The 57,671-nt window shown below is 65.6% G+C and carries 44 protein-coding genes (1 of these 44 running past the window's edge); 26 read left to right on the forward strand and 18 right to left on the reverse strand.

Going from position 1 to position 57,671, the window contains the following annotated elements; all coding sequences use genetic code 11:
• Positions 1–224 precede the first annotated feature (224 nt).
• The 6 genes from L2I41_RS18885 to L2I41_RS18910 all read left to right on the forward strand — a co-directional run bounded on the left by L2I41_RS18885 (position 225) and on the right by L2I41_RS18910 (position 2,741).
• Positions 225–728: a disulfide bond formation protein B gene (locus tag L2I41_RS18885; RefSeq protein ID WP_237155138.1), complete on the forward strand. Its 504-nt coding sequence runs from the start codon at positions 225–227 to the stop codon at positions 726–728.
• 114 nt (positions 729–842) lie between these two features.
• Complete coding sequence (locus L2I41_RS18890) at positions 843–1,388, forward strand: copper chaperone PCu(A)C (RefSeq protein WP_237155139.1); 546 nt, start codon at positions 843–845, stop codon at positions 1,386–1,388.
• A complete protein-coding gene (locus L2I41_RS18895) occupies positions 1,385–1,981 on the forward strand; it encodes an SCO family protein (protein WP_255720323.1) in 597 nt (198 codons plus the stop codon). Before L2I41_RS18890 ends, L2I41_RS18895 begins: the two co-directional genes overlap by 4 nt.
• 204 nt (positions 1,982–2,185) lie before the next feature.
• Positions 2,186–2,332: a hypothetical protein gene (locus tag L2I41_RS18900; protein WP_237155140.1), complete on the forward strand. Its 147-nt coding sequence runs from the start codon at positions 2,186–2,188 to the stop codon at positions 2,330–2,332.
• A complete protein-coding gene (locus L2I41_RS18905) occupies positions 2,332–2,505 on the forward strand; it encodes a hypothetical protein (protein ID WP_237155141.1) in 174 nt (57 codons plus the stop codon). The genes L2I41_RS18900 and L2I41_RS18905 overlap by 1 nt, the downstream gene beginning before the upstream one ends.
• Before the next feature lie 2 nt (positions 2,506–2,507).
• On the forward strand, positions 2,508–2,741 hold the full coding sequence (locus L2I41_RS18910; protein ID WP_237155142.1) for a sulfurtransferase TusA family protein: 234 nt from the start codon (positions 2,508–2,510) through the stop codon (positions 2,739–2,741).
• 75 nt (positions 2,742–2,816) lie between these two features.
• Here the strand turns inward: L2I41_RS18910 and L2I41_RS18915 are convergent, their stop codons facing one another.
• The 4 genes from L2I41_RS18915 to L2I41_RS18930 all read right to left on the reverse strand — a co-directional run bounded on the left by L2I41_RS18915 (position 2,817) and on the right by L2I41_RS18930 (position 6,317).
• Positions 2,817–3,695, reverse strand: coding sequence for a 3-hydroxybutyryl-CoA dehydrogenase (locus L2I41_RS18915; RefSeq protein WP_237155143.1), 879 nt, complete (start codon positions 3,693–3,695; stop codon positions 2,817–2,819).
• 61 nt (positions 3,696–3,756) lie between these two features.
• Entirely contained in the window at positions 3,757–4,689 is a 933-nt protein-coding gene (locus L2I41_RS18920) for an electron transfer flavoprotein subunit alpha/FixB family protein (RefSeq protein WP_237155144.1), read from the reverse strand.
• Between the two features lie 21 nt (positions 4,690–4,710).
• The gene (locus L2I41_RS18925; protein WP_237155145.1) at positions 4,711–5,460 is read right to left on the reverse strand and encodes an electron transfer flavoprotein subunit beta/FixA family protein; all 750 of its coding nucleotides are present in this window, start codon (positions 5,458–5,460) and stop codon (positions 4,711–4,713) included.
• 152 nt (positions 5,461–5,612) lie between these two features.
• A complete protein-coding gene (locus L2I41_RS18930) occupies positions 5,613–6,317 on the reverse strand; it encodes a rhomboid family intramembrane serine protease (protein ID WP_237155146.1) in 705 nt (234 codons plus the stop codon).
• 217 nt (positions 6,318–6,534) lie between these two features.
• On the opposite strand from L2I41_RS18930, the gene purH reads away from it, so the two are divergent.
• The 6 genes from purH to mbfA all read left to right on the forward strand — a co-directional run bounded on the left by purH (position 6,535) and on the right by mbfA (position 12,362).
• Positions 6,535–8,124, forward strand: coding sequence for a bifunctional phosphoribosylaminoimidazolecarboxamide formyltransferase/IMP cyclohydrolase (gene purH, locus L2I41_RS18935; RefSeq protein ID WP_237155147.1), 1,590 nt, complete (start codon positions 6,535–6,537; stop codon positions 8,122–8,124).
• A 262-nt stretch (positions 8,125–8,386) separates the two neighbouring features.
• Positions 8,387–8,668, forward strand: coding sequence for a PepSY domain-containing protein (locus tag L2I41_RS18940; RefSeq protein WP_237155148.1), 282 nt, complete (start codon positions 8,387–8,389; stop codon positions 8,666–8,668).
• Between the two features lie 2 nt (positions 8,669–8,670).
• Positions 8,671–9,222: a cytochrome b/b6 domain-containing protein gene (locus tag L2I41_RS18945; protein WP_237155149.1), complete on the forward strand. Its 552-nt coding sequence runs from the start codon at positions 8,671–8,673 to the stop codon at positions 9,220–9,222.
• Positions 9,222–9,896: a response regulator gene (locus tag L2I41_RS18950; protein WP_237155150.1), complete on the forward strand. Its 675-nt coding sequence runs from the start codon at positions 9,222–9,224 to the stop codon at positions 9,894–9,896. Before L2I41_RS18945 ends, L2I41_RS18950 begins: the two co-directional genes overlap by 1 nt.
• Positions 9,896–11,320: a sensor histidine kinase gene (locus L2I41_RS18955; RefSeq protein ID WP_237155151.1), complete on the forward strand. Its 1,425-nt coding sequence runs from the start codon at positions 9,896–9,898 to the stop codon at positions 11,318–11,320. Before L2I41_RS18950 ends, L2I41_RS18955 begins: the two co-directional genes overlap by 1 nt.
• 64 nt (positions 11,321–11,384) lie before the next feature.
• Positions 11,385–12,362 (forward strand): iron exporter MbfA, encoded by a 978-nt coding sequence (gene mbfA / locus L2I41_RS18960; RefSeq protein ID WP_237155152.1) that lies wholly within the window; start codon positions 11,385–11,387, stop codon positions 12,360–12,362.
• Positions 12,363–12,434: 72 nt separating this feature from the next.
• On the opposite strand, the gene L2I41_RS18965 is transcribed toward mbfA, so the two are convergent.
• Positions 12,435–17,177 carry an NAD-glutamate dehydrogenase gene (locus L2I41_RS18965; protein WP_237155153.1) on the reverse strand — a complete coding sequence of 1,581 codons (4,743 nt, stop codon included), beginning with the start codon at positions 17,175–17,177 and terminating at the stop codon, positions 12,435–12,437.
• Between the two features lie 506 nt (positions 17,178–17,683).
• Positions 17,684–19,681, reverse strand: coding sequence for an ethylmalonyl-CoA mutase (locus tag L2I41_RS18970; protein ID WP_237155154.1), 1,998 nt, complete (start codon positions 19,679–19,681; stop codon positions 17,684–17,686).
• A 332-nt stretch (positions 19,682–20,013) separates the two neighbouring features.
• Between L2I41_RS18970 and ccrA the strand changes: the two genes are divergently transcribed.
• Entirely contained in the window at positions 20,014–21,294 is a 1,281-nt protein-coding gene (gene ccrA / locus L2I41_RS18975) for a crotonyl-CoA carboxylase/reductase (protein WP_237155155.1), read from the forward strand.
• A 91-nt stretch (positions 21,295–21,385) separates the two neighbouring features.
• Here ccrA and L2I41_RS18980 read toward each other — a convergent pair whose 3' ends face one another.
• Complete coding sequence (locus L2I41_RS18980; RefSeq protein WP_237155156.1) at positions 21,386–21,706, reverse strand: hypothetical protein; 321 nt, start codon at positions 21,704–21,706, stop codon at positions 21,386–21,388.
• Between the two features lie 95 nt (positions 21,707–21,801).
• A complete protein-coding gene (locus L2I41_RS18985; protein ID WP_237155182.1) occupies positions 21,802–22,668 on the reverse strand; it encodes a YihY/virulence factor BrkB family protein in 867 nt (288 codons plus the stop codon).
• A 227-nt stretch (positions 22,669–22,895) separates the two neighbouring features.
• Here L2I41_RS18985 and L2I41_RS18990 point away from each other — a divergent pair, with 227 nt between their 5' ends.
• Positions 22,896–24,569, forward strand: a complete 1,674-nt coding sequence (locus L2I41_RS18990) for an acyl-CoA dehydrogenase family protein (RefSeq protein ID WP_237155157.1) — start codon at positions 22,896–22,898, stop codon at positions 24,567–24,569.
• Between the two features lie 170 nt (positions 24,570–24,739).
• Positions 24,740–26,662, forward strand: a complete 1,923-nt coding sequence (locus L2I41_RS18995) for a methyl-accepting chemotaxis protein (protein WP_237155158.1) — start codon at positions 24,740–24,742, stop codon at positions 26,660–26,662.
• 138 nt (positions 26,663–26,800) lie between these two features.
• On the opposite strand, the gene L2I41_RS19000 is transcribed toward L2I41_RS18995, so the two are convergent.
• Positions 26,801–26,959, reverse strand: coding sequence for a hypothetical protein (locus L2I41_RS19000; RefSeq protein WP_237155159.1), 159 nt, complete (start codon positions 26,957–26,959; stop codon positions 26,801–26,803).
• A gap of 250 nt (positions 26,960–27,209) precedes the next feature.
• On the opposite strand from L2I41_RS19000, the gene L2I41_RS19005 reads away from it, so the two are divergent.
• On the forward strand, positions 27,210–28,037 hold the full coding sequence (locus tag L2I41_RS19005; RefSeq protein WP_237155160.1) for an inositol monophosphatase family protein: 828 nt from the start codon (positions 27,210–27,212) through the stop codon (positions 28,035–28,037).
• Positions 28,038–28,044: 7 nt separating this feature from the next.
• Here the strand turns inward: L2I41_RS19005 and L2I41_RS19010 are convergent, their stop codons facing one another.
• Entirely contained in the window at positions 28,045–28,839 is a 795-nt protein-coding gene (locus L2I41_RS19010) for a helix-turn-helix transcriptional regulator (protein ID WP_237155161.1), read from the reverse strand.
• A gap of 154 nt (positions 28,840–28,993) precedes the next feature.
• Between L2I41_RS19010 and speB the strand changes: the two genes are divergently transcribed.
• Together speB and L2I41_RS19020 are read left to right on the forward strand one after the other, a co-directional pair.
• Complete coding sequence (gene speB, locus L2I41_RS19015; protein WP_237155162.1) at positions 28,994–29,965, forward strand: agmatinase; 972 nt, start codon at positions 28,994–28,996, stop codon at positions 29,963–29,965.
• A gap of 14 nt (positions 29,966–29,979) precedes the next feature.
• Entirely contained in the window at positions 29,980–31,065 is a 1,086-nt protein-coding gene (locus L2I41_RS19020; RefSeq protein WP_237155163.1) for an extracellular solute-binding protein, read from the forward strand.
• A 74-nt stretch (positions 31,066–31,139) separates the two neighbouring features.
• Here the strand turns inward: L2I41_RS19020 and pyc are convergent, their stop codons facing one another.
• The 4 genes from pyc to L2I41_RS19040 all read right to left on the reverse strand — a co-directional run bounded on the left by pyc (position 31,140) and on the right by L2I41_RS19040 (position 39,798).
• Positions 31,140–34,580, reverse strand: a complete 3,441-nt coding sequence (pyc, locus tag L2I41_RS19025) for a pyruvate carboxylase (RefSeq protein ID WP_237155164.1) — start codon at positions 34,578–34,580, stop codon at positions 31,140–31,142.
• 394 nt (positions 34,581–34,974) lie between these two features.
• Positions 34,975–37,146 carry a glucans biosynthesis glucosyltransferase MdoH gene (mdoH, locus tag L2I41_RS19030; protein WP_237155165.1) on the reverse strand — a complete coding sequence of 724 codons (2,172 nt, stop codon included), beginning with the start codon at positions 37,144–37,146 and terminating at the stop codon, positions 34,975–34,977.
• Positions 37,134–38,657 (reverse strand): OpgD/OpgG family glucan biosynthesis protein, encoded by a 1,524-nt coding sequence (locus L2I41_RS19035; RefSeq protein ID WP_390634489.1) that lies wholly within the window; start codon positions 38,655–38,657, stop codon positions 37,134–37,136. The genes mdoH and L2I41_RS19035 overlap by 13 nt, the downstream gene beginning before the upstream one ends.
• Before the next feature lie 337 nt (positions 38,658–38,994).
• A complete protein-coding gene (locus tag L2I41_RS19040) occupies positions 38,995–39,798 on the reverse strand; it encodes a DeoR/GlpR family DNA-binding transcription regulator (RefSeq protein WP_237155183.1) in 804 nt (267 codons plus the stop codon).
• Positions 39,799–40,330: 532 nt separating this feature from the next.
• Here L2I41_RS19040 and L2I41_RS19045 point away from each other — a divergent pair.
• The 7 genes from L2I41_RS19045 to L2I41_RS19075 all read left to right on the forward strand — a co-directional run bounded on the left by L2I41_RS19045 (position 40,331) and on the right by L2I41_RS19075 (position 48,712).
• Positions 40,331–40,582: an acyl carrier protein gene (locus L2I41_RS19045; RefSeq protein ID WP_237155167.1), complete on the forward strand. Its 252-nt coding sequence runs from the start codon at positions 40,331–40,333 to the stop codon at positions 40,580–40,582.
• A 2-nt stretch (positions 40,583–40,584) separates the two neighbouring features.
• A complete protein-coding gene (locus tag L2I41_RS19050; protein WP_237155168.1) occupies positions 40,585–41,766 on the forward strand; it encodes an acyl-CoA dehydrogenase family protein in 1,182 nt (393 codons plus the stop codon).
• Between the two features lie 5 nt (positions 41,767–41,771).
• Positions 41,772–42,686, forward strand: a complete 915-nt coding sequence (locus L2I41_RS19055; RefSeq protein ID WP_237155169.1) for an amino acid--[acyl-carrier-protein] ligase — start codon at positions 41,772–41,774, stop codon at positions 42,684–42,686.
• Complete coding sequence (locus tag L2I41_RS19060; protein WP_237155170.1) at positions 42,683–43,690, forward strand: DUF1839 family protein; 1,008 nt, start codon at positions 42,683–42,685, stop codon at positions 43,688–43,690. Before L2I41_RS19055 ends, L2I41_RS19060 begins: the two co-directional genes overlap by 4 nt.
• Positions 43,691–43,896: 206 nt before the next feature.
• Positions 43,897–44,391, forward strand: coding sequence for a 2-thiouracil desulfurase family protein (locus L2I41_RS19065; protein WP_237155171.1), 495 nt, complete (start codon positions 43,897–43,899; stop codon positions 44,389–44,391).
• A 110-nt stretch (positions 44,392–44,501) separates the two neighbouring features.
• Complete coding sequence (gene fumC, locus L2I41_RS19070; protein WP_237155172.1) at positions 44,502–45,890, forward strand: class II fumarate hydratase; 1,389 nt, start codon at positions 44,502–44,504, stop codon at positions 45,888–45,890.
• 416 nt (positions 45,891–46,306) lie between these two features.
• On the forward strand, positions 46,307–48,712 hold the full coding sequence (locus L2I41_RS19075; protein ID WP_237155173.1) for a glycosyl hydrolase 2 galactose-binding domain-containing protein: 2,406 nt from the start codon (positions 46,307–46,309) through the stop codon (positions 48,710–48,712).
• 9 nt (positions 48,713–48,721) lie between these two features.
• Here the strand turns inward: L2I41_RS19075 and L2I41_RS19080 are convergent, their stop codons facing one another.
• The 3 genes from L2I41_RS19080 to L2I41_RS19090 are packed head-to-tail and all read right to left on the reverse strand — an operon-like array spanning position 48,722 to position 55,462.
• Entirely contained in the window at positions 48,722–49,597 is an 876-nt protein-coding gene (locus L2I41_RS19080; RefSeq protein WP_237155174.1) for an NAD(P)-dependent oxidoreductase, read from the reverse strand.
• 8 nt (positions 49,598–49,605) lie between these two features.
• A complete protein-coding gene (locus L2I41_RS19085; protein ID WP_237155175.1) occupies positions 49,606–53,532 on the reverse strand; it encodes a translocation/assembly module TamB domain-containing protein in 3,927 nt (1,308 codons plus the stop codon).
• Positions 53,533–53,542: 10 nt separating this feature from the next.
• Positions 53,543–55,462 (reverse strand): autotransporter assembly complex protein TamA, encoded by a 1,920-nt coding sequence (locus tag L2I41_RS19090; RefSeq protein WP_237155176.1) that lies wholly within the window; start codon positions 55,460–55,462, stop codon positions 53,543–53,545.
• Between the two features lie 186 nt (positions 55,463–55,648).
• Between L2I41_RS19090 and L2I41_RS19095 the strand changes: the two genes are divergently transcribed.
• Positions 55,649–57,340, forward strand: a complete 1,692-nt coding sequence (locus tag L2I41_RS19095; protein ID WP_237155177.1) for an alpha/beta hydrolase — start codon at positions 55,649–55,651, stop codon at positions 57,338–57,340.
• Here the strand turns inward: L2I41_RS19095 and L2I41_RS19100 are convergent.
• Positions 57,306–57,671 carry the 3' portion of a peptide deformylase gene (locus L2I41_RS19100; protein ID WP_237155178.1) on the reverse strand. Its footprint extends 135 nt past the window's final position, so 366 of the gene's 501 nt are visible here — the last part of the coding sequence; its start codon lies off the right edge, out of view — the gene reads right to left on this strand; it ends in the stop codon at positions 57,306–57,308. The two genes, L2I41_RS19095 and L2I41_RS19100, sit on opposite strands and share 35 nt — an antisense overlap.

Genomic DNA, 57,671 nt, shown 5'->3' on the forward strand with positions numbered 1-57,671 from the left:
GTTCCCGAGAACGGGAACAAGCGGCCGGGGCACACAATTTTCTCTGAGCTCGAGCCGACCGCAATGACGATGGCCTCCGATGCGAGGACACGATGACGGCGCCTGATCCCGGCAGCCGCCCCGGAGCACCTAGCTGAAGATCCCGAGCGCGCTTCTTCGCAATTGCGCCCCCCGCCGCAAGCTGCTAGCCCAGATGCATCCGTCATCAAAGCCTGGTACGAAACATGTCTGCTCCCGCTCCGGTCCGCGCCTCCGCTCTCGCCTTCGTCACGGGGCTTGCGTCCATTCTGGCGGCCTGGGGCTTCCAGATCTTCGGCGGCTACATTCCCTGCAAGCTCTGCCTGATCGAGCGCATCCCCTATTATACCGGCCTGCCGGTGTTGCTGCTGGGCCTGCTGCTTGCAAGCCGCGCCCCGCTGGTGGCCCGCGGCCTCTATGTGATCGCCGGCCTGCTCTTCTTCGCCGGCGTCGCCGTCGGCAGCTATCACGCCGGTGCCGAATGGAACCTCTGGGCCGGCCCCAGCGACTGCGGCGGCACCCAGGTGACGGTGACCGACGCGTCCAACCTGCTGGCCGCCATGCAGCACACCCGCATCGTCTCCTGCACGGAAGCCACCTTCCGCCTGTTCGGCATCTTCTCCTTCGCTGGGCTCAACGTGCTGGCCTCCGGCTTCGTCGGCCTCCTCGCCTTCCGTGCCGCCACCACAAGCCGCGACGCCCTGATCTGAGATCCTTGCGCAAAAGTGTCGCACCGCATTTGCTGATTCCTGCGATAAAACAAGACGCTAATCGGCTCGCTCCGCAGAGGGGCCGCGCCTTGTGAAAACACGCGGAGATCGGACATGCACGCCCCCTGGCCCCTGGCGCTTGCCGCCACGCTGATGATCGCCAACGCTGTCGTGGCCAGTCCCTTGCCACGTCCGCCGCTGCCCCATCTCGCCCCGATCGAGGTCCAGGCAACCACGCCGGCGCCGGCGGCTCCAACCTTCGTCACCACGGGCACTATCGAGATCGGCTCGCCCTGGTCCCGCGCCACGCCCCCCGGACAGCATATCGGCGCGGTCTATCTGGTGATCCGCAACCTTGCGAACAGCTCGGTCCGCCTCACCGGCGCCAGCAGCCCGGTCGCCGGCGCCATGGCCATCCGCAACATGCAGCTCGTCAACGGCTACATGCAGCTGGAACCCGTGCCCGACGGCGTCGAGATCGGCCCGAAAAGTGAAGTCGAATTCGGCCCCGGCGGCTTGCATCTGATGCTGGTTGGGCTCAAAAAGCTCCTGAGGACCGGGGACGCCTTTCCGGTCACGCTCAACTTCGCCGACGGAACGGCGGTCGATGTGACGGCCGTGGTCTGGGACGTCGGCATGGTCCGGACAACGACAAAATGACAACGGTCAAGGTGGTGCGCTGGGTTACCTGGGGGCTGATCGCCGCTCTCGCAATCGCAACGGCATGGATCATCTACCAGAGCCGCGCCGGCGGCGACACCGCTGTCAGCCAGTCCATCGGCGGTCCCTTCACCCTTGTCGGCATGGACGGCAAGACCGTCACCGAAAAGGATTTCGCAGGCCGGCCGCATGGCATCTTCTTCGGCTACACCCATTGCCCCGACGTCTGCCCAACCACCCTGTCGGAGTTCTCGGTCCTCTCCGAAAAGCTCGGCCCGGACGCCCAGAAGTTCGACCTGGTATTCGTCACCGTCGATCCCTCGCGTGACACGCCCGAGGTGCTGAAAAGCTACCTCTCCTCCTTCCCCGAGAAGGTCTACGGCCTCTCCGGCAGCGAAGAGCAGATCGCCGACATCGTCGCCAAGTTCCGCGTCTACCGCAACAAGGTGCCCGGCGAAAATGGCGAATACACCATGGACCATACCGCCTCGGTCTTCCTCTTCGATGCCGCCGGCGCCTTCAAGGGCACCATCGCCTATACCGAACCCGAGGATGACGCGCTGGCCAAGCTCAAGCGCCTGATCTCGGGCTGATCAGCCCCCCGTGAGGACGCGGGTCAGACCGACAGGCTTAGACCAATTGCTTACCGCAGCCCCCAGCTTTTTGCGCTAGATGTCTTCCGAGGGTTGCCATTTCCACATGACGGCGGCCCGAAGACGAAGCGCACCCCTCAAAAAAGCATCGGTGTGTGATTCCGATCAAAGCGCGCGCCCTCGGAAACAGGCAGGAACAGGGTCATGAACCGGACTTCGGCACGCTTCATCACCTATGGCGGCAGCGCGGTGATCGTCGCTGCTGCGGTGGCTGCCGTCCTGCTCAATCTCGGGCTGGGCGACGAGGTCTATGCGGCAAGGATCGTGTCCGGTCTCATCGGGTGTCTGTGATGGCCTTTCGCTTCGTCAAACCTCACGAACCGCAGCCGCGCACCGCGCGGTCCGACATGCTGGCGTCCCTGGCCCTGCCCGGCCTGGTGATTGCCTTCGGCATTGCGGTTTCCCTTGGCGTGAGCGGCGGCTTCGGCGCCCTGGCCGATCTCTGTCTTTCCATGGTGCGTTGACTATGACCGAAGGTGATCGTCACCTTGACCTGCGCGGCCTTCTCTGCCCGCTTCCCGTGCTGAAATCGCGCAAGGCCCTGCGCGACATGGTGCCCGGCGCCTGCCTGACCGTCGACGCCACCGACGAGATGACCGTGATCGACATCCCGCATTTCTGTCGCGAGGACGGCCATCTCCTCGAGGAACAGCACCAGCTCGACGGCGGCATCCTGCGCTTCGTCATCCGCAAGGGCTGAACTGCAGCCCTGCCTCAAAATGCAAAACGCCCGCCGCAAGGCGAGCGTTTCAGATCTGTCGTCATGCGCCTGCGATCAGCGCGTCGGCACCGGCGTGGCGCCGCGATAGTCGTAGAAGCCGCGCTGCGTCTTGCGACCGAGCCAACCGGCTTCAACATACTTCACCAGCAGCGGACAGGGCCGATACTTGCTGTCGGCCAGCCCGTCATGCAGCACCTGCATGATCGACAGGCAGGTGTCCAGACCGATGAAATCGGCGAGCTGCAGCGGGCCCATCGGGTGATTGGCGCCGAGCTTCATCGCCGTGTCGATGGCGTCCACCGAGCCGACGCCCTCATAGAGCGTGTAGATCGCCTCGTTGATCATCGGCAGCAGGATGCGGTTGACCATGAAGGCCGGGAAGTCTTCCGACACCGCAATGGTCTTGCCCAGCTTGGCAACGAACACCTTGGCCGCGTCGAAGGTCTCGTCCTCGGTGGCAATGCCGCGCACCAGTTCGACCAGCTGCATCACCGGCACCGGATTCATGAAATGAATGCCGATGAAACGCTCGGGACGGTCGGTCGACGCCGCAAGCCGGGTGATGGAGATCGACGAGGTGTTGGTGCCCACCATGGCCGACGGCTTCAGCGACGGGCAGAGCTGGGTCAGGATCTTGCGCTTGACCGTCTCGTTCTCGGTCGCCGCCTCGATCACCAGGTCCGTATCGGAGAACCCGTCCATGTCGACCACCGGGCGAATGCGCTTCAGCGCCTCGTCCCGCTGTTCTTCCGTGATCTTCTTGCTGCCGACCTGACGGCTGAGATTGCCGTTGACCGTGGCAAGGCCGGCCTCGATCCGCTCGCGCGAGACGTCGTGCAGCCCGACCTCAAATCCCGCCAGGGCGCAGACATGGGCAATGCCAGCCCCCATCTGCCCGGCTCCGACGACACCGATCGACCTGATCTCGACCATACTTTCCTCGATCTTCCCGAAATGAAATGCGGTGACACGTTTCGTACCACCGCATTCTATCTCACCCAAGAGCTTTCGTCAGCTCCGGCACGATTTCAAAGAGATCGCCGACGAGACCATAGTCGGCCACCTGGAAGATCGGCGCCTCCTCGTCCTTGTTGATGGCGACGATCACCTTGGAATCCTTCATACCGGCGAGATGCTGGATCGCACCGGAAATGCCGAGCGCCACATAAAGTTCGGGCGCCACCACCTTGCCGGTCTGGCCCACCTGCCAGTCGTTCGGGGCATAGCCCGCGTCGACGGCAGCACGGCTCGCACCCACCGCAGCCCCGAGCTTGTCGGCCAGCGGCAGCACCACTTCCTGGAACTTTTCCGCCGAGCCCATGGCACGGCCGCCCGAGACGATGATCTTGGCGGCGGTCAGCTCCGGACGATCGGAGGCCGACAGATGATCGGCGACGAAGCTCGAGAGACCCGGGTCGGCCGCAGCCGGCACCGCCTCGATGGCCGCCGAACCGCCCGTGCCTGTCGCCTTGAACGAGGCCGTGCGCACGGTGACGAGCTTCTTGGCATCCGTCGACTTCACCGTCTGGATGGCATTGCCGGCGTAGATCGGCCGCTCGAAGGTATCGGCAGCAACGACACCGATGATGTCGGAGATCTGCATCACGTCGAGCAGGGCCGCCGCGCGCGGCAGGGCATTCTTGAACACCGAGGTCGACGGCGCCAGGATGGCGTCATAGCCCGGGGCCAGCGCCACGATCAGCGCCGCCAGCGGCTCGGCAAGGCTGTGGCCGAGCGCGTCGCTCTCGGCGGTCAGCACCTTGGCAACGCCGGAGAGCTTGGCCGCCTCGGCCGCAACGCCGGCAACGCCCTGGCCGGCAACAAGCACATGCACGTCGGCACCGATGGCAATGGCCGCCGTCAGGGCCTTGGCGGTGACGTCCTTGAGAACGCCCTTGTCATGTTCGGCAAGAAGAAGAGTGGTCATGATGGCTGTCCTTCCGTCCGATCAGAGCACGCCGGCTTCGGTCTTGAGCTTGGAAATGAGTTCGGCAGCCGAGGCGACCTTGACGCCGCTGGTACGCCCCTTGGGCTCGGCGGTCTTCAGCACCTGAAGGCGCGGCGCAACATCGACGCCGAAATCCTCGGGCGTCTTGATGTCGAGCGGCTTCTTCTTGGCCTTCATGATGTTGGGCAGCGAGGCATAACGCGGCTCGTTGAGGCGCAGGTCGGCGGTGACGATGGCCGGCGTCTTCAGCGTGATGGTCTGCAGACCGCCGTCCACTTCGCGCGTCACTTCCAGCGAACCGTCGCCGACGGTGATCTTCGAAGCGAAGGTGCCCTGGGCCCAGCCGAGCAGGGCCGCCAGCATCTGGCCGGTCTGGTTGCAGTCGTCGTCGATCGCCTGCTTGCCGAGGATCACGAGGCCCGGAGCCTCCGCCGCCACGACGCCCTTGATGAGCTTGGCCACCGCCAGCGGCTCCACCGTGGCGTCGGTCTGGATCAGGATGCCGCGGTCGGCGCCCATGGCCAGCGCCGTGCGCAGGGTTTCCTGCGCCTGGGACGGCCCGATCGACACGGCGATCACCTCGGACGCCTTGCCCGCTTCCTTGAGCCGCAGCGCCTCTTCGACGGCGATCTCGTCGAACGGGTTCATCGACATCTTCACATTGGCAAGCTCGACGCCCGAACCATCCGCCTTGACGCGGATCTTCACGTTGTAGTCCACAACCCTCTTGACGGGCACAAGGATCTTCATGGGGTCCAATCTCCAAACAGCCGCCTGCTGCACCAGCCCTTTTCGGAAGGACATCCGCATTTCCACAGCAGCATTTCGGGCGCAGACCCTAAAGACAGGGGCCGCCGCCGTCAACGCACACGGAAGTCGAATTCCTCACCCGGAAAGCCGGCTCAGACGGGATCGGTCGGCGGCACCACCCGGTCGAACAGCGCCACGCCGGAACGGCGCAAAACCAGGATGAGCAAGGCACCGGCAGCCATGCCGCCAACATGATCCCACCAGGCGATTCCATCGTCTTTCGAAAATACAAGATAGTAGAATTGCGACATCGCCCAGAGCAGCAGCGGCCATAGCGCGGGGATCTTCAGCGGCAGCCGCCCGAAGGCCAGCACCCACAGCCGGGTATGCGGATGCAGGATCAGATAGGCCGCGATCACCCCGGCCACCGCCCCCGACGCACCGATCAGCGTCACATCGGACGATGGCGCCACCAGCGCATAGACGAGGCCGCCGGCAATCGCCGACAGGAGATAGAAGGCAAGATAGCGCAAGTGCCCCACGGCATCCTCGATATTGTCGCCGAACACCCACAAAAACAGCATGTTGCCGCCCAGATGCAGCCAGTCCGCATGCAGGAAGGCATAGGTGACGAGCGACGCCCAGGCCGGCACCAGCGCATAATCCTGCGACGATGGCCCGTGGAGGAGATCGACCGGCACCAAGCCGGCGCCCAGCACGATCCGGTCGTAATCGGCATAGACAAGCCCGCTCTCGAACAGCACGAACACCAGAACATTGAGCGCGATCAGCAGCCAGTTCACATAAGGGCGCCGGATGTGTTCAAGCGGATTGCGGTCATAGAGGGGAAGGAACATGGAAAGCTCTGAATGCTGACAGGGGCCGGGCGCCTGAGATCATGCGCTCCGTCCTGCAGGTTTGTCATGGGAAGCGGCCCGAGCGCAAGCGACGGGCTCGCCGCGAGCCGGCGCGCTGCCCCGCGCAAAAAGAGCCGGTCCGCCGCCCGAACTCGCCCATTCCCCTCTCCCCCCTTTCGTGCTATGGCCGCGCCATCCTTTCCCCCGGAGAACTCCCATGGCTGGCCATCCCGATCGCGTCGCTCCCAAGCGGGCGCTTTTGTCCGTTTCCGACAAGACAGGTCTCATCGAATTCGCCCGCGCCCTCACCGACCGCGGTGTGACGGTGCTGACCACCGGCGGCTCGAAGAAGCTCCTGTCGGACGCCGGCATCCCCGTGACGGAAGTGGCCGACGTCACCGGCTTCCCCGAGATCATGGACGGCCGCGTCAAGACCCTGCACCCCAAGGTGCACGGCGGCCTGCTCGCCGTCCGCCATGAGGCAAGCCATGTCAAGGCCATGGCCGACCACGGCATCGAGCCGATCGACATCCTCGTCGTCAACCTCTACCCCTTCGAGGCCACCGTCGCCCGTGGCGCCGACTATGACGAGACCATCGAGAATATCGACATCGGCGGCCCCGCCATGATCCGCGCCGCCGCCAAGAACCACGCCTATCTCACCGTGGTCGTCGAGCCGGCGGACTATGAGAAGGTACTCTCCGAGATCGATCAGGGCGGCGTCACCTTCGCAACCCGCAAGACGCTGGCCGCCAAGGCCTATGCCCGCACCGGCGCCTATGACGCCGCCATTTCCAACTGGTTTGCCGGCGTGCTCGGCGGCGAGACCGGCGACTTCGTGGCCTTCGGCGGCAAGCTCGCCCAGGAAATGCGCTATGGCGAGAACCCGCATCAGTGGGCGCGCTTCTACCGCACCATGGAGAGCCGTCCGGGCGTCTCCACCGCCACGCAGCTGCAGGGCAAGGTCTTGTCCTACAACAACATCAACGACACGGACGCCGCCTTCGAACTCGTGGCCGAGTTCGGCTCGGCCACGCCGGCCGTCGCCATCATCAAGCACGCCAACCCCTGCGGCGTGGCGCTCGGCAAGACCCTGCTCGAAGCCTATGAGAAGGCGCTGCTGTGCGATCCCGTCTCGGCCTTCGGCGGCATCGTCGCGCTCAACCAGACGCTGGACGCCGAAACGGCGAAGAAGATCGTCGAGATCTTCACCGAGGTGATCATCGCCCCGAGCGCCACCGACGAGGCCATTGCCATCGTCGGCGCCAAGAAGAACCTGCGCCTGCTGGTCACCGGCGGCCTGCCCGACCCCAAGGCGCCCGGCCTCTCCACCAAGACGGTGGCCGGCGGCCTGCTGGTGCAGTCGCGCGACAATGGCGTGGTCACCGAGGCGGACCTCAAGGTGGTCACCAAGCGCCAGCCGACTGCGCAGGAGATGGCCGACATGCTGCTCGCCTTCAAGGTGGCCAAGCACGTCAAGTCCAACGCCATCGTCTATGTGAAGGACGGGGCCACCGCCGGCATCGGCGCCGGTCAGATGAACCGGCGCGATTCCGCCCGCATCGCCGCCATCCGCGCCGCCGAGGCGGCTGAAGGCGCCGGCCTGCCCGGCTCGCTTGCCACCGGGTCCGTCGTGGCCTCCGACGCCTTCTTCCCCTTCGCCGACGGGCTTGAGGAAGCCATCGCCGCCGGTGCCACCGCCGCCATCCAGCCGGGCGGCTCCATGCGCGACGACGAGGTGATCGCCGCCGCCGACAAGGCCGGCATCGCCATGGTCTTCACCGGCATGCGCCACTTCCGCCATTGAGATCGACGCTATACCCCGGAAAGCCCTTGGCTTTCCGGGGCTGACCCAGGCAGCAACACCAGGCCCGAACAGCATACAAGAAAGATGAATCTGGATTGCGAATGATTTTCATTTTCATTCTCAATGTAAATCTTGAGATGAACTGATTGACGTCGATAATATATGCAAGAGACATCAAGATCATCTCGACACCGTTTCGACAGGTTGAATCGGACATAGCTCGTGTCGCCGGAGCACCGGCTTCATAACAGGAGCTAATCCAATGAAATATTCTCTGCTCGCCGTCGCTTTTGCGACCCTCATGGTTCCGTCCGTCGCCTTTGCCGAGGACGAGCCGACCTGCACCGACAAGCCCCAGGCCGAGTGGCTGACCAAGGACGCCGTCAAGGCCAAGGCCGAGGCTGCCGGTTACCACGACATCAAGCAGGTCAAGATCGAGGGCTCCTGCTACGAGATCTACGGCTTCGACAAGGACGGCAAGAAGGCCGAGGTTGTCTTCAACCCGATCACCGGTGAAGAAGGCGACAACGAGGCCGCCAACTGATCATGGCCGACAGTTTCGCGCGCGGGGCCGACGCCCCGCCGCGGACGGTCCGGGTCTGGGATCCGGTCGTCCGCCTCTTTCACTGGACCGTGGTCACGGCCTGCCTGCTCAACCTCTTCATCCTGCGCCCCGGCAAGACCTATCATCGCTATGTCGGCTATGTCGTGATCGCCGCGCTGGTGATCCGCATCGTCTGGGGCTTTGTCGGCACGCATTATGCGCGCTTCAGCGAGTTCTTCCCCACCCCGGGACGTCTCCTGCCCTATCTGCGCGATCTCCTGAAGGGTCAGGAGCCGCGCCACCTCGGTCACAATCCGGCCGCCGCCGTCATGATGTTCGCCCTCATGGTGTTGCTGGCCGGCACGGCCGGGACCGGCTGGATGTCCACCCTCGACGCATTCTGGGGAGAAGAATGGCTTGAGGAGTTGCATGAGGCCTTCGCCAACGCCATCATGGTCCTTGCCTTTGTGCATGCTGCGGCCGCCATCGTCGAGAGCTGGCGACAGCGCGAAAACCTTGTCTGGTCCATGGTGACGGGCAGAAAGCGGGTCTGATGCGACTCCTCCTGGTGGAAGACAGCCCCCGCCTTGTCGAGCTTCTCGGCGAGGCGGTGCGTGAGGCCGGATGGCGGCTGGACGCGGTGAGCACCATTGCGGACGCCGACGCGGCCATTGCCGGCAACGAGCATGACCTGATCCTCCTCGATCTCGGCCTGCCCGATGGCGACGGCCTCGATCTCGTCCGCGCCATGCGCCGCGCCGGCCGCGCCACGCCCGTCCTGATCATGACGGCGCGCGGCACGGTCGACGAACGCATTGCCGGCCTCGACGCCGGGGCCGACGACTATCTGGTCAAGCCCTTCCATCACAAGGAGTTCCTGGCGCGCTGCCGCGCCATGCTCCGCCGCAACGTCGTCACCGCCCAGCCGGTTCTGACCGTCGGCAAGCTCAGCTACGACCCGGCCACCGCCGTGCTCGCCTGCGAGGGCGAGGCCATCGCGCTGCCGCCGCGCGAACGCGCGCTCAGCGAGTTGCTGATCCGCGAGGCCGGACGCGTCGTGCCCAAGCGCAAGCTGGAAACCGCACTGTCGGAATTCGGCGAGGAACTGTCGTCCAACGCGCTGGAGCTTGCCGTCTCGCGCCTGCGCAAGAAACTCGACGGGCTCGACACCGGCACGGAGATCGCCACCGTTCGCGGCATCGGCTACATCCTGCGCGTGCTCGCCTGATGCCGTCCCGCCGCCGGAAGCCGGCCTCCCTCATTGCCCTCGTCAGCGGCCGCATCCTCACCTTCGCCGTGCTGGCCATGGCCATCCAGTTCGTGGTGGTCTTCTCCGAATACTGGTTCAACGAGACCGAGCTTGGCCGCATCATGATCGAGCGGGAGGCTGAGGCGATTGCCGCCTCGGTGCAACTCGCCCCGTCCGGCGCCGTCGAGATCGACCTCAAGGGGCAGGCGCTCGCCCGTTATGGCGACGGCGACAACGATGACGGCGACGCCATCCGGCCTGCCTCCGGCGACACGGCCGACGCCGCCCCCGGTGGCGACAGCGATCTGGTTGCCGGCACCTATGTGCGCATCCGCACCGCAGATGGCCGCGTGCTCTACACCAACTGTTCGGAGGAGTGCCGCGAGCATTTCCTCCCCGTGGAACTCGACCCGCCCGACTTCTGGCAGAGCCTCATCGCCCCCGGCAAGCCGCTCAGTGTCAGCGGCGGCCGCACTTTCCTGATCGGCGGCCAGAAGATTCTCATCGAGGTCGCCATCCTGCACGATCCCAGCAACTTCATCCGCGAGATCCTGCTGCACGAGATGTTCGATCACATGCTGGTGCCCATGAGCCTGATGCTCGCGCTGGTCATCGGCGCCACCACCATCTCCATCCGCAAGGCGCTGCGCCCGGTCGCCGCCGCAGCGGAAGCGGCAGACGCCATCAATCCCTCCTCGCCCACGGCCATCACGGCCGCCCCCGGCATGCCGCGCGAGATCGCCTTCTTCGTCGAGGCGATCAACCGCCTGCTGCAGCGCTCCTCGGAACTCTTCAAGGCCCAGCGCGTCTTCGCCGCCGCCATCGCCCACGAGATCCGCACGCCGGTCGCCATCGTCAAGCTGGAGCTCGAGCGCATCGAGGACCCGCGCGCGCGCCGGGCCGAGGCCGACCTCGATCGCCTCATGCATATCCTCGAGCAGCTCACCGCGCTCGCCAAGCTGGACATGATCGACGCCGGCGCCTTCGAGACCGTCGAACTCAACGCCCTCACCGAGGAAGCGGTCGCCGAAATGGTGCCTTTCGTGCTCGACCGGTCCAAGTCCATCGCCTTCCAGCAAGGCCCGACGGTGAATGTCAAGCTCGTGCCGTCCCTGATCCAGAATGTTGTCCGGAACCTGATAGAAAACGCCGTCAGGCACACGCCGGATGGTACGGAGATCACGGTCTCCGTCGGCCCCGGCGCTGTCCTGGTCGTCGCCGACAACGGTCCCGGCATGGCAGACGGGGCCGACCTCGAAATCGACAGTGGCCGCATCAAGAAAGCCGGCGGTCTGGGCATGGGGCTCAGGATCGTCGAGCGCATCACCGAAATTCACGATGCGCAGTTGACAGTGACCTCGGAGACGGGCCAAGGCACAACGGTCAGCCTGCGCTTCCCTTGAGCGCTTGTCGATCAGGTTGGTTCAACATGATCGGCGGGTGCTCCACAGATCAGGAAATCCATCCATGTTCCAGTCCACCGGCAACCGCCGCAAGTTTTCCGAACTGAGCGAACAGGAAATCCTGGCGCTCGCCATTTCCAGCGAGGAAGACGACGCGCGCATCTACGCCAGCTATGCCGATCAGTTGCGCAAGGACTACCCGGCCACCGCTGCCATGTTCGACGAGATGGTGCAGGACGAAAACGGCCATCGCCGCTTTCTCATCGCCGAGCACGAGCGCCTGTTCGGACCGACCATTCCGCTGATCCGCCGCGAGCATGTGGCCGGCTTCTATGCCCGCCAGCCGGTCTGGCTGATCCAGAACCTCGGCGTCGAGCGCATCCGCCAGGAAGCCTCGCGCATGGAATCGGCCGCCTACAAGTTCTACAAGGAAGCCGCCGGCCGCTTCACCGACGCCGGCGCCCGCCGCCTGCTGGGCGATCTCGCCGAGCAGGAACGCCATCACATGATGAATGCCGAGGCGGCGGAAGAGCAGCATCTGACGCCCGACAAGGTCAACGAGGAAGCGGAAGAAGCCCGCCGCCAGTTCATCCTCACCTATGTGCAGCCCGGTCTTGCCGGCCTGATGGATGGCTCGGTCTCCACCCTCGCGCCCATCTTCGCCACCGCCTTTGCCACGCAGAACTCCTGGACCACCTTCCAGGTGGCGCTCGCCGCCTCCGTCGGCGCCGGCATTTCCATGGGCTTCACCGAAGCCGCCCATGACGACGGCGTCATCTCGGGGCGCGGTTCGCCCATCAAGCGCGGCCTAGCCTCCGGCATCATGACGGCGCTCGGCGGCCTTGGCCATGCCCTGCCCTATCTGGTGCCGAACTTCTGGACGGCCACCGCCATTGCGCTGGTGATCGTCTTCGTCGAACTCTGGGCCATCGCCGGCATCCAGAACCGCTATATGGAAACGCCCTTCCTGAAGGCCGTGCTGCAGGTGGTGCTCGGCGGCGCGCTGGTGCTGGCTGCCGGCATCCTGATCGGCGGCGGCTGACGGTCCCCAGCGTCTTTCCAGTTCAAGCCAAAGCGGCCGCGCAGAGTGACATCTGCGCGGCCGTTGTCCTTGTCAGGCGAGATCGGCCACCAGCCCGGCGGCCACGGTCAGGCGGGCCACCGTCGGTCCGGCCGCCAGCAGTTCGTCAAGCCCCAGCCGCGCGCGCTGCACGGCGCCCGCATGAAGGTCGAGCCAGACTTCGGCACCACCGGCTTCGACCGCCTTGACCGCCAGAGCGCGCCGGCTGCGCGACAGGCTGCGGCGGACGAGATCCATGGCCCGCGCCTCCACCGGATCATTGGTGCGGAAGCGCCGCACGGCCCGATCGAAGGCCTGCAGACCCAGCGCCTCGTCGATGGCCGCCACCACCGGCACCACCGCCTCGATCGGCCAACCGCTCTCGCCGGCCGCAAGGATCGTGTCGAGGCTGGAGAGTTCGAGCGGCAGTGCCAGAAGGCGCTGTGCCAGATCGAGCGGCAGCCCCCTGGCCGCCAGCGTCGACCCGTCCGGTCCGCCCGTGGCGCCCAGGACCTTGCGATAGGCGGTGAGCCCGTCGGCAAGCCGATCGGCCGTGACGCCATTGCGCAAGATCCAGAGCACGGCATCGCCAAGGAAGTCCTGCAGCGCCGCATAGAGATCGAGCTGCAGCGAACCGTCCACCTTGCCGTCGAGCGCGTCGAGGCCGGCTTCAAGGTCGCCCACGTTGAACAGATGCATCGCCGCCAGATAGGCCCGCGCGATCTCCGCCACCGTCGCCCCGGTCTGTCCCTGCAGCCGGCTGACGAAGGCCGGACCGCCGCGGTTGATCATGCCGTTGGCAAGGCCGGTGGCGATGATTTCGCGCTTCAGGCGATGATTGCGAATGTCCTCGGCAAACCCCTCGCGCATGTCCGCCGGGAAATAGGCGAGCAGCGCGCCTTCAAGGCTCGGCATGTCGGGCACGTCCGAGGCGATCAGGTCGTCGAACAGCACGATCTTGGCATAGGCCATCAGCACGCCGATCTCGCCGCGGCTGAGCGCTTCGCCGGCCGCCATGCGCCGGGCCAGCGACACCTCGTCGGGCAGGAACTCCACCTTGCGGTCGAGTTTGCCACGCACTTCCAGCGTCCGCATCAGCTCGGCGAGCCCCGGCGTCGCCGGCGCCCCCGCATGATGGGTGACCGACACCGCCAGCGTCTGGCGATAGTTGTTGCTCAGCACCAGTCGCGCCACCTCCGGCGTCATCGCCGCCAGCAGGCTGTTGCGCTCGGCGATCGGCAAGCGACCGGCCCGCACGGCGCGACCGAGGGCAATCTTGATGTTGACCTCCACGTCGGACGAGTTGACGCCGGCCGAATTGTCCACGGCGTCGGAGTTGCAGCGCCCGCCGGCCAGCCCGTAGGCAATGCGCGCCTTCTGCGTCACCCCGAGATTGGCGCCCTCGCCGATCACCTTGGCGCGCAGATCCGTGGCGTTGACGCGGATGGCGTCATTGGCCCGGTCGCCCACCTCGGCGTCGCTCTCGTCGGCCGCCTTCACATAGGTGCCGATGCCGCCGAACCAGAGCAGGTCCACCTCGGCCTTGAGGATCGCCGTCATCACCTCCTGCGGCGTGGCGTGATCGGCCGTCAGGCCCAACAGCGCCTGCACCTCCGACGACAGCGGAATGCTCTTGAGCTGGCGCGAGAACACGCCGCCACCGGCCGAGATGCGGCTGCGGTCATAGTCGGCCCAGCTGGAGCGCGCCAGCCCGAACAGCCGCTGCCGCTCGGCAAAGGACAGCACCAGATCAGGATTGGGATCGAGGAAGATGTCGCGATGGTCGAAGGCCGCCTGAAGCTTGATCGCCGGCGACAGCAGCATGCCGTTGCCGAACACGTCGCCCGACATGTCGCCCACACCGGCCACGGTGAACGGTGTCGACTGGATATCGACATTCATCTCGCGGAAATGCCGCTTCACCGCTTCCCAGGCGCCACGGGCGGTGATGCCCATCTTCTTGTGGTCGTAACCGACCGACCCGCCGGAGGCGAAGGCGTCCGACAGCCAGAAACCATGCGCGTCGGCAAGCCCGTTGGCGGTATCGGAGAAGGTGGCCGTGCCCTTGTCGGCCGCCACCACCAGATAGGGATCGTCGCCGTCATGGCGCACCGTATGGACGGGCGGGATGATGGCGTCGCCGACGATATTGTCGGTGAGGTCGAGCAGCGTGTTGACGAACAGCTTGTAGGCCTCGGTGCCCTCGCGGAACACCTCATCGCGGCTGCCGCCCACGGGCAGGAACTTCGGCACGAAGCCACCCTTGGCACCCACCGGCACGATCACCGCATTCTTGACCTGCTGCGCCTTGACGAGGCCCAGCACCTCGGTGCGGAAATCCTGCGGCCGGTCCGACCAGCGCAAGCCTCCGCGCGCCACCTTGCCGAAGCGCAGGTGCACGCCTTCCACCCGCGGGCAATGCAGGAAGATCTCCGCAAACGGCCGCGGTTCCGGCAATCCCTCGATTTCACGCGGATCGAACTTGATGGCGATCACCGGATGGGCCGCCCCGTCCTTGCCGATCTGGAAGAAGGTGGTGCGCGTCGCCGCCTCGATCAGGTTGCGGATGCGGCGGATGATCCGGTCGTCGTCGAGGCTCGGCACGTTTTCGAGCGCCGCCGCGATATCCGCGGCGATGGCCGCCTCGGCCGCCGCGCGGTTCCCCTCGAAATGCGGGATGAACCGGGTATGGAACAGATCCACCAGACGCGCCGCCAGGCCGGCGTTGCGCACCAGCGCCTCGGCGATATAGCTCTGGTCATAGGAGACGCGGATCTGCTGCAGATAGCGCGACAGGGTGCGCAGCAGCGCGATTTCGCGCCAGCCGAGCCCGGCGGCGATGGTCAGGCTGTTCAGCCGGTCGCTCTCGCACTGCTTCAGCCACACCGCCATGTACATGGCCGTCAGCCGCCCTTCCTGCGCCGCCAGATCCACCGGCTGCCCGTCGGCCCGCTCGATCGCCATGTCGTGCAGCACGATGTGCGCGTCGCCGCGGACGATCTCGAAGGTCTTTTCCTCCACCACCGAGAAGCCCATGGCCTCGAGGATGGGCACGCGCTGCGACAGCGGCACCGAACCGCCGGTCTGGAAATGCCTCAGCGTGATCATCGGCCCGGCCGTCTCGCTGCGCAGCGCAATCGCCGTCTGCCGTCCCGCCACGAAATGTTCGAGCGTCACCAGGTCGTCGATCGCCACGGCCGGCGCGTAGGTGTCCTTGTAGGCCGGCGGGAAGGCATTGCCATAGGTCTCGATCAGCACGCGGCCTCGGGCCGGACCGAACTTGGCGCGGCAGGCTTCCTGGAAGGCATCGGCCCAGGTGTGCGTGATCGCGGTCACCGCCGCTTCGAGGTCCACCTGCGAGGGGTTCGGCGTCACGCCCTCGTCGCGGCCGATGATGTAATGCACGCGCGCCAGCGGCCCTTCCGGGAAGGCCGGATAGACGGCGGAAACACGGCCCTCGTAGACATCCTTGAGATAGGCGCCGATGCGCGTCTGCACATGGGTGTTGAAGCGGTCGCGCGGCACATAGACCAGCACCGAGACGAAGCGGTTGAACTTCTCGCGCCGCGCCAGCACGCGGATGCGCGGCCGTTCGATCAGTTCGAGGATCGAGCGGGTAAACTCCTGCAGCGTCTCGATGTCGATCTGGAACAACTCGTCGCGCGAATAGCTTTCGAGGATATTGTGCAGCGCCTTGCCCGAATGGCTCTCGGGATCGAAGCCGGCCCGCTCCATCACCTGCGCCACCTTGCGCCGGAGGTACGGGATCGAGCGGGTCGAGCGCGTATAGGCCGACGAAGTGAACAGACCCAACAGGCGCAGCTCGCTGACCAGCGTACCCTCGTCGTCGTAATGCTTGACGCCGACATAATCCATGTAGGCGTGCCGATGCACGCGGGCCTTCACATTGGCCTTGGCGACGATCAGCGGCTCGGGCCGCAGCATGAACTCGCGCACCTCAGGCGTCACCTGCACCAGTTCGCGCCCGCGCCGCAGCACCCGCACGTCGGGGTCGCGCAGCAGGCCGAGGCCCGTGCCCGGCTTCACCGCGATCTGGTCGTCGTCCGACCCTGTGGCCAGCGCCACGTCATATTCGCGCAGGCCGAGGAAGGTGAAGTTGTTGTCGGCCAGCCAGGTCAGAAACTCGATGGCCTCGGCAATCTCTTCCACCGGCAGCGGCGGCGGATTGGTGCGATACTCGGCGATCACCTGCTTGAGGCGGGCATTCATTTCCGGCCAGTCGTCGACCGAGGCGCGCACGTCGGCCAGCACCAGGTCGAGCCGCGTTTCGATCTGCGCCGCCGCGATCGGATCGGGCAGGCGCGTCACATGCACATGGATGAAGCTCTCCCGCGTCGCGTCCGGATCGTCCTCGTCGGTGATCGCCAGCAGCCGGCCGGTCATGCCGCGCGCCACCGAGAGAATGGGATGCACCATCAGCCGCACTTCAAGCCCGGCGTCGGTCAGCTCCTGCATCACCGAATCGACCAGGAAGGGCATGTTGTCGTTGATCACCTCGATCACCGTCACCGCCCGTCGCCCGTCGCCCTCTTCATCCCAGGGCGGGTTGAAGATGCGGATGCTGTGAATGCCCGGCACGCGCAGCGCCAGCGAACTCAACCCGCTCTCGGCAAAGGCCAGCAGTTCGACGGCCGTATAGGTCACGAGGTCTTCGGCTGCCCCTCGCGCGAACAGCAGTTTGACGAAGCGTACGAGGTCGGGATTGTTCCGCTTGGCGGCCAATGCAGTCGCCTCCGCCAGAAGGGCGTCCTTCATTTCATCCTGAGCTCGCTTCATCTGTCCCTCCGCTGCGGCCCCTCCGGGTCCCCCGCGACGGGGACATTTTCCGGAAGACCTGAGCCGGCTTTGCCGGTTCTCTGTGGTCGGTCCGCAACTGGCGTCCCGATGGTCCTGTCCTGATCCGCACGATCTTTCCGCCGAACTCATGCTTGCTCGGCGTGTCATCGAGCAGGTGCTATTCGCAAATTATGATCATCGCGCGGCAGTAAGCTTGGAACATTTTGAGGCCATCTGTCGTTTTGTGGATTCTACCATCAGTAAATCCATGCATATGACCAAGGCAAATGTGTTCCCTTTGCCGGTTATGTTTTGCACGCGGCAGCGCTTGTTGCCACTGCTAAAGTCTTCTGGGTCATCGCGAAACGGCATAAGTCGAAACACGCATGAGCAATGCGCTTTTTGCGTAAATCCCGCCATCGACACCTTTGCCTGCCCCCCGGAAAAGCAAAAGGGGCGCAGCTCGTCCGAGCCCGCCCCTTCCTTCACCATCGGATCCTGTGCGTTCAGGCCGCTTCCGGCGTGTCCTTGCCGACGATGCGGACGATGTCGGCCATGATGTCGGTCAGCTGGAAATCCTTGGGGGTGTAAACAGCCGCAACACCGAGCTGCCGCAGCGTCATCCCATCCTCGGCCGGGATGATGCCGCCCACCACCAGCGGCACGTGGCCGAGCCCGGCGTCGCGCAGTCGCGCCATCACCTCGCGCACCAGCGGCACATGGCTGCCGGAGAGGATGGAAAGGCCGATCACATGCACCTTCTCCGCCCGCGCCTTGTCGACGATCTCGGCCGGCGTCGAGCGGATGCCGTCATAGACAACCACCATGCCGCAATCGGCCGCGCGCACGGCGATCTGTTCGGCGCCGTTGGAATGGCCGTCCAGCCCCGGCTTGCCCACCAGGAACTTGAGCGGCACCCCCAGACGGCGCGACAAGGCCGCCACCGCCGCCCGCACGCTCTCGATCTCGCCGGCCGAGGCCGAGGCTTCCCCGGCAACGCCCGTCGGCGCGCGATATTGTCCGAACACCTCGCGCAGCACCGCGCCCCATTCGCCGGTGGTGACACCCGCCTTGGCGGCGGCGATCGACGGCTCCATGATGTTGGTGCCCGCGCGTGCCGCCTGCCGCAGGGCCTCGAGCGCCGCGTCCACCGCCGACGGATCGCGCTTGGCCCGCCAGGCCTTGATGGCGGCGATCGCCTCGGGTTCCACATGCTCGGGCACGGTCAGGATGGCGCTTTCGCCCGTGGACAGCGGCGACGGCTCGCTCTCGGTGAAGCTGTTGACGCCCACAACGGTCTGCTTGCCGCCCTCGATGGCGGCCAGGCGCCGCGTGTTGCTCTCGACGAGCGCCCGTTTCATGTAGCCGCTCTCGATGGCCGCCACCGCGCCGCCCATGGCGTCGATGCGCGCAAGCTCCGCCCGCGCCTCGGCCTTCAGCGCCTCCACCTTGCCCGTCATCACCGTCGAGCCGTCGAAGATGTCCTCATGCTCGAGAAGATCGGTCTCCAGCGCCATGATCTGCTGCATTCTGAGCGACCATTGCTGGTCCCACGGGCGCGGCAGGCCCAGCGCCTCGTTCCAGGCCGGAAGCTGCACGGCGCGGGCGCGGGCGTTCTTCGACAGCACCACCGCCAGCATCTCGATCAGGATGCGGCTGACGTTGTTTTCCGGCTGCTGTTCGGTCAGCCCCAGCGAGTTCACCTGCACGCCATAACGGAAGCGCCGCGCCTTGGCGTCGTCGACGCCATAGCGATCGCGCAACAGCTCGTCCCACAGCTCGGTGAAGGCGCGCATCTTGGCGATCTCGGTGATGAAGCGCAGCCCCGCGTTGACGAAGAAGGAGATCCGCCCCACCGCCGCCGGGAATTCCGCCGCCGGCACCGCCCCCGACGCCTTCATGCGGTCGAGAATGGTGGTCGCTGTTGCCAGCGCAAAGGCCAGTTCTTGCACCGGCGTCGCACCGGCTTCCTGCAGATGGTAGGAACAGACATTCATCGGGTTCCATTTCGGCAGGTTTGTATAGGTCCAGGCGATGATGTCGGTGGTCAGCCGGATCGACGGTTCGGGCGCGAACACATAGGTGCCGCGGCTGAGATATTCCTTGATGATGTCATTCTGCGTCGTGCCGTTGAGCTTGGCCCGGTCGGCGCCCTGCTCGTCGGCCACCGCCACATAGAGCGCCAGCAGCCAGGCCGCCGTGGCGTTGATGGTCATCGACGTGTTCATGCGCTCGAGCGGGATATCGTGGAACAGCGCCCGCATGTCGCCGATATGGCTGATCGGCACGCCCACCTTGCCCACCTCGCCGCGCGCCAGCACGTCATCGGGGTCGTAGCCCGTCTGCGTCGGCAGGTCGAAGGCCACCGACAGACCCGTCTGGCCCTTGGCGAGATTGCTGCGATAGAGCGCATTGGAGGCCGCCGCGGTGGAGTGTCCCGCATAGGTGCGGATGATCCACGGCTGGTCGCGCTTCACCTCTTTGCTCGCCTTCTCCTCGGCCATCACCGTCCCCCACAATGCAATCGTTTTAGATTCAACGGTAACTATGGGCGGGAAACGCTGCCCTGAGAAGTCGTCCAATGGTCGCGTGCTGCACTGCAGCGATACGTCTTTCGTCTAAGTGCAGATGAGACTTAAGGTCGCACAATTCTTGAAGAAAGCCGCGACTTTGCAAGCAAATACAGCAGCAGGCAAGACGAGCCTCCCGCAGCCCAAGGCGACGCCAAGCTCTCCTTCATCAAAGGTCTTATTGGTGCGCTGCAGCTACGGGCAAATAATTAGGTCCATCCCAAGCCGGCGCTGAACCGGCCGCAACAAAGACCCGAGGACACGCCATGCCCGTCGCCGAGATCAAGACCCCGGACCCGGTCCTGAAGGATCTCTACGCCGTCGGAGAAATCCCGCCGCTCGGCCATGTTCCCGAGAAGATGTGGGCCTGGGCCATCCGCCGCGAACGGCACGGACCGCCCGAGAGCGCCATGCAGCTCGAGGTGGTCCCCACCTGGAAGCTCGACAGTCACGACGTGCTCGTGCTCGTCATGGCCGCCGGCGTCAACTACAACGGCGTCTGGGCCGCGCTCGGCAAGCCCGTTTCGCCCTTCGACGGCCACAAGCAGGACTACCACATCGCCGGGTCCGACGCCGCGGGCATCGTCTGGGCGGTGGGCTCCAAGGTCACGCGCTGGAAGGTCGGCGACGAGGTGGTCATCCACTGCAATCAGGATGACGGCGACGACGAGGAATGCAATGGCGGCGATCCCATGCTGTCGCCTTCGCAGCGCATCTGGGGCTACGAGACCAACGACGGCTCCTTCGCCCAGTTCGCCCGCGTGCAGGCGCGCCAGTTGCTGCCGCGGCCGACCCATCTGACCTGGGAGGAAAGCGCCTCCTACGTGCTGACGCTCGCCACCGCCTATCGCATGCTGTTCGGCCATTCGCCGCATCAGCTGAGGCCCGGCCAGAATGTGCTGGTCTGGGGCGCGTCCGGCGGCCTCGGCGTCTTCGCCATCCAGCTCTGCGCCGCCGCCGGCGCCAATGCCATCGGCGTCATTTCCGACGAGAGCAAGCGCGACTATGTCATGAGCCTCGGCGCCAAGGGCGTCATCAATCGCAAGGAGTTCAATTGCTGGGGCCAGTTGCCCAAGGTCGGCTCGCCCGAGCATGACGAGTGGACCAAGGAAGCGCGCAAGTTCGGCAAGGCCATCTGGGATATTCTCGGCAAGGGCGTCAACGTCGACATGGTCTTCGAGCATCCCGGCGAAGCCACCTTCCCGGTCTCGACGCTGGTGGTCAAGCGCGGCGGCATGGTGGTCTTCTGCGCCGGCACCTCCGGCTTCAACATCACCTTCGACGCCCGCTATGTCTGGATGCACCAGAAGCGCATCCAGGGCTCGCATTTCGCTCACCTGAAGCAGGCCGCCGCCGCCAACGCCTTCGTGGTCGGCCGCCGCGTCGATCCTTGCATGTCCGAGGTCTTCGCCTGGGACCAGATCCCGCTCGCCCACATGAAGATGCTGAACAACCAGCACGCCCCCGGCAACATGGCCGTGCTGGTCAACGCCCCGAAAACCGGTCTCCGGAGCCTTGAAGACGTGCTGGAAGCCTCGGGCGGCTGATCCCGGCCGCTGGCCCGTCCGATCCCGCAAGCAAAAGGGCCGGTGGATCGCTCCACCGGCCCTTGGTCATTTCCGGAACAGAGGCGACCGATCAGACGCCTTCTTCATCGTCGAGTTCGTCCTCGAACTGGTCGATGTCCACCAGGAACATGATCGAGGCGCCGTCTTCGTCGAACTCCTCGTCCAGATCTTCCTCTTCTTCGATCTCGTCGATTTCCGAGAAGATCTCGGCTTCGTCCTCGGTGGCCGCGCGCACCACCAGCTCGGACTTGCCGTCCCAGACGGGCTTGCCGTCCACGGTGAATTCCTTGATGTCTTCCTTGAAGTCTTCACCGAGGAAGATGTCGCGGGCTTCGTCCTCGTCGGCGTCGGTGGTGGCAATCGCCACGCCATTGATCACGAGCGTAAACATTGTGGGGACTCCTCCGCGTCATGCGGTGTCTTGGGCACGCCGCCGGAATGGCGGGTGCCTCTGAAGGAAAGCCATCGTCCGCCGCGACGCGAAAGTCAATCCGCCGCAGCCGCTTCCTGCGTCTTCTGGCCGGCGTGATCCACGCCGAACTCCGCCATGATCGCCGCATTGACCGTGGCGCCCATCAGCAGGATCACCGCGATCAGGTAGAGAAACACGATGGCCGTCATCACGCCGGCAAGGCCCGCGTAGGTCGAGGCATAGTTGGCGAAGTCGGCCAGATAGAGCGAGAAGCCGTAGGCGCCGCCGATCCAGGCCATCAGCGTCAGCGCGATGCCCGGCAGCACGTCTGTGAGGCGCCGCCGCCCCGCCGGAAGCCACAGGTGGCCGACCAGCAGCCCGACGCTCGCCACCACCGCCGTCACCCCATAGCGCGTGAGATCGAGCCAACCGCCAAAGGCCGACAGGCGCGGCAGGAAATGCACCGTCGTCGACCAGATCACCGGCATCAGGATCACCAGGAAGGCGAGCGTCAGCAGCACCACGGTGCCCACCAGCACGAAGGCCATGCTTTCAAGCCGCAGGAAGATGAAGTTGCGGTTCTCCGTCGTGCCGTAAGCGCGGTTGAGGCCGACCCGCAGCGCCTCGACGCCGGACGAGGCGAACCAGATCGCCAGCGCGACGCCGATGGTCAGAATGTCGCGCCGCGGCACCAACAGCACATTCTGCACTTCGCGGGCAATCGGGGCAGCGATCGCCTGGGGAATGCTGTCGAACAGGATCTTCACCACCGTCTGCGACAGCTCGCTCAAGTCGAAAAAGGCGGCCACGGCGGTCAGGAAGATCAGGAAGGGGAACAGCGCCATCAGCGACGACAACGCCACATGCGAGGCGATCGCCCAGCCGTCCGTGCTGTTGAACAGCAGCACCGCCCGGTAGGCGATTGCGTAAAGGCGTCGCAGCCAACCCAAGCCGTATCTCCCACATTGGGCGGAAATCCCGCAAAACCGACCAAAGTCTGAGGCCTTTTCGGGCCATTTCCCCCGCACCCTTACCAAAGATGCATTGAGGGAACGCCCCCCTTCCGGTCATTTTGCACTGCAAGACAGACCGGGCGGCAGGCGACCCTCAACGTGGGCCCCGCGCGGAAAATTGCAAGGGCGAATGAACCGTCCGGAGGAGGAAACCCATGAGCGCCGTCACGCCGCTTGAGCAAGACAAGTCCGTACTCGACCGCCTCGCTGACGCTTTGCCGCCGGTCGAGGCCCTTTTCGGCACCGCCGTCGCCGTCGTCCGCGCCATGGTCACCGTCGACGGCAAGGTGTCCTCTGCCCTCGTCGACACCGAGCAGCGGGCGACGCACGGTCTCGCCTGGCTCGCCACCTATGTGGAGGCGCTGCGCCAGCTGAAATCCTATGGCGAGCGCCTCACCGCCACGGGCCAGTATGGCGAGACCGAGGAGCTGCTGGTCGAGATCGGCGCCGGCGAGTACCTCGCCCAGATCTTCGGCGGCATCCCCATGAACCAGGGCGAGATCATCCGCCCCGCCCAGCTCGGCCTCACGGAGGCCGACCTTTCCCATGCCCGCACCTTAGCGGCCGAAAGCCTGATCGCCTCCGGCACCTCCCCCGCTCCGCGGGCTCGCCTCGTCGCCCTCTTCCGCGACAAGACCGAGGCGGAGATCGTTGGCGCCTCCGGTCTCGACGAGACGCTGGAAGCCTTCCGCGCCGAAATGCGTCGCTTTGCCGAAACGGAAGTGCTGCCGCATGCCCATGAGTGGCATCTGGCCAACGCCTATATCCCCATGGAGGTGATCGACAAGCTCGCCGAACTCGGCGTCTTCGGCCTCACCATCCCCGAAGATTTCGGCGGCCTCGGCCTCGGCAAGGAGAGCATGTGCGTGGTCTCCGAGGAGCTGAGCCGCGCCTATATCGGTGTCGGCTCGCTCGGCACCCGCTCCGAGATCGCCGCCGAGCTGATCCTGTGCGGCGGCACCGACGCGCAGAAGGCCGAGTGGCTGCCCAAGATCGCTTCCGGTGAAGTGCTGCCCACCGCCGTCTTCACCGAACCCAACACCGGCTCCGACCTCGGCTCGCTGCGCACCCGCGCCGTGCGTGACGGCGACGTCTACCGCATCACCGGCAACAAGACCTGGATCACCCATCCTGTCCGTGCCGACGTCATGACCGTGCTGACCCGCACCAACCCCGACGAACCCGGCTATCGCGGCCTGTCCATGTTCCTCGCGCCCAAGCCGCGCGGCACCGACGAGACCCCCTTCCCCGCCAAGGGCATGAGCGGCGGCGAGATCGAGGTGCTCGGCTATCGCGGCATGAAGGAATATGAGATCGCCTTCGACGGCTTCGAGGTTCCCGCCCAGAACCTGCTCGGCGGCGTCGAGGGCCAGGGCTTCAAGCAGCTGATGCAGACCTTCGAAAGCGCCCGCATCCAGACCGCCGCCCGCGCCACCGGCGTCGCCCAGTCGGCCTTCGACATCGGCCTCAAATATGCCCTGGAACGCGTCCAGTTCGGCAAGCAGCTGATCGACTTTCCCCGCGTCGCCGACAAGCTGGCGATGATGGCCGTCGAGATCAACGTCGCCCGCCAGCTCACCTACTTCTCCGCCCGACAGAAGGACGAAGGCAAGCGCTGCGATCTCGAAGCCGGCATGGCCAAGCTGATCGGCGCCCGCATCGCCTGGGCCGCCGCCGACAACGCCTTGCAGATCCATGGCGGCAATGGCTTTGCCCTCGAATACCAGATCAGTCGCGTCCTCTGCGACGCCCGTATTCTCAATATTTTCGAGGGCGCCGGCGAAATACAGGCGCAGGTTATTGCAAGGCGACTGCTTGATGGAAAGTGAGGTTTCCGGTTTGCCGGCTATGCTTTGGACCGGCTGACGCTATACGATTTATTTACAATGGCAGTCTATGCAAAAATTAGCATGCTCCGCACTTATGCGCAGCAAGCTATCCCGCCTGATGAAAAGGGGCACGCATGGACCTCCAGTCACGTAGACCGGCAAGACGCCTGATGAACAAGATCCTGTTGGCGGCCATGGTTGTGGTCGCCATTTGTTTCGCAGGATTTTCCTGGATCATCGACATGCGGCGCAGTGGCGAAGTGGAGGCCCAGGTCGGCGACGACATGGTGTCGACCGGTCGCCTTGCAGCCGACGGCATCTCCAGCTGGCTGACTGGGCGCCTTCTGCTGACGCAGGCGGTGGCTGAAAATGTCGCCCATGCCCCCACGGACCCGGCCGCCGCACTCAGCCAGGACATTCTCGCCCGGGAGTTCCAGTATACCTATTACGGCGACGAGACCGGGGCCTTCACCATCTGGCCCAAGACCGACATGCCCGCCGGCTATGATCCGCGCAAGCGCCCCTGGTACCAGGACGTCGCCAAGGCCAATGACGCCGTGCTGACCGCGCCCTATGTCGACGCTTCCACCGGCGGCCTCGTCATCACCGCTGCCATCCCTGTCAAGACCGGCGGCAAGCTCGCCGGTGTCGTCGGCAGCGACTTCACCCTGAAGGCCGTTGTCGACAAGATCGGCAGCATCGACTTCGGCGGCAAGGGCAACGCCTTCCTGGTGAGCGACGACGGCACCATCCTCGTCCACGGCGACACCTCCCTGGTCGGCAAGAAGATCGGCGAAGTCTATGACGGCGCCGGGGTTCCCGTCGCAGGCAAGGCACCGGTGCAGGTCTCGCTTCAGGGCGCCAGCCGCCTGTTGACCTTCGTGCCCGTCGAAGGCCTGCCGTCGGCAAAGTGGTTCCTCGCCCTTTCGGTCGATCGTGCCATGGCCTTCGCTCCGTTGACCGAGTTCCGCTACATCGCCATCGCCACCACGCTGCTGGTCGCCATCGTGATGATCGCCCTCCTGGCGCAGATGATCATGATGGTGGTGGCCCGTCCCATCACCGCCATGACGCAGGTGATGAACATTCTGGCCGACGGCAAGCATGACGTCACCGTGCCGCACCTCGATCGTCAGGACGAGATCGGCGCCATGGCAAATGCCGTCGAGGTCTTCCGCCACAACATCATCGCCCGCGAGCGACTGGAGCGGAGCCAGGAAGCGGAGGTGATCAGCCGCAACCGTCGCGTCGCCGAAGTCGACCGCCTGGTCGCCGACTTCGACCGCGAGATCTCCTCGGTGCTCAGCACCGTCCAGCAGTCGTCCCAGCAGATGGAAACCACGGCGCGGGCCCTGACCTCCACGGCCGACACCGGCACGACCAACGCCGGAAGTGCCGCCGCGGCGGCCGAACAGGCCTCCGCCAATGTGCGCTCGGTCGCAGCCACCTGCGAGGAGCTCGCCGCGTCCATCAACGAAATCGCCGGCCGGGTCGACGCCTCGCGCGCCACTGCCGAACGCGCGGCCAGCCAGGCCGAGCAGACCGATGGAACCGTGTTGCAGCTCGTCTCCACCACCGATCGCATCGGCCAGATCGTCAGCCTGATCTCGGCCATCGCCGAGCAGACCAACCTGCTGGCCCTCAACGCCACCATCGAGGCGGCGCGGGCCGGTGAAGCGGGCAAGGGCTTTGCGGTCGTGGCAACCGAAGTCAAGTCGCTGGCAACCCAGACGGCCAGGGCGACCGAGGAAATCTCCGTGCAGATTGCCGCCATGAAGACGGTGTCGGACGCGGCCGTTGCCGCCATCCGCAGCATCGGCGGCGTCATCGGCGAGATCAACGGCGTCTCGGCCGAAATTGCCTCGGCGATGGTACAGCAGGGCGCCGCCACGCGAGAGATCGCCGCCAATGTCCAGCAGGCAGCCGTCGGCACCCAGGATGTGTCGGACAATGTGGCCCGGCTGAACTCGGGCGCCGTGACCACCGGCAGCAACGCCAGCAAGGTGCTGGACGCAGCCTCGCATCTCTCCGCCGAGGCGAGCTCGCTCCGCAGCCGGGTCGAGCACTTCCTGCAGGCCATTCGCGCCGCCTGACCTGCCCCCAGCCGTTCCGCGACCGCGCCCAAACCGCAGTCAGCGGCTCGGAGCCCGCGCGGCAAGGTCAGACCTGACGAAATAAATCGGGCGCCCTTTCGGGGCGCCCGCAGCCATTTTGGGGACTTGGCTGAAAAATCAGCTGGCCTTGAGGGCGCTGAAGAACACGTCGTCGGTGATCACCGGCTCCACCTTGCGGCGACGGCCGAACAGGTGGGTGAATCCGAGACCCGGCAGCGAGACGGACTGGGCAAGGACCTTGCGGTTGAAACGGGTCGGTTCGATGATCATGTTCATTTGTCGAGCCGCTCCTGCGGCGAAATTGAGCTTGTTGCTCATATATAGGGCAAATCAGGACCGTTGAGATCCAGTTTTCTGCGCATGTGCGCCCCGCAGCGCACGCATGGCTCAAGGGATTAGCTTCGCAAATCCGTTAAGAGCATGGTGAAATATGCAGAGCGTTCAGGTGATTCGCGTTCATGTGCTTGAGCGCCTCGCCCATCGTCGTCATTCCCCCAGCGCCGCGCCTTCGCAGAAAGCCACCCCCATGTCCGTGACCCGCACCGAGCTCGACCGCCTCTTTGCCATGGCCGGGGAGGCCGCCGAGGTCGAGATCATGCCGCGCTTTGCCAACCTCAGCCCGGCAGACGTCAAGGTGAAGGCCCATGCCACCGACTTCGTCACCGTCGCCGACGAGGCCGCCGAGCGCCTCATCGAGCGCCGCGCCCGCGAGGCCTTCGGCCCGGACGTCTTCTTCCTCGGCGAAGAGATCATGGAGCGCGATCCCTCGCTGATCACCCGCCTTGCCGGAGCCGAACGCGCCATCGTCGTCGATCCCATCGACGGCACCTTCAACTATGCCAATGGCGTCCCCGCCTTCGCGGTGATCATCGCCGTAGTCGAAAAGGGTGAAGTAGCCGCCGGCCTCATCTACGACCCCGTGCGCAAGGACGCCGCCTGCGCCATCGCCGGCCAGGGCGCCTTCATGCAGGGCGGCGGTCGCCCCGAGGTCGCGCTGCACGTGGCCGCCCCGGCGCCGCTCTCGGACATGCACGGCTGCTCGTCCTGGGCCTATGCCGCCGAGCCGCTGCGCAGCCGCCTCGCCGCCGGCCTCGTCAAGACCTGGGGCGCCTCCAACTACCGCTGCGGCGGCCAGGAAATGCGCCTGCTCACCTCCGGCGCCATCCACTTCTGCCAGTACAACAAGCTCTCCCCCTGGGATCACGCAGCCGGCTGGCTGATCCACAAGGAAGCCGGCGGCTACTCCGCCCGCCTCGACGGCACCCCCTACCAGCCCCACCTGCGCGACGGCGGCATCCTCATGACCCCCGACAAGGCCAGCTGGGACGCGATGATGGCGGCGGTCGGGAGCTGACCCGCGTCTATCGTCGCCCCGGCGCGGCGAGGTGGCGCGTGGCAAGCGCGAAGAGTTCGGCCTGCGAGGCGACGCCCAGCTTGGCATAGGCATGCCGCCTGTGCACTTTCACGGTTCCCTCCGCCGATCCCAGTTGCTTGGCAATGGCTGGCGTCGAGGAGCCGTTGAGAATGAGCTGGACGACCTCCGTCTCGCGCGCACTCAACACCCCCGCACCGAAATCACTCAGCCGCGTCGCCAGCGTGTCTGCCGGTTGCCGCTCTGCGTCCGCCGTGCCGCTGCCCCAGTGACGCCGGACCGCCGCCGAGACAACCGCAAAGACAGACCTGAGGCCGACAATGTCGTCCGCGCTGAACCGGGGACTGCGCCCGCCGCGCGCCAGCGACAGGATGATCCACGTCTCGCCGTCGTCATGGACCAGCAGACCAATTTCATCGATCAGCCGAATGCGCCGATAGAAGGTCTGATAATACTCGGACCTGAAGAAGCCGGGCGGCGCCAGATCACTGAGGCGCCAGGGACCGGGCTCCACATTGTTGCGGCACGCCAGATAGAACGGATCCAGCATATAGGGGCCGCTCTCATAGAAGCTCGTCTGCACCGCCGCCTGCAACTCGCTGAGATCGTGAAACAGGGTGCGGGGCCGGGCGGAAGCCCGGTAGGTCGTGACAATCAGCGAGTCGAAGGCGCACAGGCCTTGCAGCACGGACCGCAAGGCGGCGGGAAAGGCATCGGTCAGCAGCGTGGCGATGAGCCGCTCGGCCATGGCTGCCGGAATCTGCCCCTCTTCGGGCGGCCGCATCGAAGTCTCCTCGGTGATATACCCCTATGGGAGTATGCCATGAGCGGATTTTCGATACCAACGGTTTCGGGCAGCATCGCCGTCAATGCCAAGAGCAGCCGCTTGTCGATCTGACGTTCCATCGGATCGGACGGCGCTCCAGGGGGATCTGCCCATGACCGACGCTCTCGACCTCACGCCCAAGCTCGGCGACCTCGCCTTCACCCGTGTCTCCGATCGAGGCTCCCTGATGGAGCCCACCTTTGCCGGAGCGCTGAGCTTCATGCGTCGCCGCTACACGCGTGATCTCAACGGCGTCGACGTCGCCGTGATGGGCGTGCCGCTCGATCTCGCCACCACCGGCCGCCCGGGCACGCGCTTCGGACCGCGTGGCATTCGCGCCGCCTCCGCCCACATCGCCTGGTCGTCGCCCTGGCCTTGGGACTTTGATCCCTACGAGGAACTGGCCGTAGTCGACTATGGCGACTGCGTGTTCGATCCCGGTCGCCAGCAGACCATTCCCGCCGCGATCACGGATGCGGCCCGCACCGTGCTGCAATCGGGCGCCGCACTGCTGTCGCTCGGCGGCGATCATTTCGTCACCTATCCGCTCCTGAAGGCGCATGCCGAGAAGCACGGCCGCCTGCGCCTCGTCCATTTCGACGCCCATTCGGACACCTGGGCCGACGAAGGCGACCGCATCGACCACGGCACCATGCTCTGGTACGCCACCCGCGACGGCTTGGTCGACCCCGCCCATTCCGTCCAGATCGGCATTCGCACGCACAATCCCGATACGCTCGGCTTTTCCGTCCTCGACGCGCGCGACGTCCATCGCTCCGGCCCGGATGTCATCGCCGACCGCGTGCGCGCCATTGTCGGCGACGAGCCTTGCTACATCACCTTCGACATCGATTGCCTTGACCCGTCTGCCGCCCCCGGCACGGGCACGCCCGTAGTCGGTGGCCTCTCCACCTGGCAGGCCCAGGAAATCCTGCGCGGGCTCGCCGGCATCAACGTGGTCGGCATGGACGTCGTCGAAGTGTCGCCCCCCTTCGACACCGCCGAGATCACTGCCCTTGCCGCCGCCACGATCGCCAACGACCTCATCGCCCTGCACGCCATTGCCCGCCGCAAGGCCAGATGACCGGAGACTTTGCCATGAAGCCCTTGCTTGCCCGCATGCTCGCCACCGTCTGCGTCCTGTGCGCCGGACCGGTTCACGCCGAAACGCTCAACATCTACAACTGGGCCGACTATTTCGGCGAAAAGACCGTCGACGACTTCAAGGCAGAGACCGGCGTCGGCGTCACGCTCGACTATTTCGACTCCAACGAAACTCTGGAAACCAAGATGCTGACCGGCGGCAGCGGCTACGACCTGGTCTTCCCGGCCACGTCCAACGCCCAGCGGGAGTTTGCCGCCGGCGCACTGGCCCCGATCGACCCCACACGCCTCAAGAATTACGGTAATCTCGATCCGGCCATCCTGAAGGCGCTCGACGCCGTGCCCGGTGGCCGGCAGATGGGCGTGCCCTATACCTGGGGCACCATCGGCATCGCCTATAACGTCGACAAGGTGAAGCAACGGCTCGGCGTCGATCACCTCGACAGCCTCGACGTCTTCTTCAAGCCGGAGACCGCCGCCAAACTTTCGGACTGCGGCATGGTCATGCTGGATTCCCCGCTGGAGATCTCCGCCGTCACCCTCAACTATCTCGGCGCCGCCCCCTATGGCGAGGACAAGGACGCCCTCGCCAAGGCGGAAACCCTGCTGGAAGCCACGACCAAGTCACTGCGTTATTTCAACAATCAGCGCGCCACCAACGATCTGGCCAGCGGCGACATCTGCGCCGCCCTGATCTATAGCGGCGACGCCTGGATCGCCAAATCGCGCGCCGAGGAAGCGCATAACGGCGTCGTCATCGACTATGCCATACCGCGCGAGGGCACGCTGATGTGGGTCGACCTGATGGCAATCCCGGCCGATGCGCCCCATGCCGATCAGGCCTACCGCTTCATCGACTACATGCTGCGCCCCGAGGTCATGGCCGGCGTGACCGATTTCGTCGGTTTTGCCAACGCCAATGCCGCAGCCACGCCCCAGGTCGACCCGGCCATCACCGGCAACCCTGCCCTCTACCCCGACCCGACCACCATGGCCCACCTGTTCCCGGACAAATCGGTCGACGCCGGGCTCTTGCGCGAACGCACGCGCATGTGGACGAAGGTGAAGACGGGCATGTGAGCCCCGTTCGGAACAAAAAAGCCCGCCCGCGATCCCTCGCAGGCGGGCATTTCATTTTTCACCGAGCCAGAGCCTCAGGCGGCGAACACCACCAGCAGGTCCTTGGCGTCGATCTGCGCGCCGGCGCTCACCACCACTTCGGCGATGGTGCCGTCGCGTTCGGCGTGGATCGAGGTTTCCATCTTCATGGCCTCGATGGAGAGCAGCACGTCGCCCGCCTTCACCGCCTGGCCTTCCTTCACCGCCAGCGTCGAGACGACGCCCGGCATCGGGGCGGCCACATGGTTGGGGTTGGCCTCATCGGCCTTGCGGCGCACATGCTTGGCGGTCGCGGCCACCGAGCGGTTCGGCACGCGCACCATGCGCGGCTGGCCGTTCAGCTCGAAGAACACGCGCACCATGCCCTCGTCGTCCACCTCGCCGATGGCCTGGCAGATCAGCACAAGCGACTTACCCTTTTCGAGCTCGATGGACAGTTCATCGCCCGGCTGCATGCCGTAGAAATAGACCGGCGTCGGCAGCACCGAGGTGGGGCCATAGGTATCCTGCGTCTTGGCAAAATCGAGGAACACCTTGGGATACATGAGGTAAGCGGCAAGTTCGAGATCGTCGACCGGATGGCCGAGCTTGCTCGAAAGCGCAGCCCGCTCCGCGTCGAGATCGACGGAGGGGATCAGCGAACCGGGGCGCACCACAACCGGCTCTTCGCCCTTGAGGATCTTCTTCTGCAGCTCCGCCGGCCAGCCTCCCGGCGGCTGGCCGAGGTCGCCGTGGAACATCTGCACCACGCTCTCGGGGAAGGACACGTCCTTGCCCGGATCCAGCACGTCAGCCGGAGTGAGGCCCGACGACACCATGACCAGCGCCATGTCGCCGACCACCTTGGACGACGGCGTCACCTTGACGATGTCGCCGAACATCTTGTTCACGTCGGCATACATCTGCGCCACTTCGTGCCAGCGCGTCTCAAGGCCGAGCGAACGGGCCTGTTCCTTGAGATTGGTAAACTGGCCGCCGGGCATCTCGTGCAGATAGACTTCCGAGGCCGGCCCCTTGAGATCGCTCTCGAAGGCCGCATAGGAGTTGCGCACCGCTTCCCAGTAGAAGGAAATGCGGCGGATGGCCTGCTGGTCGAGCCCGGTTGCCCGCGGCCCGCCTTCCAGCGCCGCCACGATCGAGCCGAGACAGGGCTGCGAGGTGTTGCCCGAGAAGGCGTCCATGGCTGCATCCACAGCATCGACGCCTTCTTCGGCCGCCACCAGCACCGAAGCTGCGGCAATTCCGGACGTGTCATGCGTGTGGAAATGCAGCGGCAGGTCGGTGGATTCGCGCAGCGCCTTGAACAGCACCCGCGCGGCCGCCGGCTTCAGCAGGCCCGCCATGTCCTTGATGCCGATGATGTGCGCGCCGGCCCGTTCGAGTTCCTTGGCCAGACTCACATAATACTTGAGGTCATACTTGGCGCGGTTCGGGTCGAGAATGTCGCCCGTGTAGCAGATCGCCGCCTCGCACACCTTGCCCGAATCGAGCACGGCGTCGAGCGACACGCGCATGTTCTCCACCCAGTTCAGGCAGTCGAACACGCGGAACACGTCGACGCCCGCATCCGCCGCCTGCTTGACGAAGAAGCGCACGACATTGTCGGCGTAATTCTTGTAGCCGACGCCGTTGGAGCCGCGCAGCAGCATCTGCAGCAGGATGTTCGGTGCCTTGTCGCGCACCTTGGCCAGACGCTCCCACGGATCTTCCGTCAGGAAGCGCATGGCCACGTCAAAGGTGGCGCCGCCCCAGCATTCCAGGCTGAACAGCCCCGGCAGCGAGCGGGCATAGGCCTCGGCGATCGAGGCGATGTCATGGGTGCGCATGCGTGTCGCCAGCAGCGACTGATGGCCGTCACGCATGGTGGTGTCGGTGATCAGCACCCGCTTCTGCTCGCGCATCCACTTGGCAAGCGCTTCCGGCCCGCGCGACTTCAACAGGTCGCGCGTGCCCGGCTGCACGCCGGCGTCGAAGAAGGGCACCACCGGGCCGTGACCCAGCACAGGCTTCGGCCGCTTGCGCGTCTCCGGATGACCGTTGACGGTGACGTCGGCCACATAGGTGAGCAGCTTGGTCGCCCGGTCGCGCCGCTTGACCGTCGAGAACAGCTCCGGCGTCTCGTCGATGAAGCGCGTGGTATAGCGGTTCGACTGGAACTTCGGATGGGTGATGATGCTTTCGAGGAAGGTGAGATTGGTCGCCACGCCGCGGATGCGGAACTCGCGCAGCGCCCGCATCATGCGCACGATCGCCTCTTCGGCCGACGGCGCCCAGGCGGTCACCTTCTCCAGCAGCGGGTCGTAATAGCGCGTGATCACCGCGCCGGCATAGGCCGTGCCGCCGTCGAGGCGGATGCCGAAGCCGGTCGCGCCGCGATAGGCGGTGATGCGGCCATAGTCCGGAATGAAATTCTGCTCCGGATCCTCGGTGGTGATGCGGCACTGCAGCGCGTGGCCGTTGAGCTTGATCGCCTCCTGCGCCGGCACGCCCGACTCCGGCGTGCCGATGGCCGCGCCTTCGAGGATGTGGATCTGCGCCTTGACGATGTCGATGCCGGTCACTTCCTCGGTGACGGTATGCTCCACCTGGATGCGCGGGTTCACTTCGATGAAGTAGAACTGGCCGGTATCCGAATCCATCAGGAACTCGACCGTGCCGGCGCCATAGTAATTGGTCGCCTTGGCGATCCTCACGCCATAGCCGGTGATCTCGGCGCGCTGCTCCTCGGTGAGATAGGGCGCAGGGGCGCGCTCGACCACCTTCTGATGGCGGCGCTGCACCGAGCAGTCGCGCTCGAACAGGTGGACGACATTGCCGTGCTTGTCGCCCAGCACCTGCACTTCCACGTGACGGGCCCGTTCCACGAGCTTTTCGAGATAGACCTCGTCCTTGCCGAAGGCCGCCTTGGCCTCGCGCTTGGCGGTCACCACTTCCTTCAGCAGTGTCGCCTCGTCGCGGATCACGCGCATGCCGCGCCCGCCGCCGCCCCAGGAGGCCTTCAGCATCACCGGATAGCCGATGCGCTTGGCCTCGGCCTTCACGGTTTCCATGTCGTCGGGCAGCGGGTCGGTCGCCGGCATCACCGGCACGCCGGCTTCGATGGCGAGATTGCGCGCTGCCACCTTGTTGCCGAGCTGGCGCATGGTGTCGGGCGACGGGCCGATGAAGGTGATGCCGGCGTCGGCGCAGGCCTCGGCAAATTCCGGGCTCTCCGACAGCAGGCCGTAGCCCGGATGGATGGCGTCCACCTTGGCTTCCTTGGCCACCCGCAGGATCTCGGCGATCGACAGATAGGCCTCGATCGGGCCCATGCCCTTGCCGATCTGATAGGCTTCGTCCGCTTTAAATCGATGTAGTGCGAGTTTGTCTTCCTCGGCGAACACGGCGACTGTCTTCAGCCCCAGTTCGTTGGCCGCACGGAACACGCGGATCGCGATTTCGGAACGATTAGCGACGAGTAACTTTTTGATCGCCACGCCTTTACCCCCTGTGGTGGGAACCCTCTGCCCATTCCTCTAGCAGGCTCACATGCGCCTGTCAGCGTTCGCCTCGGCAAAGCGGCTCGATTGCGCTCGGGGGACAGCGCTTCCGACCCCTAGCCGAAAACGCAGCTCCCGGCACCGCGCCGCTTCGTCACATCCTGCAAATCTGGCGGATTTGCAGCGCTTTCTCAACACTGTCTTGAAGCGACTTGCAAGGGGTCCATGAGTCGCAGGAATGGGTTATGCGACTTGTGCATAGGTGATTTCCCACAAGTGCATGGCGTAAAGTCACAAAGTCCGGACCCAAGTGTCCGAAGCCGCCTCAACAACGCAAAAGGCGCGCCCCCGAGAGGACGCGCCTTTCCAAACTCACAGGCGGTCGCAGCGCTCACTGCGCGGCGACGGACCCAAGCGAAGCCAGCGGCTTGCGCTTCAGCGCTTCGAGAAGATGCGGCGTTGCGATCAGCGTCGCCCGCTCCTTGGAATCGAGGAAGGACACGGCCTCCTCCACCGATTCCGCCTCGTTCACCTTGGCTGCCACCAGCGCCGACACCGGGTCGACACGGCCGCGCGGACGCGGTGCCATGTGGTCGACGATGGCAAGATGCTGCACATTCCAGGCCGGATCGGCCACCAGCGTCACGATATCGGGCGCCTCGCTGAGGATCGCCTCATAGGCCGGACGAACCTCTTCCATGCGTTCGCGGATCTGCGGCGTCGTCTTCTCTTCCGGCGTGCGCAGCAGGCCCAGCCGCTTGATGAAGCGACCGACGACCATCGACCCCGTCAGGCCGGAAATCGGCACCGCCAGCAGCATGCCGATCAGTGCCGGCGACAACCAGGCGAGCAGCACCCAGCTGTCTGCATAGGCGGCTGCCGTCATCGCCATGCCGATCAGCACATGCCAGCGATGGCGCGCCACCAGTTCCTTGAGCGGCAACCCGCCGTCGTCGCGCCGCTGCGGCTTCCAGCCGGCATCGCGCCGCATCAGGATCTCGCTCACCGCGCCGGTCTGGATCAGCATCATGATCGGCGCGATCAGGGCCGACACGAAGGCCTCGAAGACGAAGCTCAGGATCAGCCCCAGCACCCCGCCGGACGCCCGCCGCTGCTCGCGATCGAACAGGAAGGCGATCAGCCCGAGCACCTTGGGCACGAACAGCACCGACATGGTCAGCCCGAACAGCGCGAGCGCGCGCTCGGCGTCGATGCGCGGCCAGGATGGGAACAGCTGGAACTCGTCCTTGAAATATTCGGGGCGAATGTAATGGGCCTGCAGAGTCAGGGCAAAACCGGCCAGGATCAGCAGCAGCCAGAGCGGCGAGGCCAGGTAGGACATGATGCCGGTCAGGATGTGCATGCGCGAGATCCAGTGCAGGCCCTTGGCCCCGATCACCTTCACATGCTGCAGATTGCCCTGGCACCAGCGCCGGTCGCGGATGGCGAGGTCGACCAGCGACGGCGGGCTTTCCTCGAAGGACCCATTGAGATCGTCGGCGATGATCACGTTCCAGCCAGCCCGCCGAATCAGCGCCGCCTCGACGAAGTCGTGGCTCATGATATGGCCGCCGAAGGGCGCCTTGCCTGGCAGCTCCGGCAAACCGGCGCATTCGAGGAAGGCCGCGCGCCGGATGATGGCGTTGTGGCCCCAGAAGTTGCCTTCCTTCTGCACCCACCAGCTCAGCCCGGTGCCCACCACCGGCCCGTAGACGCGGCCGGCGAACTGCTGCAGCCGCGCCACGATGGTGGTGCCGTTGACGAGCTGGGGAATGGTCTGGATCAGGCCGGCATCCGGATCGGCTTCCATGCGCCGCGCCAGCTCGACGATCGTGTGACCGTCCATCAGGCTGTCGGCGTCGAGCACCAGGAGGTGATCATAGGCGCTCGCCCAGCGGCGGCAGAAGTCGGCCACATTGCCCGCCTTCTTGGCCGTGTTGTTGCGGCGGCGGCGATAATAGATGCGCGTGGTGCGCCCGAGACGACGGCGCGCCAGCAGCAGAGCGGTCTCTTCCTGCAGCACCACTTCCGGGTCGGTGGTGTCGGCCAGCACGAACCAGTCGAAGGCATGGCTCTGCCCCAGCGACTCCACGTCGCGCGCCATGGCCTCGATAGAGGCGAAGACGCGGGATGGGTCCTCGTTATAGGTCGGCATCAGCATGGCCGTGCGCTTGGTCAGGCGCGTGCTGGCCACCGGCTTGGCCGGCCGGAAATGCCGCGTCACGATCGTCAGGAAGCCGAACACCGAGGCCACCGACGACAGGGCAATCCAGGCGAAGGTGATGGTGAACAACACCAGCACCACCCACTCGATCGGTGTCACGTCGCCGAGCGCCAGCACCGAGTACATTTCATTGAAGGCATAGCCGAGCAACAGCGCCGTCCCGCCCAGCACGGCCAAGCGCCGCAGCCAGCTCGACCGGCTCGATCGGTTCACCAGCTTGCGGCGGCTCTTGCGGTCGAAACGCGACAGGTTCTGCGGCGGCATCTCGCCGGGGGTCTCCGACGGCATGCCCGCAATCAGTTCGCCCCCGTGCAGCAGTTTGTTGATCACGCCGTCCATCTAAAGACCCAGGTTTCCGCGTTTTCCCCTGCAGCAAAGGCAAGAGCCGCATTGATCTCGATGAGGTTCTCGTTGCCCGGATCGAGTTCGAAGCTCAGCCTCAGCCCACCGGTCTGCGGATTGTCGCCGATCACCACGTTGCTGACCGTGCCCTTGGACGATTGCACCGTGGCCTTGGGCGCCCCGAGCTTGGCCCGATCGACGCCCTCGTAGAACATGTAGTCGACCACGAACAGCCGCACAGGCGACGGACCGCCGACGCCGGCGCGCCCGGAGCGCGTCGCCGCCACATAGGCAATGCCGTCGGCAATGGCCGGATCGCCACCCCAGGACATGCGATAGGCGAAGAAGAATTCCGAACCGGCGGGGATCTTGTCCTTCGGCGCCCAGTAGGCGACGATATTGTCATGGATTTCCGAAACCGTCGGGATCTCCACCAGCGTCACCGCGCCGGCGCCCCAGTCGCCCACCGGTTCGATCCACAGGCTCGGCCGCTTCTCGTAACCGGCTTCCAGATCCTCGAAGGACGTGAAGTTGCGCGAGCGCTGAATCAGGCCGAAGCCGCGCGGGCTGCGATCCTGGAAGGCAGAGACCTGCAGTTCCTTCGGATTGGCCAGCGGCCGCCACAGCCGGTCGCCATGGCCGGTCATCATCAGCAAGCCGTCCGAATCATGCACTTCCGGCCGGAAGTCGTCGATCTCGGTGCGACCGTTGCTGGAGAAATAGAACATCGACGTGCCCGGCGCGAGGCCCACCTTGTCGAGGTCGGCACGCGGGAACAGCTGCGCCTCCACGTCGATCTGGGTCGTCTCGCCCGGACGCACGGTGAAGCGATAGGCACCGGCCGTCGAGGGGCTGTCGAGCAGCGCATTGACCACGCAGGTGTCGGAGCCGGCCACGGGCGTCTCCACCCAGAAGGCCCGGAAGATCGGAAATTCCTCGCCTTCGGCGTCGGCCGTCTTCAGCGCCAGACCGCGCGCCGACAGGCCGTAGACCTGGCCCTTGCCGAGCGAACGGAAGTAGCTGGCGCCCTGGAACACCATGACTTCGTCGAAATAGTCGGGCCGGTTGATCGGCGCATGCAGGCGGAAGCCCGAGAAACCGATATCATCGGTCGGAATCGGCTGCGGCACCAGCGGGCCATAGGAGAACAGGTTGGGGTTATAGGCGAGATGCGTCGCCTGCCCGTTCTCGACGATGGCAATCTCGACCGGCTCGCGGAAATAGGAGCCGCGGTGGAAGAGCTGCATCTGATAGGGCAGCCCCTTGTCGGCCCAGACGCTCAGCTCCGGCTTGAAGCGGATGTCGCGATACTGGTCGTAGCTCAGATTGTCGAGGATCTGCGGCATCGAGGCGTCGGGCGCCTCGTAGGCCTTCTTGGCCAGGGCCCGTGCCAGATCCGCCACGGTCGAGCGCGTGAATGGGCCCGAGAGAGCGAAATGCGCCTGCGTGTCCGCCAGTGCTGCCGGTGCGACACCGGTCGCGGCAACGACGGCCCCCACGGCCTTCAGCGCCCCCTTCAAAAATCCGCGGCGATCAAAATCCCGGTTTCCGAAAATCGCGTCCACAGTTGCTCCACTCGAAATCGCGGCTATGCCTCAAGCAAGTCAGGCTATTGCCAAACTATGCCCAGAAAAAGATGAACGACCCTTTTCAGGACGAAAACTCTACTGGGTTTCCCGTTGGCCCATATGCGGCAGGCCGCGATCCAGAGCACCTTGGGAGGTCCCCTCACCTCCTGCGCTCCGCACCGTCTGCAAGCCGTCCGAACCTGTCTCGCTCAGCATGCCCTTTGGATATCAGACCCGTACCATTGTGCAAGGCAACATGCGCAGCCGAAACGATTATTTATTCGGCCTCTGCTGGTTTTCCCGTATCCGGCTCACCCCAATCCGGCGCCGCTTCGATGAGTTCGACACCCTCCGCACGGCATAGCCCACGCACTCCTTCACTTGGGCAACGATCGGTCACGAACACGTCCACCTGGGCCACCGATCCGATGCGCACCGGCGCCGTTCGATCGAACTTGGTCTGGTCGGCCACAAGGATCACGCGGCGGGCATTGGCGATGATCGCCTGCGCCACCTTCACCTCGCGATAGTCATAGTCCAGCAGCGAGCCGTCCTCGTCGATCGCCGACGTGCCGACGATGGCAAAGTCCACCTTGAACTGCCGGATGAAATCCACCGCCGCCTCGCCGACGATGCCGCCGTCCGACCGGCGCACCACCCCACCGGCAATCACCACCTCGATTTGCGGATAGGCCCGCATCACATTGGCAACATTGATGTTGTTGGTGATCACCATCAGCCCGGTGTGCTGCAGCAGCGCCTGCGCCACCGCTTCGGTGGTGGTGCCGATGTTGATGAACAGCGAGGAATCATTGGGCACCAGATTGGCCGCCGCCTGTCCGATCTGCATCTTCTCTGACGAGGCAATCTGCCGGCGGGCGTCATAGCCCACGTTCTCCGTCGACGAGGCCAGCACCGCGCCGCCATGCACGCGGGCAAGCAGGCGCCGATCGCACAGCTCGTTGAGATCCTTGCGAATGGTCTGCGGTGTCACCACGAACCGGGCCGCGAGGTCCTCGACCGTGACGCGACCGACCTGCTTGGCGAGATCCAGGATCGATTGTTGCCGGGCAATCAGCATGTCCTCAAGCCACCCCTTGCGCACCGCCGCGGCCTGAACCCGTCGGGACCGACGGGCGCGCGGGCGATGAAGCCGGCGGCCTTCCGTCCGGCCATTTCCGCCGAAAGCAACCTGACCCACCGGTAGGGCCTATATAGCATCGGGGACCCGAGGGCGTCAGTCAGGAAAACCCGATTTTTTTCAGGGACATTCGCCAGCAGGAGAGACGACAGGCCGGCCGGAGCTCCGCAGCAGCCGGAAGCCCCATCCGCGCTGGAAGCATGCGAAGAACACCATCTTAACCTGAATTCCAGGTAAACATTAAATATAAAATTCTCCATGATCCGTATGATGAACTATTTACACAAATATTTCGCAGAGTACACTATGGTAAAAATAGTATTTAATTCGGCTTTTTAATGTTTTCCCAACGTTTCTACGCTATCTACTGCTCCTACAAACAAGCGCACCGCACAAGGCAGGCCTGTCGAGGGTCGAGCCATGTGACGCAGCGCAGCTCCAGGGAAACACACGTTCGAAAGAGAGGCAGACAATGACGGCAGATATTCGCGAGCTGATTTCCAAGCACGGCAACCTTTCGGTCGACGTCGCCACGCTGGCCGATGAGGCCGATCTCTACGCCGCGGGCCTTTCGTCCTTCGCGTCGGTGCAGCTGATGCTGTCCATCGAGGACGCCTTCGACATCGAATTTCCGGACCGCATGCTGAACCGTCGCTCCTTTGCGTCGATCGCGGCCATTCAGGCCTGCGTCGATGAACTCACCGCCGACAGGAAGGCCGCCTGATCATGAACGCCATGGGCTCCTTCACCGCGAACCGCCTGGCCGACCGCGTCCGTCGCGTCGCCGCCATCGCCGCGCAGTATACCAACCAGGTCGACGCCGAGAACCGCGTGCCCCGCGAGGCCGTCGAAGCCTTGAAGATCGAGAAGCTGCTGTCGGTCATGGTGCCGGTGGAGCTGGGTGGCGAGGGCGCCACCACCGCCGAGATCGCCGACGCCTGCGCCATCCTCGGCACGGCCTGCGGCTCGTCGGCCATGATCTTCGCCATGCACCAGATCAAGATGTCGAGCCTCGTCGAACACGGCATGGGCTCGGAGTGGCATCGCGATCTCATGGCCCGCATCTGCGCCGAACAGCTGGTCATGGGCTCGGCCACCACCGAGGCCGGCATCGGCGGCAACCTCAGAAACTCCATCTGCCATGTCGAGGTCACCGGCGATCGCTTCAAGCTCGACAAGGCGGCGAGCTGCATCTCCTACGCCGAGATCTCCGACGCCATCATGGTCACCTCGCGCGCCCACAAGGACGCAGCCCCCACCGACCAGGTGATGACCGTCGTCATGAAGGACCAGTACAGCCTCGAGCGCACCCATGAATGGAACGTGCTCGGCATGCGCGGCACCCGCTCGGAAGGCTTCATGTTCCGCTCCGAGGGCGACGCCTGCCAGATCCTGCCGCAGCCCTTCGCCGAAATCGCCGCCGAGTCCATGCTGGCCCAGGCCCATATCCTCTGGGGCGCCCTGTGGTGGGGTATTGCCGCCGACGCCTGTGCCCGCGCCCAGAGCTTCATCCGCAGCGAAGCCCGCCGCAATCCCGGCCAGACGCCTGTCGGCGCGCCGCATCTGGTCAAGGCCCTCGGCCACCTGCAGATGATCAAGTCCAACCTGCTGGTCGCCATCGACCAGTATGAGATGGCCAAGCGCGACCACGACTATCTGCAGTCGGTCGGCTATGGCGTCGCCATCAACCTCCTGAAGGTCACCACGTCGGAGACCATTCTCGAGATCATCAACGAATGCATGAACGTCTGCGGCCTGCCCGGCTATCGCATGGATACGCCCTACAGCCTCGGCCGCCATCTGCGTGACGCCCATTCGGCGCAGCTGATGATCTCCAATGATCGCGTGAAGCTCAATGTCGCCGGCATGCTGGCGATGACCAAGCCCGACACCAGCCTCCTGGGGTGAGACCGATGGATCAACAGGCCAGCCTTCTCGACAAGCTGTTCGCAACCGGTCTCCTGGTGGAGACCGGCGTTCAGGGCCTCTACGGCCGCTCGGGCGTCTTCGAGGACGTCATCGCCCGCTTCGATGCTCTGGTGAGCCGCCTCGGCGCCTTCCAGAAGGCGGAAGTGCTGCGCTTCCCGCCCGCCATGCCGCGCGCCTGGTTCGAACGCTCGGGCTATCTCAAGAGCTTCCCGAACCTCGCCGGCACGGTTCACGCCTTCTGCGGCAACGACCAGGACCACGCGGCCCTGCTCGAATGCGTCGCCGCGGGGGACGACTGGACCGGCGGCCAGAAGGCCACCGACATCGTCCTGACACCGGCCGCCTGCTATCCGCTCTATCCGGTGATCGCCCGTCGTGGGGCCCTGCCCGAGGGCGGCGTCACCTTCGACCTGCAGTCCTATTGCTTCCGCCGCGAGCCCTCCAGCGAGCCGACGCGCCAGCAGCTGTTCCGCATGCGCGAATATGTCCGCTCCGGCACGCCCGAGCAGGTTCAGGCCTTCCGCGAGGAATGGATGGATCTCGGCCAGAAGCTCATCGCCATGGTCGGCCTGCCCTTCACCGTCGACGTGGCCAACGATCCCTTCTTCGGCCGCGCCGGGCGCATGATGAAGATGACGCAGCGCGAGCAGGCCCTGAAGTTCGAGCTTCTCGTGCCGGTCAACTCGGAAGAGAACCCCACCGCCTGCCTGTCCTTCAACTATCACCAGGACCATTTCGGCAAGACCTGGGGCATCGAAACCGCCGACGGTGCCGTGGCCCACACCGCTTGCGTCGGCTTCGGCCTCGAACGGGTGGCGCTGGCGCTGTTCCGTCACCACGGCCTCGACGTCACCGAATGGCCGGCACCGGTTCGCGAGGCGCTTTGGGGGACTGAATGAGCGCGCTGGCAACTTCGTCTCCTCCGGCAGGCGGCCACACGGCCGTCTTTCCTGCCCTCGACCCCGCGAGCTACCGGCCGCATCCCCTGCATGCCGCCGAGCGCGCCTGGCCGGAGACCAATTGCTCCGTCGATCTGTGGATCGAGATGATCGCCTGCCTCGGTGCCCCGCCCGAGGCAGCCTTCGGCTTCACCCTGACCCAGGATTTCGAAGGCGATCAGTTCACCTTCTTCAAGATCCCACCCGAGGATCTCGAGCATCTCTACGGCCTGCGCCTCGCCGAACTTGCCATCTTCGACGATCCCGAGCTGCATCTGGCCGAACAGGTGGCGCGCGGTCGCCTCTGCCTGATCGAACTCGACAGCTTCTTCCTGCCCGACACGCGCGGCGTCGCCTATGGCCTCGAGCACGGCAAGACCACGGTTGGCGTCAACCGCATCGATCTCACCGCCCGTCGCCTCGACTATTTCCACAACGCCGGCTACTTCACCCTCGAAGGCGCCGATTTCGACGGTCTGTTCCAGATCGGCCGTCGCGCGCCGGACGCGCCCTTCCTGCCCTATACCGAATTCGTCAAGCTGCCCGAGCGTATCGACACCTCCGCCCTCGCGGACAAGGCGGCGGCGCTGCTCGCTCGCCATCTCGCCCGCGTGCCCGTCGCCAACCCGGTCACGGCCTTTGCCCAGCGCTTCGCCGCCCAGGCCGCCGGTCTCTATGAGCGCCCGGCCTTCTTCCACAAATACGCCTTCAATACGCTCCGCCAACTCGGCGCCAACTTCCTGCTGCTCTCGGACCACCTGGACTGGCTGGAAGCCCAGGGCAAGGGCGAATTTGCCGCCGAACGCGACGCCGCCTTCGCCATCTCCGAGACCGCGAAGATCGTGCAGTTCCAGCTCGCCCGCGCCGTCGCCCGCCGCAAGGCCGACAGCCTGCCGCCCATGATGACGCCGGCCGCGGAAAGCTGGGACAAGCTCATCGCCGGCCTGACCTCCAAGCTCGGCTGACACCAGCAACAAGCCCGCATCGAAGGCGCGGCCGCGGCTCATGCTGCGGCCATGTTGCGCAGCAAAGAGTCATGCTGAACAGGAGTCACGGCATCGTGAGTCCAACTGGAAGACACTCGCATTGAGAGAATCTCCCCAGCCAGACTCGCGTGGCGACAGTCCGGTCCGGGATCGACGCGCGCGCTGTCGCGCCCTATGCTCGGCCCATGACCATCCGAATCCTCGTCAGCGCCTGCCTGCTCGGCCAGCCCGTCCGCTATGACGGCAACGCCCGTCTCACCGGTCACGCCATTCTCGCCCGCTGGCAGGCGGAAGGCCGTGTGGTCGCCGCCTGCCCCGAAGGCTTGGGCGGCCTGCTCACCCCGCGTCCCAGCGCCGAGATCGAACGCGCCCAAAGCGGCGATGATGTGCTCGACGGGCGCGCCCGCGTGTTCGACGCCCTCGGCGACGACGTCACCACCGCCTTCATTGCCGGCGCCCGCGCCACCCTCGATCTCGCGCTTGCCACCGGCTGCACCCACGCGCTCCTCACCGAGCGCAGCCCCTCCTGCGGCAGCGCCACGATCTACGACGGCAGCTTCTCCGGCCTCCGCCACCCCGGCAACGGTGTCACCACCGCGCTGCTCGCCCGTCACGGCATCACCGTCTTCGGCGACGACCGCATCGAAGAGCTGGACGCCCTACTCCTCGCGCAATCTTGAACGCCGGGGCCAAACCCGCCCGCGCATTTCCCCTGACGCCCGCAGCCGAGACGGCCTAACATCCGGCCCAACGTCCATGCGCGCCACGCGCCGCCAGCCGGAGCTCCCCCATGTCCACCCGCATCGAAACCGACACCTTCGGCCCCATCGAGGTCGACGCCTCCGTCTACTGGGGCGCCCAGACCGAGCGCTCGCGCGGTAACTTCAAGATCGGCTGGGAGAGACAGCCTCTCGCCGTCATCCACGCGCTCGGCCTCATCAAGCGGGCGGCGGCAGAGACCAACCACGCCCTCGGCCTTCTCGACGACCGCCTGACCGCCGCAATCGTCGAGGCCGCCCAGGAGGTGGCCGACGGCAAGCTCGACGCCCATTTCCCGCTGGTGGTCTGGCAGACCGGTTCGGGCACCCAGACCAACATGAACGCCAACGAGGTCATCTCCAATCGCGCCATCGAGCGCCTCGGCGGGGTGCTCGGCTCCAAGCAGCCGGTGCACCCCAACGACCACGTCAACATGAGCCAGTCGTCCAACGACACCTATCCCACCGCCATGCATCTCGCCGGCGCCATCGCCACAAGCCGCAGCCTCCTGCCCGCGCTCGCCCATCTGCGCGACGCGCTCCGCGTCAAGGTCGCCGCCTGGTCGGACATCATCAAGATCGGCCGCACCCACACCCAGGACGCCACGCCCCTCACGCTTGGCCAGGAGTTCTCCGGCTACGCCCAGCAGGTGGACAACGGCATCGCCCGCATCGAGATGACCCTGCCCCTGCTGATGCAGCTCGCCCAGGGCGGCACCGCCGTGGGCACCGGCCTCAACGCCCCCAAGGGCTTTGCCGAGGCGATCGCCGCCCGCCTCGCCGAGCTGACCGGCCTGCCCTTCACCTCGGCCCCCAACAAGTTTGAAGCCCTCGCCGCCCACGACGCCATGGTGATGACCCACGGCGCCCTCAACACCGTGGCCGCCAGCCTGTTCAAGATCGCCAACGACATCCGCCTGCTCGGCTCCGGTCCCCGCTCGGGCCTCGGCGAACTCGCCCTGCCGGAGAACGAGCCCGGTTCGTCGATCATGCCCGGCAAGGTCAACCCGACGCAGTGCGAAGCGCTCACCATGGTCTGCTGCCAGGTCTTCGGCAATCACGCCGCGCTCACCTTCGCCGGCAGCCAGGGCCATTTCGAACTCAACGTCTACAATCCCGTCATGGCCTATAACTTCCTGCAATCGGTCCAGCTGTTGACCGACGCCGTCCGCTCCTTCACCGACCATTGCGTCACCGGCATCGAACCGCGCCGCGCCAACATCCAGGCCGCGCTCGACCGCTCGCTGATGCTGGTCACCGCGCTTGCGCCCAAGGTGGGCTACGACATCGCCGCCAGGATCGCCAAGGCGGCCCACGCCAACGGCACCACCCTGCGCGAGGAGGCAATTGCCGGCGGTTACGTCACCGCCGAGGAGTTCGACAGCTTGGTCCGCCCGGAGAAAATGCTCGGACCGAGCTGAAAGCCGGGCCGTCAGCGCCAGTGTCCCAAGCAAAGCCAACGCCTCCAAATGGCAGGCCCGACGACGGCCGGTGACTGTTTCCGCGTGAGCGGTAACCGTCACCTATTCGCCTGCCGCAAACCCACGCGGCCTGTACGGTTCCCCTACGCAAGGTGACAGTTGCGCCGGCTTCGCCGTCGAAACAGTCACCGGCATTCATTGCACCAAGCCCGCTCCGCTCACCCTCCCCCCTTCCGCTTGTCATGGTCCGCGAAGGCGGACCATCCACGCAGTCATGGCGAACAAGCCCGAAGGTCCGGATCCCCACGCGAGCCGCCACACTTTGCCGGTCCGGCCCAGAGAACGCGCCTCCGTTAACCCGACTTTCCACTCCCTCCGTTATCCTCGCGCCAGTTCTTCCTCCGGACCCAGCGCGCATGACTTCCGCCCTCGATCTCTCCTGGCACCTTGTCGTCACCGAAGCCGGGCGCTTTGCCCTGCCCTCCGAAGTGTCGGGAGACCGCCTGCCCGCCTCCGCCCCCGGCACCGCGGCGGGCGCCCTGGCCGAAGCAGGCCTCTGGTCGCCCGGCACGCCGTTGAAGCTCCACGACAAGGACGTCTGGTATCGCGCGACGGTGCCGGCGACCGGCCGCTTCACGCTCGATCTTGCCGGCCTTGCCACCATCGCCGAGGTCTACCTGGGCGACACCTGCCTGCTGACGAGCCGCAATGCCTACCGGCGTCACCGCCTGCCGCTCGACCTTGCCGCCGGCGACAGCCTGTCGATCGCCTTCCGCGCCCTCGCCCCGCATCTTCAGGTGAAGGGGCCGCGCGCCCGCTGGCGCGTGCCCATGATCCCCGAGCAAGGCCTCCGCCTCGTCCGCACGCCGCTCATCGGCCACATGCCCGGCTGGACCCCGCCCGTCGACATCGTCGGTCCCTTCCGCGCCTGCACCCTCTTGCCCCAGGCACCCTTCGAGATCGTAAGCTGCACCACGCGCATGGACGGCAGCACCGGCCACGTCCAAATAGTTATCCGGCTTATAAATGACGAAGCAGCCACCTTCCACTGCGGCAAATTCAAGGAAAAACTCGCGCAAAACGGCGATATTTATTCGGCTAATATTTCGATTCCCGACGCACCCCTGTGGTGGCCGCATACCCACGGCCCCCAGCCGCTTCTGCCCCTCGCACTGACCGTCGGCGACACACGCATTGATATAGGTCACGCGGGGTTTCGCACAATCGAAAGCAATTCCGAATCCGGCTTTGGATTAACCGTCAACGGCGAAGCCGTCTTCTGTCGCGGCGCCGTCTGGACTGAAGCTGACCCGATCGGCCTCGGCGCGAGCCGTGCCGTCTACGAGCCTTTCCTCGTCAAGGCGCGTGAGGCCGGCATGAACATGATCCGCGTCGGCGGCACCATGATCCCGCCCGGCCGCGCCTTCTACGAAGTCTGCGACGAGCTTGGCCTGATGGTCTGGCAGGAGTTCCCCTTCGCCAACTTCGACTATCCCATCGCCGATCCCGATTTCCGCGCCGAGGTCGAGGCCGAGAGTGCTGACCTCTTGTCGACGATCGGCACCGCCCCGTCGCTCACCGTGCTCTGCGGCGGCTCGGAGGCCGCCCAGCAGGCCGCCATGATGGGCCTGCCCTCCGATCGCTGGCCCGGCCCGCTCTATGACGAGGTACTGCCTGCGATCGCCGCCCGCCATCGGCCCGACGTCCCCTATGTGCCCAACTCCCCCAGCGGCGGGCCGCTGCCCTTCCTGCCCAATGCCGGCGTCGGCCACTATTATGGCGTCGGCGCCTACAAGCGCCCGCTGGAGGACGCCCGCCGCGCCGCCGTCGGCTTTGCCGCCGAATGCCTTGCCTTCTCCAACATCCCCGAGGCCGACCACCTCGACCGGCATCTGCCCGGCGTGCCACCGCACGATCCGCGCTGGAAGGCTACCGTCCCGCGCGACCTCTCGGCCTCCTGGGATTTCGAGGATGTGCGCGAGCATTACCTGCGGGAGGTCTTCAAGGTCGACCCCGACCGCCTGCGCCGGGAGAACCTCGCCCTCTGGCTCGACCTCGGCCGCCTCGTCACGGGCCACGTCATGGCCGAGACTTTCGCCGAGTGGCGCCGGGCCGCCGCCCCCACTCAGGGCGCGCTCGTCTGGACACTGATGGACCTCGCCCCCGGTGCCGGCTGGGGCCTGATCGACAGCGACGGCACGCCGAAGCCCGCCTGGCATCTTGTCAGGCGCGCGCTGCAGCCGGTCCAGGTGCTGCTCACCGACGAGGGCACCAACGGCCTCTCGGTCCACCTCATCAACGAGACCGCCGACGCCATCGCCGCCAGGCTCGAACTCCTCTGCCTGAAGGATGGACGCACCCCGATCATCCGCCGCAGCCACGAGATCGAGCTCGCCCCGCGCTCCAATGTCGAACGCTCCGCCTATGACCTGATCGGCGCCTTCTTCGACATCACCTATGCCTATCGCTTCGGTCCGCCGGGCCACGACGTCACGGTTGTCAGACTGGTCGACGCCACCACCGGCACACCTCTCTCCGAGGCCTTCCACCATCCGCTCGGACTCGATCACAACCGCCTTCAACCGGACGTTCGCGTCACCTGCGACATCGGCGAGGTCTGCGACATGTACACCGAGGTCGTGTTACATGCAGATGCCTATGTCCCCTGGGTCCACGCGACATTTCCGCGACATTCCTGCCGGCACAACTGGCTGCCGCTTGTCCCCGGCCACCCGCACAGGCTGCGCCTTGAGGGCACCGGCCCGGTCAGCGGCACGATCGCGCTGCCCGGCGGCCGCATCCTCGCAACCCTCGGCGGCTGACGGCGCGTATCAGCCGTCCCGCAGCGTCAGCCACAGGCCCGCGTGATCCACATCCCCATGATTTTCATAGGTTTTCCGGAAGAGATCCAGCGCCAGCCGCGTGAACGGGTCGCTCGCCCCGGCAGCCTCGGCGACGCGCGCCGCATTCTCCAGATCCTTGATCTGTAACGATGTTCTGCCGCCGGGCACGAAATCGCGGTCCGTCATGCGCTCTCCGTGCAGGTCGAGGATCCGGCTCTCGGCAAACCCACCCCTCAGCGCCGCCCGCACCGCCTTCGGGTCCGCCCCCGCCTTTTCCGCCATCACCAGCGCCTCGGCCACCGCCCCGATGGTGATGCCGACGATCATCTGGTTGGCAAGCTTGGCCACCTGCCCGGCCCCGCTCGGCCCCACCAGAAGCGGCCGCCCCATCAGCTCGAGCACCGGCTTAACCCGTTCGAACACCTCGGCTTTTCCGCCCGCCATGATCGCCAGCGTCGCAGCTTCCGCCCCCTTGGTGCCACCGGAAACCGGCGCATCCAGATGCTCGATCCCGAGCGCCTCCAGCCGCACCGCGTGTGCGCGCGCCTCCTCTGGGGCAATCGAGCTCATGTCGATCACCATCGCCCCCGCCTTCATGGCAGCGGCGGCGCCCTGGTCGAACAGCACCTCGGCCACCGTCTCGCCCCTGGACAGCATGGTGATCACCACATCGGCGCCCGCAACGGCCTCCGCCGGTGTCATCGCCACTCGGGCACCCAGCTCCTTGAACGGCAAGGCCTTGTCGGGACTGCGATTCCACACCGTCACCCGATGCCCGGCGGAGATCAGATGCGGCGCCTGCCGCGACCCCATCAGCCCCATTCCCAGAAAGGCGATGCTCGTCTTGTCAGCCTCGATTGCCATGTTCGCACTCAATATTCGTGTTCGTAATAGACGCCCACCTTCGACTCGGCCTGCGTCGCTTCCGCCTTGGCCTTGAGGTCGTTGGTGATGTCGAGATTGACCGCCACACCGCTCTGGCCGTTGCCACCGGCGGTGACGCCAAGATAAACCTTTTCAGTGATATAGCGCCCGGCCTTCACCGCCGCATTGCCGTTCTTGTCGGTGGTCACGTCGAGATCGTCGAGCCCGATGGAACTGCGCAGGCGGTCGAGCAAGCCGTTGTCGCGGCCCCCGCCGGCCAATTGCGCCACCGCCGTCGCCAGCAGCCCGATCTGCACCGGCGACAGCTCCGACATCGACCGCTTGAACAGGAAACGCGCCAGAATCTCGTCCTGCGGCAGCTCCGGCGAGGAACTCAGCACGATCTGCGGGTCCGACGCCCGGCCCGTCACGGAGGCGGTAACCGAAATCTGGTCGGACTCGGTTGTCGCCGAGAAGTCGATGGACGGGTCGAGATCGCCGGTCAGCGTCACGCTGCCGCGGTCAAATGTGATGCGCTGGCCGATCACGTCCACCCGTCCACGGATCAGGTTGAAACTGCCGATCGGCTGGACATTATCGAGCGTTCCCAGCACCTTGAGCGAACCACCCAGCTCGGCATCGATGCCGCGTCCGCGCACGAACAGCCGTGCCGGCGCCCGGATCTCAAGGTTCAGCCCCACGCTGCCGGAGACGCTGCCGCCCTTCTTGGGCGCCGCCGCCACGATCCGCTCCAGCGTCCGTTTGACGTTGGGCGGCGGGAGCCGATGCTTGACGTCGAGGATGTTGGCGCTGGCGCCCATGCCCTCGGGAATGGTGATCTCCGCCCGCGCCACGTCGATGCCGCCGGCGACGGCAAGACCGCCTGTCACCGATCCCTTGATGGAAATATCCCCACCGACCGTGGCCGTGATAATCTTGCCGTCAGTCACCTTGGTCTTGCCGAAGGTGACGTTGAGATCAACCGGCAGGCCGGCATTGGGATCAAGACCGATCGAACCCTTGAGCCCCACCTGCCCGCCACCATTGAGCACGGCGCTGAAGCTGTCGACAACGGCCGCCTTCGGCGTCAGGTTCAGGCGCAAGGCGATGCCGGTCAGCCGGTTGGTGCTCTGGGGATCGACAAGGCTGCCGTCCGCCACCTGTACCGAGCCGCCAAAGCGGGGGTCGGCAAGCGAACCGCTGACGAGAATGTCTGCCGTCGCCGTCCCCTGAACGCGAGCGCCGCGGACCGCCAGCAGACGATTGCCCAGCGCCAGGGGGATCGTTGCCTTGGCTTTCACGTCGAGACCAGCCCCCGACAACGGCACCCGGCCTGCGGCGTCAACGGACAGCCCGGGATCGCCGGAAACCTTAAGCGATTGGAAATCAACGGTATTATTGGCATATTGCCCCTTGGCCGCCACCGTGAAGGGGGCAAGACCCGCCTGGACGGCCTGGCTCGCCGACACCCCTCGCAGCGTCACGGCAAAGCGGGTCGCCTGCAAAGTTCCCTCCGCCGTCGCCTCAACCGAGGCCACCTTGACGCCACCGGAACTGACCGCCTCCGCCGTGCCCTTGCCGGTCACCGCGGCTGCGCCGAACAGGTCGGAGATCTCCGCCGAAAGGGTCGCCGCGCCGACGCTGCTGCCCTCCACGCGCAGGCCACTCGCCTTGACGGCGACCTCTGCCGCCTGCTGTCCGCCAACAGAGGTCAGCCCCACAGTGCCCTTCACCGCCCCATGCGCCTCCACCAGCGCCAGCGGCGCCAGAGCGGCAATGTCGGGCGAATCCATGGCCAGTTGCCCGTCCATCAGCCTCGCGGGCGACAGCCGGACATCGCCTGAAATCCTGGTCTTTCCCGCCGAAAGCTTCAACCCGGAAAAGCTCCGGCTGCCATCCTCCCCGCTGCCGAGGCTCGCCGCCACTTGCAGCGGGACCTTGTCCAACGCCCCACCGCCGGAAAGACGTCCGTCGAGCTTCGCCCCGTCGAGTTGCCCGTCAAAGGCGATCTTGAGCGGCTTGAGATCATGCCCCCTGAGCCGCAGCCCGGGCGAGGAAAGATCGGCGGTCACGTCAAACGGGGCACCGCTGCCGCCGAGATGCACCCGCGCGGCGAGCGGGCCGGAGGCTTCGTCCAACATCTTGTTGAGATTGTGGATTTCAGCGCTCGCCGTAACATCGGTCACTGCCTTGGCCTGCTGTCCGTCTAGGGTCAGCGAGAAGGCCTCACCGCCGAGCGTGACACCGTCGAACAGCACCCCGCCCGTATCCCGGCGCACGCGCCCGGCCACCGACACCACACCCGCCAGCAGCCGATCCGCCGCGGCAGCGCCAAGGGTCACATCCGTCGCCTTGCCGTCGAGCACCAGATCGAAAGCGCCGGTCATCGGCGTGAGACCGCCGGTCGTCGACAGCGACAACGCCCCGGACAGCGGCCGCCCCGCAAGACCCGACGCCGGGCGCAAGTCCGCCATTTCGATCTGCTGCTTGCCGGAGATCATGCCACCGGTCACTTCACCCGAGAAGCGCGCCGCCGCCGTCGGCGTGCTCAGTTCTGCAAGGTCGATGACAAGTGGATGGCCCCCGCTCCAGTTGCCGGCCGCCTTGAAGGCTGCTTCCCCACCGACGGCCTTCGCCAGATCCGGGTCGCCCGGCTGCAGGCCTTGGGTCGCGCCGGCCAGATCGAAGGTCACATGCCGGTCAGCAGCCCGATCCAGCGCCTCGGCGACACCGCCGCCGCGCAAGGTCACGCGGTCCGCCTTGCCGGCGGATGTCACCAGTGTATCGGCGTCAAGGTCCAGCGACCAACGCCCGCCCTGGCCGAACACCAGTGCAAACCGGGCGCCGCCCAGCCCGGTCGTCGAGGAGGCCCCGCCAATCGGCAGGAAGCTGCCGTCCTTGCCAAGCTTCCCCTTGAGATCAAGCGCCGTCGGAAACCCGTCTGCCGCCAACTGGGCGGACCCGTCGAGGCTCAACACCGGCGCGGCCAGCGTCAGCCGATCGATGGCAATCCGCCCGTCGCCGCCATAGCGCCCGTCGAGATCGAAATGCCCATCGCCGGCGAGATAAAGCGCATAATCGGGCTGCACCAGCGGGCTGAGATCGCCATTCATCTGGCTCGCAAAGCGATAGCCGTCACCATCGGCAGAGATCGTGGTCTTGCCCGAAAGCAGTCTGCGGCTGTCGCTGTCGAAGGCCACATCCGCGGAAAAATCGCTGAGCGGCCCCGTTCCCTTCACCGTCAGGTCCAGTGCCGGTCGCTCAGGGATGCCGAGCACGCCCGAGAGCATGCCGCCCTTCGGCTCGTGCAACCCGAAGTCGAGGTCAAGCGTCTTGGTGCCGCCGTCGAAATTCGCCTTGACCGCCAGCTTGGCCGGCTGGCCGTCAATGCGTTCAATGGCAAGATTGGAGGTGAGCGATCCACCGGACAGCGACAGCGCACCTTCCACGGTCAGCAGCGCGTCCTCGCCCATCACCGGAGCGGACAGAGCCACTTCACCGATCCGCAGCTTGCCGATCTCCACGGCCACCGGCAACTCCGGCACCGAGAAGCCTTCGCTCGCCGCCGGCGTCACCGTGTCGGCCGGCAGAGGCTTGCGGATCACCTCGAGGCGATCGGCCTCCAGCGTATCGACACTGAGCGTCCCCGTCAGCAGTGCCGTCCGGCTCCACTTGAGATGGGCGCCGAGGATCCGCAGCCAGACACCCTGCCGGTCGGCAATGGTGATCTCCGGCAGCGTCACGTCGGAGGAAAGCGCGCCATCGATCGCACTGATCGCAATCTTGCGATCGGGCGTCGAGAGCTTCTCCTCGACCCAGTTCAGAAAGGCTCCCTTCTCGGCACTGACAGTGTCATCGGCCAGGACAGGACCGACCGAGACCACACCGAGGAGACACAGGACGGCGACGAACGCGCCAACAATCAACTTCCGCACGTTCGCCTCCTCAGAAGCTCTGGCCGAGACCGGCATAGATGGCAAAGGACGGGTCTCCCGACCCGGGATCGAGCGGCACGGCCATGTCGAGACGCACGGGTCCGAGACCGGTGTAATAGCGGATACCCGCACCGACACCGATCTTCACGCCGTCGTCAAAGTCCGGGTAGCTTGACGCAAAGGCGTTGCCGGCATCGGCGAAGATCACGGCACCGAAGCTGTCGGTCAGCTTGGCCCTGAGCTCGACCGACCCGTCGACATAGGACAGGCCGCCCACCACCTTGCCGCCGCTGGTAGGGCCAAGATTGCGATAGGAATAGCCCCGCACCGACGAACCGCCGCCGGCGTAGAACAGGCGACCGTTCGGCATTTCGCTGGACGGCGCCCCGACCAGCGAACCAACGCCGAGACGGCCGGCCAGCACGAAGTCGCCGCTCGCGTCCATCGCCCAATAGCCCGTCGCCTTGGCCTCCGAGATCAGGCCCGTGTTGCCGAAGGAGAACTCCTGGAACGGCGTCAGCGCCAGTTGCGCCGTGAAGCCCTCGTGCGGGTCGGTCTTGCTGTCGCGGCTGTCATAGGCGAGCGTTGCCGGCAATCCCGCAAACAGGAACTTGTCGGTCCCCTCGGGGTCGCTGTCGCGCGACGCAGTGACGTCAACCCCGACGGTGCCGCTCAGATACTCGTCAAACGCATGCGCCAAGCCGAGCTTGGCCGTCACAGCGGTCTCGGTATAGCTGTCGTAGACGCTGCGGTTGGCCGACAGGCCTGCAGTCAGATCCGTGAACGGCGTGAAGATGCCCGGCTTGCTGAAATCAGCCGAAACGGCATAGGTGAAGTCGCCCACATTGGTGCCGTCGATGCCCGATATCTCACCCGACAGCTTCAGCTGCTCGGCATGGCCGAACAGGTTGCGATGCTGCCAGTAGCCCTCAAGGCCGGCGCCGTCCAGGGTCGAGTAGGTGACGCCACCGCCGAACACATGGAGCGGCCGCTCCGCCACATTCAACGTCAGGGGCAACTGACCGTTGGGGTCGAGTGTCTTGGCTTCCTCGATGCGCTGGCTGGAGAACACGCCGAGACGGCGCAGGTTCTTCTCGCCACGCGCAATGACGGCGGGATCGTAGCGCTGCCCCGGCTGGATGCCGGTCATCCACGCCACATAGGCCGGGTCCATCGCGCTGGTACCAGTCACCGCCACGCCGCCGAAACGCGCGAGCGGGCCGGGATCGACCTTGATGCTGACATCGAGCGTGTTGCGGTCATGATTGGCCACCGTGTCGCGGCTGAGGATCGCCGCAAGCGGATGTCCTTGCCGCCGCCACGCGTCGATCAGCGCCTTCTCGCTGTCGACAACAGCACCTGCCCGTGCCGGCTGGCCGGACACAAGCCCGAGCCCTGTGGGCGTCGCAAGGGGACGATCGTCAGGCAGAGCGGGCGCCTGCCCGTCCACATGCACGTCGCCGAAATGAAACTCCGGGCCGGGATCCACCGTGATCTTCACAGCCACCGGGTTGGACAGCACAGCATCGGGCGCAATCCCGTCGGGATCCTTGCCGCCAACCGTAATGTCCACCGCCCCGCCATAATGGCCTTCGCGATAGAGAGCCGCGGTGATGCGGCCATATTCGGCGGCGACCTGAGAGAGAAAGGCCGCAGTCGACGGAGGCGGCCGATCTTCGCGTGCTGTCCACAAGGCCGAGGCGGCCTCGACGGCATCGCGCAAGGCGGAATCCGGCGAGGCCACGGAAACGTCGACCGTGTAGCGCTGGGCATCGGGTGACACGTCCGCCGCGGCATCCGGAGCAGCCTCGAAGAAGCGGTGCACGAAGACCTCAAAGGCAAGGGCCGGCTGCGCCGCAAAGGGCACACCGACGAGAACCGCCATCAGGGCCAGGCTTGCGCCGGGGCGCCGCTCTCCACAGTTACGCATAACTCACTCTGCCTTGCACGCGCCCCATCCCCCGTCACAAATCTAACTCAAATCGCAAGGCTCCGAAACAAGAGACACAGCTTTCCGGCCATTGCAGGCAAAACCATACGTTCACACCCCTTAAAGGCATGCATCTTATGTTCAATATGAGTATCCTGACGCCGTCCTCTCTTGATTGAAGTTCCAATGTCCGCACCTGCCGCGTTGTTTCAACCTCTTGCTTTTGACGGAATTGCGGCCAGCTACCACCCGGCGGCTGGCAATGTTGCCGTTCTTCTGGTGGGAAGTTGCGGTTACGAGCAGTTCTGCATGGCGCGCAGCTGGCGGCAGTTTGGCGAGCGACTGGCCGCCGCGGGCTTCCCGACGCTGCGCTATGACCATCCCGGCCAGGGCGACAGCCTGGATCCGCAGCCCCTGACCCTTGAGCATTGGAACACGGCCCTGATCGCCGCGGCTCATCAACTGATGCGCCATTCGGGTGCCGGCCGGCTTGTTCTGATCGGTCACGGCATCGGCGCCACGCTGGCGCTCGACAACCTGCCCCATCTGCACGGTGTCGCCGGCCTGGTGGCCATGGCACCCGTGGTGCAAGGGCGCGTGTGGCTGCGCGAGCTTGCCGCCTGGTCGGCGATGATCGGGGGCGCCTCGGAAGGCGAACTCTCCGTCGGTGGCTTTACCCTGCCCGAAGACCTCGCCATCGGCCTGCGCAGCCTCGATATCAGAGACAGTCGTCCGCTCGTCCCCTTCAACCTCATGGTGGCCCGAGAGGCGCGCCCGGACGACGCAGCGCTGGCACAAGCCTTTGCCAAGACCATACCCTTTGAGGGCTACGAGGGCGTGACGCGCGACCCCACGGGCAATCAGGCACCTTTTGAAACCTACGACGCCGTCATCGCGGAACTGAAAGCCGCCTTCCCGCAACCGGAGCCGGCTGAAACCGGCCCGCGCATGCTGCCGCCCGCCGTGCTCTCGGCTGCCGAGTTCCGCGAGACGGCCGTACGCTTCGGCGCCAACGACCAGCTCTACGGCATTCTGGTCGAGCCGTTGCGCCCCAGGAGCCGCCTTCTCACCGTCTTCGTGCCGGCCGGACGGGATCCGCATATCGGCTGGTCCCGCATCGCCGTCGATCACGCGCGGCGCCTGGCCCAGGCCGGATATCCCTCTTTCCGTTTCGACGTGTCAGGCAATGGTGAATCACTGTTGCGCGCCGGTCAGGACGGCCGTGAACTGCTCTACGCGTCTGACAACAGCGACGATACAGCCACCGCCCTCGGCTGGCTCAAGCGCCACGGCTATGACCACACGCTTCTGATCGGTCGCTGCAGCGGCGGCTACGTCGCCTTGCATACCGCTGCGATGCGTGCCGAGGTCAAGGCGCTGATCATGGTCAACGTGCTGCGCATCATCTGGGACCCCACCGAAACCGTGGAGCTCGCCCTCAACGCCGACGTTCGTCCCCTTGCCCTGCAAAACCGGGGTTTCACCGACGGCAACAAGCTGAAAAAATTCCTGTCCGGTGAAATCGATCGCAAGGCGGCACTGTGCAAGGCCGTGAGACTGATATGGCGCAAGATGCCCGCCTGGCCCTGGAGCGGTGCCCAGCGTCGGCTCCGCCAGGGGCGAGCGCTGTTCCACGCGCTCTCTGAACGGCAGGCCAATGTCACCTTCGTCTCAGCCGAAGAGGACGGCAGCCTCGACCGCTTCGCCGAGCTGTTCGGCCCCGAAGGCAAGCAGCTGTCGGCCTATCCCGGATTGAGTTTCGAGCGCCTGATTGGCTCCGATCACAACCTCAATCAACAGGCCGCCCGTGACACGCTCTTCGCAATCCTGATGGATCGTCTGGTCAAGACCGAGACTGCAGCTTCTTCCAGCGCTTGATCAGACGCTCCCGCTTGAGGCGCGAGAGACGGTCGATCCAGAAGACCCCGTCGAGCTGGTCGATCTCGTGCTGCAGCACCGCCGCCGGCCAGCCTTCCAGCACCTCTTCGCCCGACGCACCATCCGCGTGCTGGTAGCTCACGCGGATCCGCTCAGGCCGCTCGACGGTCTCCGTCACGCCCGGCAACGACACGCTCCCCTCTTCATGCACGGCAGTGGCCACCGACGCGTCCTCGACGCGCGGATTGACGTAAACCGTAACTGGCAGCTCCGGCGACAGCCGCACCACAACGACGCGCAAGAGAACCCCGAGATGGGGAGCGGCGAGCCC

Origin of the sequence: Oryzibacter oryziterrae, assembly GCF_021864535.1 — a bacterium.
Classification (GTDB): domain Bacteria; phylum Pseudomonadota; class Alphaproteobacteria; order Rhizobiales; family Pleomorphomonadaceae; genus Pleomorphomonas; species Pleomorphomonas oryziterrae.

What these genes read in the sequence shown, in the direction of transcription:
- L2I41_RS18885 (WP_237155138.1), top strand. Translation starts at nt 225, where the DNA reads ATGTCTGCTCCCGCTCCGGTCCGCGCCTCCGCTCTCGCCTTCGTCACG.
- L2I41_RS18890 (WP_237155139.1), top strand. Translation starts at nt 843, where the DNA reads ATGCACGCCCCCTGGCCCCTGGCGCTTGCCGCCACGCTGATGATCGCC.
- L2I41_RS18895 (WP_255720323.1), top strand. Translation starts at nt 1,385, where the DNA reads ATGACAACGGTCAAGGTGGTGCGCTGGGTTACCTGGGGGCTGATCGCC.
- L2I41_RS18900 (WP_237155140.1), top strand. Translation starts at nt 2,186, where the DNA reads ATGAACCGGACTTCGGCACGCTTCATCACCTATGGCGGCAGCGCGGTG.
- L2I41_RS18905 (WP_237155141.1), top strand. Translation starts at nt 2,332, where the DNA reads ATGGCCTTTCGCTTCGTCAAACCTCACGAACCGCAGCCGCGCACCGCG.
- L2I41_RS18910 (WP_237155142.1), top strand. Translation starts at nt 2,508, where the DNA reads ATGACCGAAGGTGATCGTCACCTTGACCTGCGCGGCCTTCTCTGCCCG.
- L2I41_RS18915 (WP_237155143.1), bottom strand. Translation starts at nt 3,695, where the DNA reads ATGGTCGAGATCAGGTCGATCGGTGTCGTCGGAGCCGGGCAGATGGGG.
- L2I41_RS18920 (WP_237155144.1), bottom strand. Translation starts at nt 4,689, where the DNA reads ATGACCACTCTTCTTCTTGCCGAACATGACAAGGGCGTTCTCAAGGAC.
- L2I41_RS18925 (WP_237155145.1), bottom strand. Translation starts at nt 5,460, where the DNA reads ATGAAGATCCTTGTGCCCGTCAAGAGGGTTGTGGACTACAACGTGAAG.
- L2I41_RS18930 (WP_237155146.1), bottom strand. Translation starts at nt 6,317, where the DNA reads ATGTTCCTTCCCCTCTATGACCGCAATCCGCTTGAACACATCCGGCGC.
- purH (WP_237155147.1), top strand. Translation starts at nt 6,535, where the DNA reads ATGGCTGGCCATCCCGATCGCGTCGCTCCCAAGCGGGCGCTTTTGTCC.
- L2I41_RS18940 (WP_237155148.1), top strand. Translation starts at nt 8,387, where the DNA reads ATGAAATATTCTCTGCTCGCCGTCGCTTTTGCGACCCTCATGGTTCCG.
- L2I41_RS18945 (WP_237155149.1), top strand. Translation starts at nt 8,671, where the DNA reads ATGGCCGACAGTTTCGCGCGCGGGGCCGACGCCCCGCCGCGGACGGTC.
- L2I41_RS18950 (WP_237155150.1), top strand. Translation starts at nt 9,222, where the DNA reads ATGCGACTCCTCCTGGTGGAAGACAGCCCCCGCCTTGTCGAGCTTCTC.
- L2I41_RS18955 (WP_237155151.1), top strand. Translation starts at nt 9,896, where the DNA reads ATGCCGTCCCGCCGCCGGAAGCCGGCCTCCCTCATTGCCCTCGTCAGC.
- mbfA (WP_237155152.1), top strand. Translation starts at nt 11,385, where the DNA reads ATGTTCCAGTCCACCGGCAACCGCCGCAAGTTTTCCGAACTGAGCGAA.
- L2I41_RS18965 (WP_237155153.1), bottom strand. Translation starts at nt 17,177, where the DNA reads ATGAAGCGAGCTCAGGATGAAATGAAGGACGCCCTTCTGGCGGAGGCG.
- L2I41_RS18970 (WP_237155154.1), bottom strand. Translation starts at nt 19,681, where the DNA reads ATGGCCGAGGAGAAGGCGAGCAAAGAGGTGAAGCGCGACCAGCCGTGG.
- ccrA (WP_237155155.1), top strand. Translation starts at nt 20,014, where the DNA reads ATGCCCGTCGCCGAGATCAAGACCCCGGACCCGGTCCTGAAGGATCTC.
- L2I41_RS18980 (WP_237155156.1), bottom strand. Translation starts at nt 21,706, where the DNA reads ATGTTTACGCTCGTGATCAATGGCGTGGCGATTGCCACCACCGACGCC.
- L2I41_RS18990 (WP_237155157.1), top strand. Translation starts at nt 22,896, where the DNA reads ATGAGCGCCGTCACGCCGCTTGAGCAAGACAAGTCCGTACTCGACCGC.
- L2I41_RS18995 (WP_237155158.1), top strand. Translation starts at nt 24,740, where the DNA reads ATGAACAAGATCCTGTTGGCGGCCATGGTTGTGGTCGCCATTTGTTTC.
- L2I41_RS19000 (WP_237155159.1), bottom strand. Translation starts at nt 26,959, where the DNA reads ATGAACATGATCATCGAACCGACCCGTTTCAACCGCAAGGTCCTTGCC.
- L2I41_RS19005 (WP_237155160.1), top strand. Translation starts at nt 27,210, where the DNA reads ATGTCCGTGACCCGCACCGAGCTCGACCGCCTCTTTGCCATGGCCGGG.
- L2I41_RS19010 (WP_237155161.1), bottom strand. Translation starts at nt 28,839, where the DNA reads ATGCGGCCGCCCGAAGAGGGGCAGATTCCGGCAGCCATGGCCGAGCGG.
- speB (WP_237155162.1), top strand. Translation starts at nt 28,994, where the DNA reads ATGACCGACGCTCTCGACCTCACGCCCAAGCTCGGCGACCTCGCCTTC.
- L2I41_RS19020 (WP_237155163.1), top strand. Translation starts at nt 29,980, where the DNA reads ATGAAGCCCTTGCTTGCCCGCATGCTCGCCACCGTCTGCGTCCTGTGC.
- mdoH (WP_237155165.1), bottom strand. Translation starts at nt 37,146, where the DNA reads ATGGACGGCGTGATCAACAAACTGCTGCACGGGGGCGAACTGATTGCG.
- L2I41_RS19040 (WP_237155183.1), bottom strand. Translation starts at nt 39,798, where the DNA reads ATGCTGATTGCCCGGCAACAATCGATCCTGGATCTCGCCAAGCAGGTC.
- L2I41_RS19045 (WP_237155167.1), top strand. Translation starts at nt 40,331, where the DNA reads ATGACGGCAGATATTCGCGAGCTGATTTCCAAGCACGGCAACCTTTCG.
- L2I41_RS19050 (WP_237155168.1), top strand. Translation starts at nt 40,585, where the DNA reads ATGAACGCCATGGGCTCCTTCACCGCGAACCGCCTGGCCGACCGCGTC.
- L2I41_RS19055 (WP_237155169.1), top strand. Translation starts at nt 41,772, where the DNA reads ATGGATCAACAGGCCAGCCTTCTCGACAAGCTGTTCGCAACCGGTCTC.
- L2I41_RS19060 (WP_237155170.1), top strand. Translation starts at nt 42,683, where the DNA reads ATGAGCGCGCTGGCAACTTCGTCTCCTCCGGCAGGCGGCCACACGGCC.
- L2I41_RS19065 (WP_237155171.1), top strand. Translation starts at nt 43,897, where the DNA reads ATGACCATCCGAATCCTCGTCAGCGCCTGCCTGCTCGGCCAGCCCGTC.
- fumC (WP_237155172.1), top strand. Translation starts at nt 44,502, where the DNA reads ATGTCCACCCGCATCGAAACCGACACCTTCGGCCCCATCGAGGTCGAC.
- L2I41_RS19075 (WP_237155173.1), top strand. Translation starts at nt 46,307, where the DNA reads ATGACTTCCGCCCTCGATCTCTCCTGGCACCTTGTCGTCACCGAAGCC.
- L2I41_RS19080 (WP_237155174.1), bottom strand. Translation starts at nt 49,597, where the DNA reads ATGGCAATCGAGGCTGACAAGACGAGCATCGCCTTTCTGGGAATGGGG.
- L2I41_RS19090 (WP_237155176.1), bottom strand. Translation starts at nt 55,462, where the DNA reads ATGCGTAACTGTGGAGAGCGGCGCCCCGGCGCAAGCCTGGCCCTGATG.
- L2I41_RS19095 (WP_237155177.1), top strand. Translation starts at nt 55,649, where the DNA reads ATGTCCGCACCTGCCGCGTTGTTTCAACCTCTTGCTTTTGACGGAATT.